This is a genomic window from Chryseobacillus diguaensis, from assembly GCF_049220665.1.
Lineage (GTDB): Bacteria > Bacillota > Bacilli > Bacillales > Bacillaceae > Metabacillus_B.
Genome location: NZ_JBMKNV010000010.1, coordinates 1 through 57,671, shown reverse-complemented (window position 1 = coordinate 57,671; position 57,671 = coordinate 1). Strand labels below are relative to the sequence as shown.

The following is a 57,671-nucleotide window of genomic DNA, read 5'->3' as shown; positions in this document are numbered from 1 at the left end:
TACAGCCAAGAAGCGTCGTTTCGCCGCCAAAGCCCATTGTTCCAATTCCAAGCTTATTGGCATTTTCCAAAATGTAATCTTCTAGCTTCTGAAGCTCTTCAACAGGGTTCACATCATCCAAGCTTCTGAAAAGCTGTTCCTTTGCTAGCTCGTAACCGGAAGTTCTGTCACCCCCGATTCCAACGCCAATAACCCCTGCACTGCAGCCTTGTCCTTGCGCCTGATAAACAGAGTGCAAAACGCATTTCCGGATGCCGTCCATATCCCTGCCTGCACGGCCAAGTCCTTCAAGCTCGCATGGGAGGCTGTATTGAATGTTTTTATTTTCACAGCCGCCTCCTTTTAAAATAAGGCGGACATCAATGTAATCTTTTTCCCATTGTTCAAATTTGATCACAGGTGTGCCAAGGCCAAGATTGTCCCCGCTGTTTGCCCCTGTCAGAGAATCAACCGAGTTTGGACGGAGCTTTCCGTCTTTTGTTGCCTGTTCGATTGCTCTGTAAATATCTTTTTTCATTGTCAGCTGATTTGCACCAACTGGTGTTTTAATTTTAAAGGTTGGAAGGCCTGTGTCCTGGCAAATCGGTGAAATGTTTTCATCTGCCATTTCAATATTTTGCGTGATGGTAGCCAGTGAAAGGGCTGCTCTTGTACCGGCGTTTTCTTTTTGCTTCGCTTTAAAAATCGCACGGCGTACGTCCTTCGGCAAGTTCGTGGAAGTCTCAACGATCAGCTGATAAATACTATCATAAAATTTCTCCATCCCTCGTATCCCCTAACCTTTTTGATTTCTATGTATAAGCTCAAAATTTATTATACTCCGTAGGATCAGGGATGAAAAGGGTTGCAAAAGAAATCATTTATAAGCTCCCAAGTTTGATTCCGAGGAATGCTAACAGGATTCCGAGGGTGTAGCTGCCGGCTAAATACACCACTGCCTGTTTCCATTTACCTTTTTCAAAAAGCTGAATATTTTCCAGTTTAAACGTAGAAAATGTCGTAAATGCGCCCATAAATCCAGTTCCAAGAAGCAGCTGAAGAGAATGATTCAAACCCCTGCCAACAATGAATCCAAGTAAAAAAGCTCCTGCTAGATTGATGAACAATGTTCCAAAAGGAAATACAGTCGGGTATCTTTTTTTCATATAGCTGCTGATTCCAAAACGGGAAATAGCTCCAAAGAATCCTCCAGCCGCGATAAGCAGGGCATTCATCATCCTCTGCTCCCCCCTGTCTGTTTCAGCCGGGATTTCCCAAACTCATCGCCGGCCCACGCCATTGCAAGGCCTCCCCATAAACTGAGCAGCACATATAAAATGGCAGTGCCCCACTCTGAAGCTTGAATGAGCTTAACTGTCTCAACACTGAAAGCAGAGAAGGTTGTAAATGACCCGATCAAGCCTGTTCCAATTCCCGTTACGAGAGCAGGATGGAATTGAGGAAGCTTGCCCAAATAGGTTGTAATCCATCCTAAAATAAAAGGGCCGATCAAATTGATTACTAGCGTCGAAAGGGGAAATGATTGATCCCACCAAACGCTGACAGACATCCCTAAATAATAGCGCAAGAGTGCACCAGCAATACCGGCAGCGCCTACGATCAAATAAACCATTTTCTCACCCCTTTTATTCATCTGCGCAAAAAAAACAGACTCCTGCCAATAGGAGTCATCATCTTACTTAGAGGCTGTTTTCGCAGAGATTATTGCTAATTCGCAAAAGCGCTAATCACCCATTTTGATTTGCTTCGGGGCATCTTTTCTTAAATGCCAAACAAGTGTCGTTTAAAGAAATGTAGAGTGAGGAGCAACAAAGTTTAAGAAAAGAGCCTACTTAAAATTCGTATAAATGTAGTTGTTCAGTGTTGAGGCGAACTCCATCGCCGGTTCGTCATTAACTAATTTTATTTCAGCAAAGCATCCAGACCCTGCCAATTATTTATCTTCTTCTTCCCAATCTTTCTTGAATCGCTCATATTTCAATTCGAGGTCATCAAGCATGGAGATGAGACGGTCGATGTCTTCAATATCCGTTGATTCGGGATCTATAGCATCAATAACTTCCATGAACATATTAAATCGGTTTTTTAAATAACTTAATTGTGAGTCTTTATCATTTACGGCATTGCCCATTATGTTTCTCTCCTTTCAGCAACGCATTTATCGTAGCCTATCCCGCTATTTTTTTCAACAGCTGAATCAGCATGCCAATGATAGAAAGTCATGTTAAACTAGAAGCTTGTGATTTATATTCGTACTTATTTAAATCAGGAAATAAAGGAGTCTTACAATGAATACCACCGAAACGCTTGCCCCTATCAACCCGAAGCATGACCCGTGGGAAGCTTATCTCGATATGGAGCAGTATGGAAAAAACATGCTGACAAATGTAGAATTTACCACTACGACCTTGTGCAATATGCGCTGTGAGCACTGTGCAGTTGGGTATACGCTTCAGCCAAAAGATCCGAAAGCACTACCTATAGAGCTATTGCTTCATCGACTTGAAGAAATTCCACAGCTGCGAACCATCAGTATTACAGGCGGAGAGCCAATGCTTTCATTAAAATCAGTAGAAAACTATGTGGTTCCTCTTTTAAAATATGCCCATGAACGCGGAGTGCGCACTCAGATCAACTCTAATTTGACACTGGATTTAAAACGCTATGAAAAGATTATTCCTTACCTGGATGTTTTACATATTTCCCATAACTGGGGCACCTTAGAGGACTTTGCTGAAGGCGGATTTGCGATGATGGAGAAAAAGCCGTCCTTTGATCAGCGTATTAAATATTTTGACCGGATGATCGATAACAGCCGTGCATTGGTTAATAGCGGCGTAATGGTTTCAGCTGAAACCATGCTCAATAAGCGGACATTGCCGCATATTGAAAAAATTCATCACCAGATTACAGAGGAAATGAAGTGCCAGCGCCATGAGGTGCATCCAATGTATCCAAGCGATTTTGCAAGCGGCCTTGAGACACTGACACTGGATGAAATGCGAGAGGCTATTCACCGCCTGCTTTCGATACGCAATGAAGATGTGTGGATGCTTTTTGGCACCCTGCCGTTTTATGCATGCAGCACTCATGATAAAGATCTTGAATTGTTGAGAGCGCTGAAGGCTGCTAAAAACGTTACTGTTCGAAATGATCCTGATGGCCGCTCTCGTTTAAATGTGAATATTTTTAACGGGGAAATTATTGTGACAGACTTCGGAGATGCTCCTGCTCTCGGCAATATTCAAACAACCACTTTGCCGGAAGCCTACGACAGATGGACTGAATCAGCACTTGCCAAATCGCTCAGCTGCCACTGTCCTGCTGCCAAATGTCTTGGACCGAATATTTTGGTGAAAAACAGTTATTATCAGGCTGTAGATTTTAGTGAGCGGAAAGCGAGAATTTAACCTGGGTTCCTGCCCTTTTTCTATAAAGTATAAAAGGACTGTCCCCAAGTTATTGAACCCTTCTCGTTCAATAACTCAAAATAAACGGGACCTGTCCTTCAGTCTATTAAAGCACTGAGGGCCAGGTCCTATTTTTTATCTTGGTGTTTCATACACCCCATAGCTGAACGATGCATGATCCTGTACAGGAATCCAGGCACCAATTCCTTGTGACACGACATTTTTAATCACTATCTTTTGGGAATGTCCTTTCAAAACCAAGTACACTTCCCCGTAAGTGACTTTCCCTTTTTCATTGACGGCAGGCGTATAGGCGTTCAGGTAGCCAATTTTTCTCGTTGGAATATTGTACACCTGTTCCTTTTTTGTCCCTTGCCCAATCACTGTTTCAAAGGAAAGCGGCAGATTGGTTTTTTTCATAGCTTCCATCAGCACCATTTTTTTCACATCTTCTGCGTTTGGAATATAGGCTGTTAATCCGCCCTTCACCCTTTTTTGCTGCTCTTGAACGTAATGCATTTGACCAGGTGCGTTGCCGCCTCTGTTATCGAGTTTGTTTGTATTGATCTTTTGATATTCCCAGTTCACGGTTGTTTCATTAGAGTCATAATTGAGTGCCCATTGTCCAAGAAAAATAGTCGCTTTGTAGCCGATGGCAACCTTTGTATTGGCGATCGATGATTCGTTCATTAATCTGATCAAATTAGGGTTTTCAATTTTGATGGATGCTGTGCTGAGCAGCTGTTTTGCCAATTCGCTCGGCTCCAGATGCGGCAGATCCTGAGTCGGATTAGGATACGTATTATCTTTTGAAAGATCAAGTACTGATGAAGGCATTTTTATTTTTGCTCCCGCTCCAACAGTACTGAGACAGGAAAAACAGATCGATAAAAGCATGACCACTGAGACAAGCAGTCCTTTTTTCATTTCTCAATACCCCTTTCACTTGCTTTACCGATAGTTTTTTCTCACATCGGAAAGTTTATCCCTCAATTGGAAAAGAAATAATATGAAGTAGAGAATTGTCATGTGATGATCACAGGATATGAGGAACTCTTTTCAAAAAATTGATACAATAAATGCAGAAAGATACATAAAAGGAGCTTTTATAATGAAAAAAATCATATTGGTATTACTCATCATTTTTTCATTTAGTGGAGCAGCGGTAAGTGCTCATTCAAGACTCGTGAGCTCTACCCCTAAAGATGGTGCTGTAATAAAAGAACCGCTTAATACCATTTCCCTTACCTTCAATACAATGATTGAACCGACAAGTACTTTTAAATTGCTTCTTGGATCAAAAGAAATCCCCGTCTCAAATGTTCAAATAGATGGTAAAACTGTAAAAGGTGAAATTCCAAAAAATCTGGAAAACGGTGATTATACCGTCAAATGGAATATCGTTGGAGTTGACGGTCACCAAATTCAAGGAAAATTGGGTTTTACAGCTGATCTAAAAAAACAGGAAACAGCACCGGCTGCCCAAAAGAAAAAAGAAGAGCCAGCTAAAAAAGAAACAAAACAGCAAACGGAGCCAACGAATAAGGAAAAAATGGAGAACAAGCAAGCCTCAAATAAATCTGGCATAAATCCAGCTATCATGGTGCTTGCGGGAATCCTGGTAATTGCAGCAATTGCTGGCCTATTTACAGTTATGAGAAAAGGAAAAAAATAATGGTGACAGTATTTCTGATCATCTGCAAATTTTTTCTCTATCTTTCTTTTGCTATCCTGATAGGTACCTTCACAATGGCATTCGCAAAGGATGAAAATAAGCCAGTTCAAGAGGTTTCTAGACGCTTGATTCAAGCCTCTATTCTTGGTGTGGCTTTGTTTTCTTTTGCTCCCATAGTAGAGCTTGCTTTTCGCTTTTTTGATGCAGGAGGATTTTATTATGGGCTTGTGAAGGTCATTGGAGAGTTTGAAATTGGGCAGGCTTATGTGCTCACCTTTGTGATCATCGTCATTTTTTATTTATTTGCATCATTTCTTCCTGTGCAGACCAATAAGCAATATGCAGCGATTTCGCTGTTTTTTGTTCTGCTGATGATCTTTTCGCAAAGTGCAACGAGCCATGTGGCTTCGATTAACCCGATCGGTATTATGTATCATGCTTCCCATTTGATTTCTATGAGCCTGTGGGTAGGTGTTCTATTTCTTGCAGGCTGGTTCACAAAGGATACTAGCAACTGGCTGCGGTTTTTGAGATGGTACACCCCGCTTGCTTCCATTTGCGTTTTTTTTGTTGCTTTTTCTGGATTTTTGCTTATGACACTTGTAATGGATATTACCCAGTACCCTGAAACATGGCAGTTGAATTACGGCCAAACGCTATTGATTAAACAATTGCTGATTATTCCCATTCTTTTCTTTGGCATCATTAATGGATTCTTGATAAAAGGGCTGTTAAAGAAAAAGCGGCAAGTCAATCCCCTGCCTTGGGCAAAAGCTGAAAGCATTTATGTATTGATGGTTTTTGCTGTAACAGGTGTACTCAGTCAACAGGATCCGCCGCACGTGATTAAAGAAACCTTAAGAACAGATGGCACCTCATCTTTGTTTTCCATTTTTGCAGGCAATACGGCAAATGCTTCCTTTTCCCTGACCGGACTGGGTTCAGTGATGCTTTTCCTGTCAGCTATTTTTCTTTTTCTCACTATTTTCGGATTTTTAAGAAAGGCATCTGTTTTCCTTTCCTTTTTGACAGGGATCGGATTCATCCTCTCTGCTTATGTCGGATTTATGATGTGTGTATAATTAAGAAAAGCGCAAGCGCCTTGAACAGCCTAGGCATGCTGCTTACAGAAAAGCCCGCAAAGTCCGGTTTTCACTTTGCGGGCTTTTCTGAAGTGACCTAAAGACTCGGACTAGGCGCTGGAGCTGGAAAATTCAACTTTTACAACATGAGATAATTCAGTAGAAATTTATACTTTCTTTTCTATTAAAAAAAAGCGCGAAAAGCGCTTTTTTCAAACAGTTATAAAGTACTAATTCAAAAAAAATCCATAAGAAATATTTTTTCTTTAAATTGCCTTTTGCCATATTTACATCAGAATAGTAAGAATGTATGATTAATTCAAACAATCAAGCTTTAATGACCTTAGGTTCTTCCTTCTAAACAGTTATTCAGGCTGTTTCGGTGTGTTGATTGTTTCGTCCTACTGCGGCGTTGTGTTGGTGGCACACGCCGTTTTTTTGTGTCCATTTTTACAATGGCTGCTAAAGAGCCTTTACAATAAATAAAATCCAATTCCCATAATCAGATAGGCTGCAAGCAGGGTAGCGCCCTCAAACCAGTTTGTATCCCCATCATTCAGAAGGATAACGGATAAGAAAACAGCTGTAACCATAGAAACAAGCTCTGGCAATGTGAAGATGAGCGGCATTTTATGATCGAACAAAAGCGAGACAATCACAAGCGCCGGCGCGACAAACATGGCTACCTGAAGGGTCGAACCCATGGCAATTTCCACCGAGATGCTGATTTTATTTTTAAAGGCCATCACAATAGCAGACGCATGCTCAGCAGCGTTCCCAACAATAGCTACGATAATAACCCCAATAAAAAGCTCACTCCAGCCAAACTGTTTCCCGACTGTTTCAAACGTATGTACCAGATGTTCAGATATGTAGGCTACTGCAATCGTGGCTAAAAGAAGGATAATGATGGATTTCTTCGCTGACCACTCTGGCTCTTCATGCTCTTCTGAAGCAGCAGTTTCTTCAATTTTGTGCTGATAAACGCCGCGATGGGTAACAAGCTTGAAAAATAAAGCAGCAAGATAGAGAATGATCAGGATAACCGAAATTCCGACACTTAGGGACAGCGTTTCACTTTTTCCCATCTGCATAGAGAAAACTTCAGGAATGACAAAAGCGACGATAATTCCGAAAGTGAGAAGACCCGAATTATGACGGGCATCAAACACGTTGAATTGCTGGCGTTTATACTTAATGCCGCCTACGAAAAAGGACAGTCCTGCAACTAGCAGAAGATTTCCTATAACGGAACCGGTTAAAGAAGCCAGCACTACATTTACGAGACCAGCCTGAAGGGCAAAAATAGAAATAATCAGCTCAACTGCATTTCCAAAGGTTGCATTTAGAAGCCCGCCAATTCTGGGTCCTGCTACAGCTGATAAGCTTTCCGTCGCTCTTCCCATAAAACCTGCAAGTGCAATAATCGTTAGTGAGTATATGATAAACATAAGGGTAGAGGAAAGATCAACAAGGCTGCCAATAAAGGAAAAAGGCACACCTATAATCACTGCTATTAAAAAAATCCGATTAACGATGGGGATCACCTGTCTTTCTTAATCGATTGCTTTTTTGACTATGTACTATTGCTGTATGCGACAGAAATGAAATATATGTCTGTTTTCTATTACTATTCTTTCACCTGGGTATCTCCCTATGCACATTTTTCCAATTTTCCTTTACCCCGCCTTAAACGATCTCAAACGTTTCCTCTATTTCAATGCTTCCTTCAACAGATCTCGCCATTGAGCAGTTCCGTTTAACAAGATCAATCGCTTTTTTGATTTTTGTTTCTTCCAGATTTGTTCCCTTTATTGCGTAGTGAAGACTGATTTTTTCAATCCGATTGGCTTCCGCCTCGTTTCGGGTAACTTCGGCAGAAATCGCAATATCCTCAACCTCAAGCTTTTTCTTTACAAGAATTTGGCGAAGTACCCCTCCGCTGCAGCCAGCAATGGAAGCGGCCATCAGCTGGTATGGACGAAAACCGTACGCTTCATTTCCAGAAATCTCAAGCTCTCCAAAATCAAATGGCACCTTAAATCCCTGTTCAGTCATTTCAAATTCCATCGCAATTCCTCCTTTATTTTGGCTACCATTTTACATGGTTATCATCTCAATTGAAAATAAAAGGATAGAATGATACATTCAGGAAGGAAATAAATGAAGGTGTTTTCGCAAAGATTGTTGCTATTCGTATAAGTTTAGAACACGCATAAAGATTAGCTTCGTGGCATCTTTTCTTAAAAATGCGGATGTCCTCTTACTTTAAATTTACTTATTTAGATGAAAAAACAGCAAAATTTAAGAAAAGACCCTTAGTGAACGAGGGGTAATTATGGAGAAACTGCGTTTTACTGTATTGATTATGATCGTTACGATATCCGGATTTTCCCAAGGAATGCTGCTCCCTGTCTTAGCCATAATTTTTGAACAGGAGGGATATCCTGCTTCTTTGAATGGCCTTCATGCAACAGGGCTTTATATTGGAGTTTTGATTGCCTCCCCTTTTATGGAATATCCATTAAGAAAATTGGGCTATAAAAAATTAATTTTAATAGGCGGCTTTGTTGTTTTTTTAAGCCTTTTTTGTTTCGTTTTTATTAAATCCTTCTGGCTTTGGTTTTTACTCAGGCTTCTAATCGGAATAGGTGACAACATGCTTCACTTCTCGACTCAAACCTGGATTACGTCCCTTTCCACAAAGGGAAACAGGGGACGCAATATTTCGCTTTACGGATTATGCTTTGGACTTGGATTTGCAGCAGGACCATTTTTATCAGGACTTGCCGAAACAAATCCTTCTTACCCTTTTCTAATTACCGGAAGTGTCAGCTTCTTGATTTGGCTTCTTGCTTTTGTCCTTAGAAATGACTTTCCGGAACAAGTGGAAACCTCCTCGGTTCTTGAAACGGCCAAGCGGTTTTCATATGCCTGGAGAGCTGGCTGGATCGCGTTTCTTCCTCCGCTATGCTACGGATTTCTTGAGGCAACCATCAATGGAAATTATCCTGTATTTGCATTAAAATCAGGCATGACACCGGAACAGGTTGCCTGGCTGCTGCCTGCTTTTTCTGTAGGAAGCATCATCTTTCAGCTCCCCCTTGGCATATTGAGCGACAAATTCGGGAGAAGGCCAGTCATTCTGTTTGTTATGTTCTCAGGGTTTGCGGTCTTTTTCTTAGCCAGCTTGACCGAATCCTTTTCACTGCTGCTCTTATTCTTCCTGCTTGCCGGTATGCTTGTCGGCACAACCTTTTCTCTCGGTTTAAGCTATATGGCTGACCTTTTGCCAAAAAATCTATTGCCAGCCGGCAACCTTCTTTGCGGCATTAGTTTCAGTGCAGGAAGCATTACCGGTCCACTCATTGGAGGAGCCTATCTGCAGCTGATGAAATCAGGGAATCCTTTTCATATTATCAGTTTGATGCTGCTGATTATTTTCCTTATAAATGTATTTCATAAGAATCGGGAATGCGCCGCTTTACAATCGTGAAGCAGCGCTTTAATTTTTAGACTCTGTAAACTTGACTGTTGATTTCCGCTTCAGGCACTCATCTTAAGCGGGCGGTCCGGAAGCCTCCTCGGCGCTTAGCGCTTGCGGGGGTCTCCCTTGACCAGTTTTTCTAAGCAGAAGTTTCAGCACCCGCTCCAATCAACATGGTGCAAAAATCAACATTTAGCTTTAACTGAGCCAATTTTTAAAAAATGGGTTGAACCTTCTGAATATTCTGTTATATAATAAAACAAATAATAATAATCTGTATCATAACAATTAGGAGGAATGAAAATGAGCAGACAAGAACGGAAAAACATGATCCATTTTATTAAAATGATGAAAGCCATTGATCAGGAGACATTGCTGATTATGACGGACGAGGAAATCGAACATATTTATTCATGCGTTTACAAGAAGAGTCTTGAATCTGGGGAATAACAAGGCATTTTGGATGAAAAAAGACAAAACAAAAAGGCATCCGATCCCTCGGTTGCCTTTTTGTCAGGAGGATTTGGCATGAACTGATTGAAAATCCTGCAGTTCTTTAGAAAGTTCCATTCTAGATTTCACTACCTCAATTTGAATGCCCAACTTCCGATACTTGTCGACAAATGCTTCGAGCTTTTTCAGTCTGCTGCCATTTTCCAATATAATCGCCTCTCCGTCTTTAGTTTATAAGCCGGTTGCACGAGTAGTTACCTTATACAATATTTCATTCTTATCTATCCAATATAAGACTACCTTCTAAATTCACTTCTGTCTAGATACCATGTACTTAGTTTTCATTTACCACATGAAAGAAAACGGCAAACAAATTTTTTAACTAAATGTGCAATAGAAGGATAAAACTTTTTAATTCCCGCGAGCTTTTTTATTTGTGGCCGCAATGGCTTTTTTCATCATTTCTGCCATGTGGTTTTCATAAAGGACTTTTAACCCTTCTGCTGTTGCCCCGCCTGGCGTTGTGACCTGTTCCCTTAGAGCAGAGGGACTCTTCTCCTGTTCAAGCATCCTGCTTGAACCGTAAATCATTTGAATCACTAGCTTTTTAGCCCTTTCTTCCTGTATACCCATATCCTTCGCTGCTTCTATTAGCGTTTCGGCAAAGTAATATAAAAAGGCTGGGGCACTTCCTGTTACAGCAGTCAGATTATGCACTTGATCTTCTGTAAATTCTTCTGACTGTCCAATTCCGTCAAGGATCAGCTGCAGTGCTTCCCTGTGCTTAGGCTTAACAGATTTACCAACAGCATAAAGCGAAATGGATTCTCCGATTGTTGCTGAGGTATTCGGCATAATCCATGCTGCAGGCGTATATTCCGGAAGCCGCTCTTCTAAATAAGAAGGACCAATACCAGCTGCAATAGTAACAACAAACTGATGGGTCAAAACATCAGAAAGCTCTTTTAGAATGGAGTCATGTGCAGAAGGCGGCATGGCAAGCACAATGACATCTGCCTTTTCTGCATCCTGTTTCCAATTATCTGCCGTTTGTACGGGATATTTATGTTTGAGAGCATTGAGGCGCTCGATATTTCCTGTATTTGAAACAATGATTTTTTCTATGTATTCCTTGCTGTTTCGGACAAGACCGCCGATAATCGCTTCAGCCATGCGGCCGGCTCCGATGAATAACAGGGTTTGTTTTTTCATTATGTTGTCCTCCATTCTGTTCTTTGAATTATAGTACAGCTATTTTTAAATGGAAATCCCATTAAGAAAAAAAAGCCCGGATAAGAACAGTTTGCTCTTATCCGGGCCTTCGTTATTTAGTGATATCCATTTTGCCCGTTTGCGCTGCTGCTCGTTTTTCCATTTGGCTTGCTTTTGGAATTTTGTTTATTATGGCTGCCGCCTTTTTTGCTTTGTTTGCTCATATGAGTTCCCCCTGGATATGATATTTGAAGCCTCCTAAGACTTCTTTCATACTTTTCCCGAGAAACAAACTTCTCATAAGAAAAACTTCTGGTAATCATGACGCCTCTGTGTTCCGCTTATAAAGGATGGCATTAAGCTCTCCTCCAATAATGATAATCATGCCTGTCAGATAGAACCACACAAGCAGAACAATGATTCCGCCTATGCTGCCATAGGTTGCGCTGAAATTCCCAAAATGGCCGACGTAAAAGGAAAAGGCTGAAGAAACGAGAACCCAGGCAATCGTTGCCAAAAAGGCACCCGGCAAAGCAGACTTGACATGATATTTTTTGTTTGGTCCAAAATAATACAAAGCAGTCAGTACAATAAAAATGATCACCCCGCTTAAAACCCAGCGCACCGTATTCCAGACACTCATAAACATGCTTGGGATGCCAGCAGCGTTGAAAATGAAGCGGCCGATCTCCTCTCCGAAGACAGGAAGCAAAAGAGCGATGATGATCACAAAGATCATCGCGATTGTAAGGAGAATAATGGTTCCTCTCGCCACAATAAATGAACGGTTTTCCTTCACTTCATAAGCACGATTAAAAGCTCTCACAATTGCATTAATGCCATTGGAAGCAGACCAAAGGGTAGCGATGATTCCAAAGGACAATAACCCGCTGTTTTGCTTGTTTAATATTTGCTGCAGCGTCATTTCAATAATTTCCATGCTTTGACCAGGAGCATATTCCCGGATAACATTCAGGATGTCATCAATGGATAGAGGAAGATACCCGATCAAGGTAATTAAAAAGATGAGAAATGGAAATAACGCAAGCAGAAAGAAATAAGCAAGTTCGGCAGCGAGGCCCCCTACTTCATCCTTTACGTATCGCAGAAATAATTCTTTCAGTAAAGACCCCTTTGGTCTTTTAACCATACGCTTACAATCCCTTTTTTTCCTCCCGGCTTTCATCCAGGATAGGAGTAAACAATTTTTCTTTTGTTTCTCTGATCGACTCAATAACGGCAGGTGTTGTAGCTTTAAGCTGATTTACTTTTTCATTCACATATTTAACATCTGTTGTCAGCTTCTGTACAAGGTCCCTCGTTTTATCCGTTGTTTCTCTTACATCTTTCGTAAAAAGAGATGGATCCTCAAAATATCGCTGCACTCTTAAACCAAATGCTTTCCCGTCCCTTATAAGAGCTGTTCTAGTTGGCTTGTGAAAGAGAGATACAACAGCCCCTGCTGCTGCTCCAATTAACATATTTTGTACTAATGTGCTTTTCTCACTCATCAGTATACCCCTTTCCCTAAAGGTTATTTTCTTCTTTTATGGTTTTTAGCAAACCTTTGCATCCTTCTGTCACCATTTCATACACTTCATCGAAATTCCCCGTAAAATAAGGATCCGGTACATCATCAATTTCACTGTTTTCGACAAAGTCCATCAGCCTTCCAATAAAACCAGTTTCGGAGTATCCGGCCATGCGGTGCAGATTCCCCAGGTTTTCAGCATCCATGCAAATTATGTACTGAAAGCGGGTCAAATCACCCGTAAAAACCTTGCGTGCTTTCATGCCGATATAATCAATACGGTTCGTATCAAGTATTTTTCTCGTTCCTTCATGGGGCGGATTTCCGACGTGCCAATCTCCTGTTCCAGCTGAATCAATTTCGATTTTATCTGATAGTCCATCTTCTTTCACAATGTTTCTCACCGCCTCTGCCATTGGAGATCGGCAGATGTTTCCCAAACAAACGAACAGCACTCTGATCATATAAACCCTCCTCTTCCTGCATTTTCTCACTTCCTCCCTTTATTATCACGCCTTTCACTTTTTGCCTTTTTTGATAATAGGATCATTCACAATCCATGTTACAATAAAACCAATCTGAAAATCGCGAAAGGATGAAAAAAATGAATTTAACTGAGAAATCACCGGAGAACATTGAGTATATGATCGATGGTATAAAAGAAAAACTGAAAGTTGTTAACATCGGCGCCATTAAATCTACTCATTTCAATGAAGAAATGTACGAAGAACTGAAAGACATCTATGATTTTGTCATGAAAAAGGACAACTTCAGTCCAAGAGATATGCAGGCAATCGTCGAAGAACTGGGCAGCCTGAAAAAATAAACTCGGAGGACGTCATAACGTCCTCCCCTCCAGCATATTAGTTAGTGGAGGGAGGCGGATGCGAGTGGCTGGCTGGTGGTTAGTGACGGCTGTTTTTTTACTCTTTTTAATCCTCGCAGTTACCGGAATCATTGTAGCACTGAAATCTGGAATCCATCCTGAAGATGCTGAACGAATTGATGCTGTGCCGAAAGAGAATGAAAATGACAGCGGCACGGCTCTTCATTAGAGGCTTGCCCTTATACATATTCGAAAAAAAACAGGCTCTTCAAATTAAGAGAGCCTGTTTTTTCATCTATATTATTGAAGCAATTTTAAAGATTCACGAACGAAAGCAGGAATATCATCTGGTGTACGGCTTGTTACAAGCTGGTTGCTGCAAACGACAACCTCCTTGTCTTCAACCTTTGCTCCAGCATATTCCATGTCTGTTTGAATGGATTTAAAACCAGTTGCGCCGCGGCCTTCTAAAGCTTTGGCCGTAATGAGAAGCTGAGGTCCATGGCAGATTGCAAAAACAGGTTTTTTATCATCCATAAACTGTTTCGTAAAGCTTACAAAACGTTCATCTGCTCTAAGCTGATCCGGTGAGAAGCCGCCCGGAATCAGCAGCGCATCAAAATCGCTTGGGCTTACATCATCGATGGAAGCATCTACAGTAACAGAAGCTTCTCCCTGTTTGCCTTTAATGGTTTTGCCTTTTTCCATTTCGATAACCGTTAACTCATGACCCGCTTCTTTAAATTCTTTCGCAGGCTCTGTATACTCGGAATCCTCAAAATAATCAGTCAAAACAACAGCAATTTTTTTACCCATTTTAACATTACCTCCCACTATTATGTCTACACATAGAATGTACCCCACTTCTTTTCAAAAAAAACACAATGATCGGCTTTTCTTCTTTAAAAAGGGAGGTGAATAGGGATACTTTAAGCTTTAAAAAGGCTAATCATAGGCAGGCAAATACTTTCCGCCATTGCCCCCAACATCGTGCAGGTTTTCAATATCCTTTAAAAATTCTCCGATGTGCTCCTTGTATCCTTTTTTATCGGTTAAAAAGGCATTAGCATGCCCTGCATTCGGAACGAGGTAAAGCTTTTTGTGTCCTTTTTTTAAATTGTACATGTCCACTGACATTTTATAGGGAATAAAATCGTCATCAACCCCGTGGATAAACAGGATCGGCGTTTCTACCTGATCCAGATTTTTAATTGGTGAAATTTCTCTGAAACCCCAACCGTAGCGGATTCTTGTAACAAAGCTTGTTAGCGTGATCAGCGGCTCCATCCTGATTTTGAAATCAACCCTTAGCCTTAAGCGGATAAGTGCCGTTAAATCACTGAAGGAGCAGTCTGAAATACAGAAACCTACCCGTTTGTCTTTTTTAATAAATTGCAGGGCCGAGGCTGCACCAAGTGACTCCCCAAGGACACCTACGAATGCATTATCACCGATCTTTTCATAGAGATAATCAACCCATGCTCTTAAATCATCTTTTTCATAATATCCAAAGGAGGTATGATTGCCCCCGCTTAATCCGTGAAACCGGTGATCACAAAGGAGAACATTATAGCCTTTCTCATGAAACATTTCGACATACTTGTAGCTTCCAAACAACGACCACATAATGCCATGGGCAATAATAATCACCTTATTGCTCTTTTCGTATGGAAAATACATAGCATGTATTTTGTAATCATAATAGGAGTCGATGAACAGCTCTTCCTTTTTCAGCCGTTCAAACTCTTCATTATTGATCTCGCCATTTTTCACGCCTATTTTGTATGTTTCCTTATACTCAACCTTTCTTGGAAAAATAATAAGGTTTGAGAAGTACAGCGGAACGGCAGCTAAAAGCAGGAGCAGCGTCAAAAAAATAGCAGCCGATATCATGATCCACACTTTACCACCTTCTATTCGTTATATTCTGGACTAGTATGAGACATTGAAATCGTAATTAACCTCTTTCAAAAAGGCCCTTTTCTTAAACTTTGTTGTTTTTCATCAAAATAAAAGAATTCCAAACAAAAATACAACTGTAAATTTTAAGAAAAGATGCCACGAAGCTTATCTTCATCCGTGTTGTAAACACATATGAATAACAACAATCTTTGCAAAAACTGCCTTCAAAAAAGTATATGTAAAAACTGTTTCGAAAACGATTTGTCCAGTATCGCATGACAACGAAATTTTTTCGGGTATAGAAAGAACAACTTACTTAAAAAGAAGCGGAGTTTTATGAATGAATACTATACTTATCATCGGTGGCGGCATAGGTGGTTTGACTGCGGCAGCGCTTCTTGCAAAAGCAGGGTATCCAGTTACCGTTCTAGAAGCTTCAAATAAATGGGGCGGCTGTGCAGGCAAGTTTGAAAGGAAAGATTTTTTATTTCCTGTTGGAGCTACCCTTTGCATGGGATTTGAGAGGCATAATGAAAACATAGTACCGGAAAACAGCGGGAGTAACAGGCCTCTGGCTATACGGTGATTGTGTCTTTCCTGAGACAGGAACGATTGGCGTCTCTGTTAGCGGTTATCATGTCTTCAGATCTATCACTGGGAAAAACATTAAATAAGGCTCTTTTCTTAAACTTAGTTGCTCATGACCCTGTATTTATTCCTCGAAACCATTGGGATGGCAAAAACTTTAAGAAAAGATGCCCCGATGCTAGTCTAAATGCGTGGTAAAAGCATGTACGAAAAACAACAATCTCTGCGAAAACAGCCTTAAATAAAAACGGCTGCACATGCTTAGTGCAGCCGTTTTCTTTAAGCCTGTCCCCGACGGGCAAAATCAACAAACCTGAATTTATCAAGCCTGTGTCTTGACTCCGTATATTGAAACAAACTGGTATCATCAAGAAATATGTAGTTACGGACAACGACAATATGCTGGAAATGGGCAATATCAAGGTATTGATAATCCTCTTCTGTACAGTCCTCCACAACGATCTCCTTTTTGGCATAGCTGATTTTCAGCTGCAGATCGTTTTCGATATACTCAAAAATGCTGTTTTCACATATACCTTTCGATAAAAAGGGAACATATTTTTTGTTCAGAAAATCCTTGTCAAGAATGATCCGTTCTCCTTCAATCTCTCTGGCGCGGACAACCTTCCAAATCTCATCTGTGCTGTCAGCTCTCAGCTGTTTCTGCAGAAACGCATCCGGCTGCATTAAGCCAAACTCATATACAATTGTTTTCGAAGAACTTTTCATTCTATCAGCAAGTTCTTTAAAACTGGTCAGCCCAGATACCGGAAAATTTAATTTCTCAGCATCCAGAACGATGGAGCCTTTTCCTTTTACCTTCTGGATAAACCCATTTTGAGAAAGGAGGTTCAGTGCCTTTCTTACCGTTTCTCTTGACGTTTGAAAGCGTTCCGCCAAATCATTCTCTGACGGCAGCGTTTTTTTCGGAGGAATTTCTCCCTTTTTAATTTGATCAGATAGCTCCTGATAAACGGATAAATATTTATTTGTCTTCACTGTAATCACCTTCTAAGATTGTAGCATTATTTTTTCAGGTGATAAACGGCACTTTCATAAGGGCGCAGCCTGATCTTAGAAGAAGCATCCTCCGTATCCTCGTAATTCGAAATCAGAATTTCAGAATCATAGCTGTCAATTTCCAGTTGATGCGGTATTTCAAATTCAATTTCATTTCCATAAAAGTTGCTGACAACAAGCAATTTTTCATGTTCTCCATTTCGTACATATGAAAAAACCTCGGGATGGTCTTCAGCAATCAGTTCATAATCTCCCGCCGTTATAATGTCATACTCTTTTCTAAGCGAAATGAGCTTTTGATAATGATAGAAAATCGAATTTTGATCGCGGAAAGCTTCCTCTGCATTGATTAAAACGTAATTTTCCGCCACTGGAATCCAAGGGGTTCCAGTTGTAAATCCAGCATTTTCAGAGCTATCCCACTGTACCGGCGTCCTGGAATTATCACGGGATTTTCGTTTTAATATCTCTAGAATACCCTCTTCACTTTTCCCGGCATCCTTCAGCAAGCGGTGAATATTAATGGTTTCGACATCACGGTAATCCTGGATTCGGCTGAATTTTGGATTGGTCATCCCAAATTCTTCGCCTTGGTAAACATAAGGCGTTCCCTGCATCATGTGAATGACTGTTGCAAGCATTTTAGCGGATTCCTTGTGGTACTCTCTGTCATTTCCATACCGGGACACAACCCTCGGCTGATCGTGGTTGCACCAGAATAGGGCATTCCACCCTCCTCCGCGGTTCATCTCTGTTTGCCAAGTGGAAAGAATTTGTTTCAGCTTCTGAAAATCAAACTCCGCAACAGTCCATTTTTCCCCGTTTGGATAATCAACTTTTAGATGATGAAAATTAAATGTCATGCTTAATTCTTTCCGATCGGGATTTGAATAGCTGATACAATTTTCGATTGTCGTGGAAGACATTTCCCCAACCGTCATAGCCTCATATTTGGAGAATACCTCACGGTTCATTTCCTGCATATATTCATGCACCCTTGGGCCATCTGTATAAAATTTTCGCCCGTCTCCAGGAGCAGCAGATCCATCATCATCAGGAAAAGCCTGATCCTTTGAAATCAGATTAATCACATCCAGGCGAAATCCATCGACTCCTTTTTTAAACCAATAATGCATCATGTCATAAACATTCTTTCGCACTTCGCCGTTTTCCCAGTTCAGATCAGCCTGGGTCACGTCGAATAGGTGCAAATAATATTCACCTGTTTTTTCATCAAGCTCCCAGGCACTACCGCCGAATTTCGATTCCCAGTTGGACGGCTGTTCCCCACCCTCTTTAGGTTCTCTCCAAATGTAGTAATCTCTGAATGCATTTTCTTTAGAGGAAGCTGATTCCTTGAACCATCTGTGCTCTGTAGAAGTATGATTCACAACAATGTCCATAATCAATTTGATGCCTCTTTCATGAGCTTCTTCCAAAAGGCGATCAAAATCTTCCATTGTTCCATATTCCTTATGAATACTGTAGTAATCGCTAATATCATAGCCATTATCCTTTTGAGGAGACGCATAGATAGGCGTCAGCCAAATCACATCAATCCCAAGTTCTTTCAAGTAATCAAGCTTTTCAATGATCCCCTGCAGATCTCCCACACCATTGCCGGTAGTATCATTAAAGCTCTTCGGATATATTTGATAAACTGCTGATTTTTTCCACCAAGGGGTTTTCATCGTTCCGCACCACCATTTTTGAGTTTTTTGAGTTTGTTTTTTCTGGAAATAGAGAAGCTGCTAAAGCTGGATTTATGTCTAATTTTGAATAAGCAGGTTTTCCTTATTGATAGGGAATTTTTCAAGTTGTCTATTGTGTAAAATGATCGTCACAAACCATCAGTTTTACTGCTTAAACTTGCCATACTTCAAATTTCACATCATTTTAAAATAGGAAAGGGGACAATCACTTGTCCCTAATCCCTATTATTCAGCGGCTTTCTCACGTTTCGTTTTAGCCATAATATAGGTTAACACAAACGGTACAACAAGAACGATTGCCATTCCTGTGAAAAATGCCGGCCAATAATTGCTGCTGATGGATAAAAATCCTGGAATTCCCCCAACCCCTATGGAGAAAGCCTTTACTCCTTGAACACTGATCACAAGTCCCGCAATTGCAGAGCTGATAATAGCAGCAATAAATGGGAAGCGGTAGCGCAGATTTACACCGAACATGGCTGGTTCTGTCACACCGAGATAGGCTGAGATAGCAGAGGTAAGCGCCAATCCTTTTTCCTTTTCATTCTTCGCCACAAGCATCATTGCAAGACTTGCTGAACCTTGTGCAATGTTCGAAAGCGCAAGCATCGGCCATAAGAATGTGCCTCCTTTGCTCGCAAGCTGAAGATCAACTGCCAGGAACGTATGATGCATACCTGTAATAACAAGAACGCCATACAAACCGCCATAGATTAATCCGCCAAGTGCTGCAAAATGTGTAAAAAGTGCAATCACTCCGCCAGTCAAAGCATTGCTGATCGCAAAAGTAATTGGACCAATCACTATGAATGCTGCGAAACCTGTAACAAGAAGGGAAACAGGCGGTACAATCAGCATCTGAATGGCATCAGGTACCCGTTTCGTCAGAAATACTTCAATTTTAGCCAGCAAATAGGACGCTGCCAATATAGGAAGTACTTGTCCCTGATAACCGACTTTTTGAACAGTCAGGCCAAAAATATTCCATGTCCCAGGATCTTTTTTCCCGATATCCCAGGCACTTAACAGTTCTGGATGCACAAGCATCAAACCGAGAACAATACCAAGCAGAGGACTTCCGCCAAACCGTTTCACTGCCGACCAGCCAATCAAGCCTGGAAGAAAGGTAAATGCTGTGTTTGCAATCAAATTAATGATGCTGGATAAATCCGCCCATTGCGGATAAACCTCAATGACTGGTTTTGCAAAGAAAATCTTTGGCCCAGTTAACAAATTATTAATCCCCATCAATAAACCTGCCGTTACAATCGCCGGCAAGATCGGTATGAAGATATCAGCCAATATTTTAATCGCTTTTTGAAGCGGATTTAAGTGCTGTTCAGAAGCTTTTTTTACATCCTCTTTCGAAGATTCTCCAATTCCTGTTTGCGATGCCATTTCAGCATACACTTTGTTAACAGTCCCTTGACCGATTACGACCTGGAACTGTCCGTTTGTTGAGAAAGATCCTTTTACAATATCAATGCTCTCGAGCTTTTCCTTATCAACTTTTCCTTCATCCTTTAAAGCAAACCTCAGTCTAGTCACACAATGTGTTGCTGCTGCAATGTTCTCTTTTCCGCCAACAGCTTCAACAATCTGACGTGCTGGTTCTTTGTATTGACTCATGCTGCATCCCCCTTATGGAATCGTTTTCAGAATCATTAAAATTGAAAGGCTCGCTGAATAATTGTTATTACTTCGCCTTAAGCGTTTACATAAACTTGTATATACATGTTATGCCATAATTCTATACTTGTATGTACATGTTTTGCAAGCGTTTTATTTAAAAAATATTTTAAGAAGGCTCTTCTCTTAAACTTTGTTGCTCATGACCCTATATTTAGTCCTCGAAAACATTGGAATGGCAAAAACTTTAAGAAAAGATGCCCCGATGCTAGTCTAAATGCGTGATAAAAGCATGTACGAAAAACAACAATCTCTGCGAAAACAGCCCTTTTAGAAAATGGCAAAAATAAAAACAGCCTTCGCATAGAAGCTGTTTTCTGCAGCAAAAATCATAAGGATGAAAAGGAGATTCCGCAGGAATGAAAAAGCTCGGCTCCTTGGAAGGATCTTCAAAACCCCATGCAGCAAGTGCCGCTGCACAAGCATCAACCAAATGCGGGGAGATTTCCTTCTCCCTATGAATATCCTCTAATTTTTGAGTCTCCAGCCAGCTCATTAAATACTCTTTGGAACTTGATTTTTTTTATACAGCAAGGCAAGTATCCTTTCAGTATCTTTCAGTCTTGTAAACATAGCCGCACCTGGATGGACCTCTACCACTTGAATCGGCTTGGAAAGCCTCTCAATCATTCTAGTCAGGGAAATTCCCCGAAGGGTTAAATAAACCAGCTTCGTTAGTGTCGGAGGCATAATCGATCCATGATGCATTCCCTGCCCTTTGATGTACTCGCGAAAAAGACGGTCAGCTTTTCTGTCCCCGCCACCATCATTGCAGGAAAGCGGTGAATCAAAACCAATGACAAGCGGTTCATGAATTTTATGAATCATTTCAAGCAGCATCTTGTCTGAAAAAATTTGTGTGCAGAAAAAAACGGATACTGCAGCTTTCTTATTTAAATAACGCAACCGCTGTATCATTGTATTTAGCAGGCCCTGATTTCGACACCCATAATCAGCAAACTATTATCTCTCCCAAATATCGACATGTTTCACGGGAAACAATGACGGTATTCCCCAGGAAATGTTTTACGTTAATTTCTTATAAATTCTCTCTTTATAAAAAGCGGAAGAAGGAGAACGTAAGGAATTCCGCTTATTGAAAAGCTTCTCAAGCTGCCTTTCTTTTTCCAAAAGGCGTTTTTCATGTATCTCGCGCTCCTCTCCTGTACATGACTTTATTAAATCCTGAATGCTTAATATCTCTTTTTTCAAGGCAGGTTCATCATCCTGCATCCCTGCATTTTTCATCATTTTGTATGCCATTCTTAAATTTTCAGGTACACTCGACAGATCCTCAAGCTCTAGTGGCTTGCCCATTCCAGGGAGATTATCAAATTCCCCTTCTTTAATTGCCTTTTTAATCTTTTCTTCTGAGACAATATGTGAAAAATCCATTCTGCCTGGAGCCTCCTTTATCCTCTCATTTTCTCTATTATAATCTTTCTGTTCGTTTTTTCAAAAATCGCAGCATGTCTTTCTGCCTTTTATGAAAACAGACTAAAAAAAGACCTTATTGGCCTCTTTTCCCCTGATTTAATTCCTTCACATAATCCGGATAATTTGTCACCATTCCGTCTGCACCGATACTTTTCATATAACTTGCCGTTTCTCTGTCATTAATTGTATAAGGCGTTGTTTTCATTCCGAGCTCGTGAATTCTATTAACAAGCTGAGGATTCGCCATGGATTTATTAGGGTTCACAAAGTCTGCATACTTTGCAATCTCTTTAAGCTGCCTTGGCGGAATTCCAAAAGGCTTGTATTTTAGTAAAACACCCGTTGAAACATCCGGAAGCAAATGATGAAACGTTTGAACAGACCTTTTATCAAAAGATTGAATGATAATTTCATCATTTGGCCGGTTATTTAAATGGTATTTTTTCAAAACCTCTGCAACCTCTTTTTCGATACCAGGATACTGAGAAGGGTTTTTTAATTCAATCAGCATTTTTACTTTTCCCGCATACCTGTCAAGCAGTTCCTGAAAAGAGGGAATTCTCTCGTTTATAAAATCGTTTGAAAACCAGCTCCCTGCATCAAGTTTTTTCAGCTGATTGAAGGCTATGTTTTGCACAGGCCCTCTTCCGTTTGTTGTTCGGTCTACCGTCTGATCATGAATGATGACAAGCTTACCGTCACTCGTACGCTGTATATCAAATTCTATATAGTCTGTTTTCATCTTCAGAGCTTTATCAAAAGAAGCGAAGGTGTTTTCAGGAGCATAACCTGAAGCTCCTCGATGAGCAATGGTAATCAGCTCTCTTCCCTCCCCCAATTTCTTTTTTCCTGCCACCGCATTGCTGTTTGCAGTATGAGCAGCAAACCATATCAGCACACCGCTGATCAGAATCAAGAAAAAATACCGCAAATTGAATCTCTCCTTGTTCTCTTTTTCTTTCAGCTTAACTGGTGTGTATGAAAGAAGATTTAAAGGAATGTATGGTTTTTACAAGTTTTTTATAAAGAAAAAGAGGGAGGAATTACTATTAAAATTTACATTGCCCTACTGGCTAGTGTATGAATCTGTCAAACAGGCTATGACCTTTCAGACTGTAGAATATTTGTCCCCCTGTTCTCATACAATGCAATACAGAAATTTTCTTTATCTAGGAGGGACAAGTGGTTGAAAAATCAATCTGTAAGTCTGCTGGAAGAAATGGCCTCACGCTTTTTTATCCTGAACAAAGAAGCAAAACAAATTGAAGAAGAGCTGAAACAGCTCAAGAAAGAATTTAATGATTATTTTGATCATAAAGCAGGTTCAGATCAAAAGGGTGTTTTAAAAGCCGGAAAATATCAGGTACAACGGCAAATTCGCACAACGGAATCCTATCAGGAAGAAGAAGCTGTGCAAAAACTGGAAGAGGCAAACCTCGGCGAATGCTTGCTTGTCGTAAAAAAACCAGACAAAGAAAAGATTGAGGCCGCGATAAAACTTGGCCTTCTGGCTGAAGATTATCTACGTGATTTAACGATCAGGAAAATTACTAAGGTTATAACTGTGAAGGAAACATAACTCCAGGCACTTTGGTGCATGGAGTTTTTTTAAACTATAGAAGTTTTACTCTTTTCATTAGCGCAGTTGCGCACGAGGCGCTCTTGTTCATCATCCCTGCAGATTAGAGAATTAGAAGAAACACCTGCAAAGCCTTTATCCAATGCTTGTTTCGCTTTATCCCTATCTCAGGCTATAGCTGCCAGAGCTAATTTTGCTTTTTCAAAGGAAACAGCGTCCCTCCTTTTAATTCTGCTTTCAATTTTCAGCAGCATTTCGGAATCGTGAATCTCATCGGCTATTTAACATGCAAGCAAGTAATTTGCGTCAAAATGCTCGAACACGAAATTTCTTTTCTCCTCATGTACATGCTCTGCAAAAGATCAGGGTACTATTTTATTGGAAAGAATTTGAATTCCAATTAATTTTGTTCTTTTTCGTCGTAATTGAGACCAAGAATAAGGTTTAAAAGGTAATTTGAGGTTATTTTGAATTATTTGAGAGTTTAGAGAAGATTTGCCATGCTTAGAGGCGGGGATTATAACGTTTATGAATGCATACGGCGATTTATGAGCGGGTACCAGAGTTTATGAGCGCACACGGCAATTTATGAGCGGATACCAGAGTTTATGAGCGCATATAGCATTTTATGAGCGGGTACCAGAATTTATGAGCGCATATAGCATTTTATGAGCGGGTACCAGAATTTATGAGCGCACACGACAATTTATGAGCGCAGACAGCATTTTATGAGCGCACACCACATTTGATAGCCAATCCCCAATTCATTTTCGAATACGACAACTCCATATCCAATCCCCTGTTGATAAGCTAAACTGGAAATACCCTATCTATAAAAAAGGCTGTTTTCACAAAAATTGTTGCTGTTCGTATGAGTTTAAAAACGCATGAAGATTAGCTTGAGGGCATCTTTTCTAAAAAAATTTCATTTTATCTGCAGTTATGTTCAAGAAGAGTGTAAGGAAAGCAACAAAGTTTAAGAAAAGAGCTATAAAAAACTAATCCCAGCTACCGGAAAACTTTAACAAATACTTATCTTGCCATCTCTTCACCGCCCCAGTTATGATGAGAGTGGTTCGATTTGTGGAAGCGGGGATTATGATGAGGATTAGAGATTGGGATCAAAATTTAAAGGTTCGCTTAATGGGCGAAGCTATGATGAATATTACATACTGGATGTTCTTTCCATTTTTGGCAATTTATTTTTCTGAGGAGTTTGGGAAAGAGATGGCAGGGCTGCTTCTGATTTTGTCTCAGGTGTTTTCGGTTTTGGCCAATTTGCTTGGGGGCTATAGTGCAGACAAAATTGGAAGAAAGAAAATGATGGTTATTTCCTCCTTCGGCCAAGGTATTTCCTTTTTGATTTTTGCGTTTTCAAGTTCACCGTGGCTTGATATGCCGCTGCTTGCTTTCGTTTGTTTTACGTTTGTCGGAGTGTTTGGCTCTTTTTACTGGCCGGCAAGCCAGGCGATGGTGGCTGATGTAGTAAGCGAAAAGGATCGAAGCGACGTTTTTGCTGTTTTTTATACATCTCTTAATATTGCTGTTGTCATCGGTCCGATTCTTGGGGGCATTTTTTACATTCATTATCGTTTCCAGCTGCTGCTTTTTGCCGCTGCCGTTTGCATGGCGTTGGCATTTATTTTGTTCAAATGGACAAGGGAAACAGCGCCAAGCGTTATTGCTGAGAAAACAGCGATTCATGATAAAAAAGAAAAGTGGTTCCAATTTCTTATTACGCAGGTAAAAGATTATCGGATTATTTTCAATGACCCGACATTTATGCTTTATATTTTAGCAGGCATTCTCGCAGGCCAGACGTTTATGCAGCTTGATTTGCTGATCCCCGTTTTTACAAAGGAAACGATCGGCATTCAAACCATTTTCTCCATTGGGAATTGGAGTTTTAATGTAAACGGAGAGCAGGCGTATGGCATGATTTTATCTGAAAACGGGGTGCTTGTTGCGATTTTGACCATTGTGATTACACGCTGGATGTCAAAGTATAAAGAACAGTGGGTTTTCATCATTTCTTCTATTCTTTATGGCACAGCGATTGTCTGGTATGGACATGTGGATTGGGTTTGGGGAATGATTGGCGCTATGGCCCTCTTTACGTTTGCTGAATTGATGACAGCTGGACTGCAGCAGAGCTTTATTTCAAGAATTGCTCCAGAGCAAATGAGAGGACAATATTTCGCTGCTTCCAGTCTCAGGTTTACGTTCAGCAGAACCCTTGCCCCCATATCCATACCTCTGACAGTCTGGATCGGGTATAAACCAACGTTCATCCTTTTAGGTATTTTAGGCTTTGCAAGCGCATTTTTGTATTACATTATGTTTAAAAAATATGAAAAAGAAAACACAATTCATGTGAGGGCTTAACCCACTTTGGGAGCATATATTTATGAATTGGCAGCCAGAGTATAATAAATAGAAATACTGTATGTACAGGAGGAGGGAAACCTGAAATGGCGAATTTAGAAGAATGGTTTGCAAAAGGATTAACACAGCAGGAATATGTTCGATCTATGGAAGTTCACAAAGAACATCTGCTTACAGTTTATAATGAGTTTAGGCTTGAAGAAGATGAGAGAGTATATTTGCAGACACTTCAATCTGAAGGGCTTAGAGCCGTCATTATAACAGCTGACTGGTGCGGTGATGCAATGGTCAATTTGCCGATTTTCATGAGAATAGCTGAGGAATCTCTCATTGAAGCACGCTATTTGATTCGTGATGAGAATTTAGAATTAATGGATCAGTACTTAACGAATGGCAGAGCCCGCTCCATCCCTATAATTGTCATTTTCAACCAGACAGGTGAAGAGGTTGCAAAATGGGGACCTCGCGCATCGGAGGTTGAAGGAATTCTCGGGGAAATGAAGAAAGAGATGCCACCGAAAGACTCACCTGATTTTGAAGCTGCATTTAAAATCTTTGCACAAAAAATGGCTGACATTTTTACCAAAGACCAGCAGATCTGGAATATCGTAAAAAGCAGCCAGATTGAGACCATTAAAAACAGAGTGCAGTAAGGTCTAAGAGAGAACCATCCTAATCAAGGAGGATTTTTATGATACATGCACACATGCTCGTTAAAGGCCAGGTTCAGGGCGTAGGATTCAGATACTATGTTCAGATGAAAGCAATGCAGGGCAATATCCGGGGCTGGGTAAAAAACCTGCCCGACAGCTCTGTGGAAATAGCTGCGGAAGGATCCAGCGAGGCTCTTCAATCCTTTGTGAGAGAAGTAAAAAAAGGGAGTCCTCTCTCTATAGTAGAGGATGTAGTAATAGATGAAAAAGAAGAAACGGAAGGTTATTCTTCTTTCGACATAACGTATTAAAATTTCCGGCTGCTGGCTGGATTTTTTTTCGTCAATCTTTCCTGCCAGGCGCTAGGAACTATGGCAGGTGTCATGAATTCTAAAATATGGTAATATAAATAGGATAGATTTTGTACTTAAATTGCTTTACAATGGGTATGCCTGTGGATGCTGCTTCACTAGCCGGCAGCCGGATCCATTTGTTGCATTTAGCCCTGAAAAAGCCCAAAATCCGCCTTTTAAGAAAGCAGTTTACCCGTTTATTTAAATGGGTATATTAAGGGCAGGGAAAAGAGGCGCATACAATTTAATCTCAAAAAAAATTTGACGCTTTAGAAGAAACGCAGTAAATTATTAAAGTGTTATTTTTTTGAGATACAGTTTTTTTTCTTCCAATATGGTGAAATTGCTGTTACGGGAAACACCAGCCATATAGTCCAAGGCTCTTTAAAGTTATTACAAAAACATTAAAAGCCCATTTTGTTTTTGTGTCTATTTCTTTAAATTTTAGCCGAACCTCTTACAAGAGTATTAAAAACAAAATATATTTAGAGATAGGATTCAAAACTAAAAATTCTTCATCATTACCCGGAATCGATGAAAGGTAAGGAAAAGGGAGAATTATGACAAAACTTAAATCCTTAATGAACAAAGAAACGATTTTGAAATATCACTTAGAAATTGGAATCATGCTGTGTTTTCTACTCCCTCCAATTGGAATTCTCTGGTTGGTGGTTATTGGATGGAGGCACTTAAATAAGCTTATTTACAACCGGGTACCTTTGCACTTCAACACGACTACATTTTTCTTTATATGCCTGCTTTTATCCAGTGCGGGAGCGAGCATAACACAGCATACAGGCAAATATTTATTAATTTTCGGCCTAATTGCAGGCTATTTAGGCCTCTACTTGTATATTAAAGAGAATACAACCTTTGCCTCCATTAATCGCTATAAATATTTGATGATTGCAGGAGGATTTTATTTATTTGTTTCAGGATTTCTCTTCCGGGGATTTTATGGATCAAATGCGTTAATCGGCTATATTACAGGTACTCATTTTATCGGAGGACCTCCTGGCGATGATGAACCAAGGCTTTTCGGAAGCGCGTATAATCCGAACTTTACAGCGTTTCTGCTGCTATTAACATTTACTTTTTTGCTTTCCACCATTATGGAAAACATGAAAAATGGGCTCAATCAGAAGCAGAAGTTCTTCATTCCGCTTCTTTTGGTAAACATGATTGGAATTTTTGAGACAGGCTCCCGTTCCGGAGTTGCCGCAATGTTTATTTTAGCTCTGTTCTTTGTTATCAAGAGCTATCCTAAAATCGGGCTTACCTCTATTGCAGCACTCTATCTCATTAAAGATCAAATTCTGATGCTCATTCCTAGAAATGATGCCATCAGCCAATCTACCTTTATGAGAAAAGAAATTTGGGAAAACAGCATCCGAATTTGGAAGGATCACCCGTTCTTTGGTACAACGCCACTGGGCTTTTCAGATGCTTATGCACACTTTGACAGAGCTGTGCCTCATGCGCATAATATTGTACTTGCCTTTTTCGCTGAGTATGGAACAATTGGAGGACTTGCCTTCCTTCTGCTTGCGATTTCAGTAATGTACAAATTTTGCTGCCTGTATTTCTTAAGTTCCAAACGGAAGAAACTGCTGAACTTTTTCTTGTTATCTTTACCGGTGATCTTGCTTACAGGGATTTTTGACCATCCGCTTGTATCACCTCAAACAGCTTTACTAACCATTATTCTACTTGCCAGCTGGGATAAATATACAGCAACTGTCCCATTTGTGGAAAAATCAGTCTATCATGTAAAAAGAGCTCTCCTGCGGATCAGCTATTGGTCAGGAAAGCCTCAGCACATGTCTAAATCGCATAAAAATAAAACAAAGCTTTAAGTAGAAGAAACCCGTCAGTTTTACTGACGGGTTTCTTTCTGCCTTAATAAGGTTTTTCCTGATAAAAATAATTTTGCTATTTCGTCTTTAACCTGCTCTAACCGTTGTTGAATATCCTAATTCGTCTTTCCCAGCTCAGCATAAGAATTTATGATAAATTGCTCAGACTTCAGGATAATAGGCTCACTGTTTTCCACTGCTTTCCTCCCGAATTGATATTATCCCGAAGTCTATACTCACCAATATATAATATCAGCTCCCAAATCTAATTTAAACACGGCTCCAGTCAATTCCCTTTGGTTTTGCAAAAGGGTTTTTGTTTCCATAAGGAATTCCTCTGTGGCAAATTTAAATCGATACTCAGGTCAAAGTCTTCCACTGTAAAGTTTTCTTCAATAATTTTCCTAAACAACGGAAGATTCAAGCATACCGGCGAAAAATCCTGGGAAAGGAATTTTGACGACGGTGTGAGTGGATGAATCGGATCACCCTTTTATAAGGGTGGTTTTTTTATTTCTGTCTTGTTTTCAGAGTCAATTTCCTATTAGTCCCTGTTAAAAATATTGCCTCCTGTCTTTCCCTCTTTTCTATCGTTCGCTATAATCGTATATGTATGAAAGAAATAATCCGGCTTTTGACGTATCCTTTACCGGAAAAAGAGCCTATATAAATAAGGAAAAGGTGTTAAACGATGAGTATTCTTAATGTAAAAAACCTGAGTCATGGATTTGGGGACAGGGCTATTTTTAACGACGTTTCTTTCCGTCTTTTGAAAGGTGAACATATTGGTTTAATTGGTGCGAACGGCGAGGGTAAATCCACGTTTATGAATATTATAACAGGCAAGCTTGAGCCGGACGAAGGCAAAGTGGAATGGTCCAAAAAGGTCCGTGTCGGCTATTTGGATCAGCATGCTGTTCTGGAAAAAGGCATGACGATGCGCGACGTTTTAAAAGGCGCATTTCAATACTTGTTTGACTTAGAAGCAGAAATGAATGCCCATTACGATAAAATGGGAAGTGCAAGTCCTGAGGAGCTGGAACAGCTTCTTGAAGAGGTTGGCGTGATTCAGGATACGCTTACGAACAACGACTTTTACGTGATTGATTCAAAAATTGAAGAAATTGGCCGAGGACTCGGACTTACCGATATCGGGCTTGATCGTGATGTACAGGATTTAAGCGGAGGGCAGCGGACGAAGGTTCTTCTGGCAAAGCTGCTTCTTGAGAAACCTGACATTCTATTGCTGGACGAGCCTACGAACTATTTGGATGAACAGCATATTGAGTGGCTGAAGCGCTACCTGCAGGAATATGAGAATGCCTTTATTCTTATTTCCCATGACCTTCCATTTTTGAACAGTGTTATTAACTTGATTTATCACATGGAAAATCAGGAATTGAACCGCTATGTCGGAGATTACGATAACTTCATGAAAATTTATGAAGTAAAAAAACAGCAGCTTGAATCCAACTTTAAAAAGCAGCAGCAGGAAATTTCCGATCTAAAGGACTTTGTGGCAAGGAACAAGGCTCGCGTTTCTACAAGAAATATGGCCATGTCCCGCCAGAAAAAGCTTGATAAAATGGATGTTATTGAAATAGCGAAAGAAAAGCCGAAGCCAGAGTTCCATTTTAAAGAAGCCAGAGCAGCAGGCAAGGTCATTTTTGAAGCGAAGGATCTTGTCATTGGCTATAACGAACCGCTTTCAAGACCGCTTAATCTTCGTATGGAACGCGGCCAGAAGATTGCTCTTTACGGTGCCAACGGTATTGGTAAAACGACCCTTCTTAAAAGCATCCTTGGCGAAATCCCGGCTGTCTCAGGTGAAGTATCGCTTGGTGATTACCTTCATATAGGTTATTTTGAGCAGGAAACAAAAACAGTGAACAACAATACGTGTATTGAAGAAGTATGGAAGGAGTTCCCTTCCCTCAATCAGGCAGAAGTCCGAGCAGCCCTTGCAAAATGCGGCTTGACAACAAAGCATATTGAGAGCAAGGTGTCTGTTTTAAGCGGTGGAGAAAAAGCCAAGGTGCGTCTTTGCAAGCTGATGAACAGAGAATCAAATCTTCTCGTACTCGATGAGCCGACAAACCATCTGGATGTTGACGCAAAGGATGAATTGAGACGGGCTTTAAAAGCTTACAAGGGCAGCGTCTTGCTCATCAGCCATGAACCTGATTTCTATCAGGACGTGGCAACAGAGCTTTGGAATTGTGAATCATGGACTACAAAGGTTTTTTAGGCTCTTTTCTTAAACTTTGTTGTTTTTTCTTTCAATTAAGGAACATCAAGCCAAAATATAAGAACATACGAATAGCAATAATCTTTACGAAAACAGCTTTTAATTAACAATAGCAAAATGCCTGGAGATGAAAGCTCCAGGCATTTTTTATTCCGTCATGTAAGGGGATTTTGCTGCGGTTTTTATCATGATTGAGATCCCCAAGTGAAAGTTAAAAATGGCAAGCCCAACGATTTACTCACCAAGCAATTTATTTTTTTTGCCTCAGTCATTTAACTCACTCCTTTCCGGCTCCGCTTGGTGCTGTACGAAAAGAAAATTGGAATAATTAAGGCTCACACAACTGCTTCAATCCATTTCCAGTATTCCAGGGTACCCCTTATCCTTTCGCTTGCTCAATTTCTTCGACAAGCAAGGATAACTCTGTCCAGCGGTCCATTGTTCTCTCAAGCTCTTCTTCCAATTGTTTTTGATTTTCAAGAAGTTTTTGAATTTCAGTGAAGTCACTGCCAGCTGCTTCTATTTTCCCGGCGATATCAGTCAGTTGTTCTTCAAGACCTGTTATCACTTCTTCAATGGTTTCCCATTCCTGCTGATCTTTATAAGAAAGCTTTTTGCGTGCTTCTCTTTTCCTCGGTGCCTCTTCTTCCAACCTAGCTTCTTTCTTGCCGGCGGCCTCCCGTTTTCCTTTTTCCTCCATATATTCTGAGTAGTTTCCGAAGAATCGGGAAATTCTCCCCTGACCTTCAAACACAAACAAATGATCAATGACACGATCCAGAAAGTACCTGTCATGCGAAACTGTGATTACAACTCCTGGAAAGTGATCCAGGTAATCTTCCAGAACAGCAAGGGTCTGTGTATCAAGGTCGTTTGTCGGCTCATCAAGAAAGAGTACATTCGGCTCTCCCATTAGGACACGGAGTAAATAAAGCCTGCGGCGTTCTCCGCCTGAAAGCTTCCGAATGTAATTCCACTGCATCGATCTCGGAAACAAGAATCGTTCCAGCATCTGCTCTGCTGTAATAACAGTTCCGTCTATCGTCTGAACCACTTCAGCGACATCCTTTATATAGTCGATGATTCTCAAGTTTTCATTCATTTCCAGGTTTTCCTGGGTATAATAACCGATTCGGACCGTTTCGCCCATTTCAATCAAACCATTGTCAGGTTCGATACGGCCTGCCATCATATTCAGAAGAGTGGTTTTTCCGCTTCCATTCGGTCCAATCATGCCGATTCTGTCTCCTGGAATGACAAGATAACTGAAATCGTTCACAAGCAGTTTTTCACCGAAGACTTTTGTAACGTCTTTCATTTCAATAACTTTTTTGCCGAGCCTGACGGAGCCAAGAGCAAATTGCAGTTCCCCTTCCGCACCTTCAAACTTTTGCTCCTGCAGCTCTTCCGTGCGCTGAATCCGCGCTTTCTGTTTCGTGGTCCTGGCTTTAGCGCCTCTCCTCAGCCAGGCAAGCTCTCTCCGGAGAAGATTTTGGCGTTTCGCTTCACTTTGAACGGCTTGCTCCTCACGTTCTGCTTTTTTTTCCAGAAAACTCTCGTAATTTCCTTCATAAAAATAGAGTTTTCCTTTATCTAATTCGTACATTTGATTCGTAACTCGATTTAAGAAATAACGATCATGCGTCACGATGATAAAAGAACCTTTATACTGGGCAAGAAATGCTTCAAGCCATTCAATCGTCTCTTGATCCAAATGATTCGTCGGCTCATCCAGTATTAACAGATTGGCAGGCTGAATGAGTGCTTTAGCAATAGCTACTCTCTTTTTCTGCCCCCCTGAAAGAACACTTACCTTCTTTGTAAACTCGGTAATGCCAAGCTTGGTCAAAACGGTTTTAGCTGTTGTATTGGCATCCCATGCATCATTCTCATCCATTTTACTTTGCATATTAATAAGGTGAGATTGCCTTTTCTCATTGCCGGGATCCTGCTCAAGCTCAGCTAGAGCCATTTCATAATCTCTCATGGCCTTCATCATTTTCGAATCACCAAAATAAATTTGATCAAGCACGGTCAGTTCCTCGTTCAAATCAGGTTCCTGTTGAAGGTATTCAATTTGAAAATCATTGGCATGCTTCATTTCGCCTGCTTCGGCTGATTCAATGCCTGCCAAGTATTTAAGCAGCGTTGACTTTCCTGCCCCATTTATACCGACAAGGCCTATGTGCTGCTTTTCGGCAATGGAAAAAGATATATGATCAAACAATGTTTTTTCTCCGTACGTTTTATATAAATTTTCAACTGATAATATGCTCATTTCGTTAACCAACCCTCATCCACTTTTTCAATTAGGCACTTTTCTTAAGCTTTGTTGTTTTTCATCGAAATAAATGCATTCCAAACAATAATACAACTGCGAAATAAAAGAAAAGATGCCACGAAGCCAGTCTTTATGCGTGTTTAAATCTTATACGAATAGCAGCCAATCTTTGCGAAAAAAACCTTCAATAAAAACTTCGTCTACTACCATTTTAAAGCAAGTTGCCAAAACAAACAAAGTGAACCGCTTATCGGCTCACTTTGTCTTATACTTTTATTCATATTACCTTATTTCTTACTTAAGATGGGGAAACTGTAACTGATTGGGATGAATTGGAAGGGATCGTTAGTTTCACTTCCATCTCCTGTTTTCCATCCTTTTCATCAATTTGATTAAGTGTTCCTGCCGTTGTCTTGTAAACTCCTGATTTCATATAAAAAGGAACAGATACTGTGATCGGGCGATTTAAGCGGTTTGTAACAGTTGCCGTTTGGTCTGCTGCTGTCCCATCATTCGGAGCACTGAAGTCTGCCTGAAAAGACATCACGCCCGCTGCCGTGTTTCCTTCCTGGTAAACAGGGAGTGACCGATCAGTGCCTTCATAAATATAAGAGGAATCAAGAGCCCCATTATTCATATGAAATGTTCTGTATCCAATCCATGGATCGCCTGTTAATTCAATAGAAGTTGTGGTAGCAAAAAGCAGTCCATTACGGTTATCAATTTGGTCTTTATGAGTATGCCCGTGAAGGCCAAGCGTTACATTGTATTGCTTCATTGTGTCAATGACCTGCTGCGCGTTTTCCCCATGCCAAAGCTGGTCGTACTTCAGCCCAAGCTTTTCACCAAGCGCCAGGTTGGCAGGGGTTTGCGGGTTATGCTGGCGGTCGTATTCCTTCCAGTAAGTCTGAACTTCAGGGTCATCTGCAGGCCAGATATCTCTGTCCTGATGAAGCGGATTATTATGAGCTAATACTGCACTCAATTGTCCAGCAGGGGCAGAAGCTGCATTTTTAGCAAGGTCATCCTTCATCCACTGAAGCTGTTCGTCTCTTACCTGTCCGCCCCATGTCGGTACAGAAACAGTTCCGTTACCGCTGCGGTCTATTTTATCCCAGTCAAAGGTATTCAAGCCTACGAAGTGAGCATATGGACCATAATCAAATGAGAAGTAATGCGGTCCAAAATAATCATTCCAGTATTTCAGCCCATCTGTCAAAGTGAGATCCTGGGCATATCCATCATGGTTTCCTGGAACGAGGTAAACAGGTACAGAAAGCTTTTTCAGCATTTTGTATACCTCTTCGTATTCGTATTTATATTCACCCGGATTCATTTGTCCGAACACTAGATCACCGGAAAGAACAACAAAATCTGGTTTTTGCAGATTAATTTCCTTAATGGTCTTTTGGAGGTAAAGCCAGCGCTGACCAGGATCAGGATTCCAATACCCTGCTTCCTTTGAATATTCCGGTTTCACAAGATTGCGGGGAGAGGCTACATGGATGTCAGTCAAATGTATAAAAGAAAAATCCTTTTTAAAATCATTGACTACTTTTACAGCATGAGCTTGTGTATCAGAGGTTGCTGTGCCATTCGCTGTATAGGAAATAGCCAGGTCATACAGCTGTTCCGGAACATTTGAGGGAATACCCACTGTTACATCGTAAATAGTCCCATCCTTCTTCCAATAGGAAGAGGTCTGTCTTGATGATGTAACTGGGAGAGAATATTCTTTTTGAACTGGCGATTGTTCAAGGCTTTTCAAGGATACTTTCCAATTGGAAGGAGATTTCCCGTGTGTATCTACTTTAATGGTTAAAGATGTTCCCTGTTTTTTGATTGCTGGTGTCGAAAGGAGAGGATAGATAATCTCATTGACTTTTTTCTGATTGACGCTTATTAATTGGGCATGATTGGTCGTATTTCCAATCCCTCCGTCCTGAACTTCGGGGGCTGCCGCTTGCATTTTGAGCGGAGGAAGGAAAAAAGCTGCAAAAAGAACGATTAAAAAAGCCGTTTGATAGAACCTATTCAGATATTTCATATAGCACTTCCTTTCTTTGTTGATAGCTTCATTATAAAATCAATAAGTTAATTCACTGTGAAAAAGCCGTTTCATAGATTTCAATTGTGGGTCATTATTTAATATTTTTGTAAACAAGCAATTTAAGATGGCATGATGCATGGAATTGGATCGTTTATCGATGGAAATGGAAAAGAGAGAGCTCCATTAAATGAGCTCCCTCTTTATTAAACTCTTTTTCTAATTATTGCTGATTCTTCTTTTCTTCTAATTCATGCTTCTTAACAACTTGGCCTGAATTTGGATCTAAAAATAACTTGCTGCTGTTTGTTTTTCTAAAATCGAACATATTCATCATGCTGCCAGCCTTGCTATCTAAGGATGTTCCCCCAATGCGCCCTAATTTCCAGTTATCTTCAATGAATTTTAATATGGATGACTGATCCGTTAAGGTATGATCAACATAATTCTTTTTAGCATATGGGGAAACAACCATTAACGGCAGTCTAGGGCCATAACCGGCTTTGCCGGATTCAACCGATTGCCCGTTGTCAGGAGCAAAAGCATGATCATACCAGCCATCAGAATCATCATAGGCTATAATGACAGCAGTATTTTTCCAGTCTTTCGTTTTTTGCAGCTTGTTGATTGTTTCAACAACAAACTTCTGTTCATCAAGCGGATCTGAGTAGCCTGCATGCCCATCCTGATAGGCAGGTGCTTTCAAGTAACTTACGCTCGGCATATTGCCTTGATCAACAGATGTCCAAAAATCTTTCATATCGTATTGGTGATTCGCTTGATCCTGTTTTCCGATCATATTAGAAGAGCTTGGTTTTACATGATCAGGATTTGCGGTTGATTTGTAGTATTGGAACGGCTGGTGATGGGCGCTGTAATCCTTAACTTCAGATCCAGCAACGTTTTTGTGCGATGCACTTGGATCATCAAAACCGCCTTCAAACCATCCCCAAGTTACACCCTTATCATTTAACAGATTGCCGGCATTTTTATTGGCATCTTCCATTGAAGCTGTTGCCCCTTTTGATGCTTTATCAAAAAATGGGTCTGGATCCCCTGTCACTGTTCTATTTTCGTATTCATTTTTAACATCTTTATTGACTTCTTGACCATTTTCGTAAAGTGCCGCACCGTGTGTTTCACCAGAAACAAGGTTTAAAGCACCTGGAGTCGATGGTCCATAGACAGTTCCAAATGAATTATCGCTCATTGCAAAGTTTTGGGCGTAGTTCCATAAAGCAGTAACCGTATTGCCATCATAATAGTTCATAACCATACTTGGCGGCTCGTTCGGGATCGGCCATGATCCCCTGCCCGTTTTCTCTACAAATTTGTCCATTTTTCCGCCGTCAACGGCATCAAGCTCATCATGATAAGCATGTCCCATATCATCTGTGATCGCTTGAGAACGGTCCAATCGAACCGGGTTGGAAGAATTCGGATTATGATTCAGCAAGTTAACTTTTGAAATCCCGGACTGAGTCCCATTGTAATCTTTTGGAGTTAATAAATTGTTAACTTCCGGAGTATCAGCCTTTGCTTTAAACTGAGGCTCACCCTTTACATTTAATGCATAAGGATAGGTTCCAAAGTAATGATCGAAGGAAACATTCTCTCCAAAAATGACGACGACATGTTTAATAGGTGTCGTTGTTGATTTTTCTTGCTGAAGATGGTGTTTTTGATCTTCTTTTTGTTTCGTTTCATTGCTTTTTGCATATCCTTCTTGAGCAAACATCATGGAGCTAATAGCTGCAACACTTAAAACCTTAAAGAAACTGTTAACATTTTTCTTTTTCATTTATAACCCTCCAGAAGTTTTTTTCAAAATAATTGTAATTCCTGAATATGAGGGAGGTGTGAAAGGAAGATTAACCTTTCTTCACAAATAAATAACGGTTAGATGACAAATGAGAAAGGTCCCATTTTGGAAGATAAATCTTCCCTTCCGAAGAACCAAAAGTAAATTGAAAAAAGTGAACCGTAATAGGGTTCACTTTTTTCATTAATTATCCAGCTTTAACTTCGCCAAAGCTTCTGCTAACGCAGGATTTCCAAAGTCATCATTTTGCTTTTTCATGTAATTGGATACTTCTTTTTTCGAAACATTTTTGTTTTTGCTGTTCTTTCTTCGCTCATTAAATGAGGACATTTTTTCACGGTGGCCGCATTTGCATACGAAAATCTGGCCTTCTCCTTCACCGCGGAGCTCGAGCTTCTTATGGCAGTTCGGGCAGCGGGCATTGGTCAGCTTCGCTACGTTTTTCCGATGGCCGCATTCTCTGTCCTGGCAAACGAGCATTTTACCCTTTTTGCCATTCACTTCAAGCATAAGCTTGCCGCAATCAGGGCATTTTGTGCCTGTCATATTATCATGCTTAAAGCGTTCCTTGCTGTTTTTAATCTCGTTTACGACTGTTTTGGCATAGGCTCTCATTTCGCCGATAAAAGCATCCTTTTTCAGCTTGCCGCTCGCAATGGAAGAAAGCTTCATTTCCCACTCTGCCGTTAGAGTTGGAGATTTTAATTCTTCCGGCACTAGTTCCAGAAGCTGCTTCGCTTTTGACGTTACAAAGATTTCCTTGCCTTTTTTCTCAATCATAAAGCTGTTAAACAGCTTTTCAATAATATCCGCTCTTGTTGCAACTGTTCCAAGTCCGCCGGTTTCCCCAATCGTCTTGATCAGCTCTTTATTCTCACCGGCCATGTATTTTGCAGGGTTTTCCATAGCGGATAGAAGAGTCGCTTCATTAAATCGTTCAGGAGGCTTAGTTTTTCCTTCTGTCAGCTTTAGTGCGAGGCTATCAAAGCTATTCCCTTTTTGAATAGCAGGCAGAAGCTGATCTGCGACCCCATCTGCATCCTCTTCATCCTGATGGCGGTCGTATATTTCTTTCCAGCCTAGAACAAGAATCCTTTTTCCGCGTGCAAAAAATTCCTCTCCGCCGATTTCAGCAGTGATGGTTGTTTGCTCATATTCAAATGGCGGATAAAGAACAGATAAGAACCGTTTGACAACAAGATCATAGATTTTTCGCTCCTGATCGCTGAGGGAACTCATGATGGCATGCTGCTCTGTCGGAATGATTGCATGGTGATCGGATACTTTCGAATCATCCACAAACGATTTGTTTGAACGGATAGGCTTTGCCAGGATTTTTGATGCAAACTTGGCATATGGCTGCACATTGCATGCCTCAACCCGATCCTTCAAAGTATCAACAATATCCGATGAAATGTATCTTGAATCGGTCCTTGGATACGTCAGGACTTTATGCTGCTCATACAGCTTTTGCATGATAGAAAGAGTCTGCTTGGCTGAGAAGCCGAAGAAGTTATTCGCATCCCGCTGAAGTTCAGTCAGGTCATAAAGCTTTGGAGCAAAGCTTTTTTTGGCTGTTTTGGCAACATCCGTTACCATCGCCTTTTTATTTTTTAAAGAAGCTAAAAGAGCCTCTGCCTTATCATTTGAAAATGTTCTCGTTTCCTTTGATTTTTTATCGCGCCAGCTGAGCTTCAGCTGATCGGCTGAAGCGGTGAGCCCATAAAAAGGCTTTGCGGTGAATTTTTTTATTTCTTCTTCACGCTGAGCGATAATCGCAATAGTTGGTGTTTGTACCCTTCCTGCAGAAAGCTGGGCATTGTACTTTGTCGTAAGGGCACGGGTAGCATTAATTCCCACAAACCAGTCTGCTTCGGATCTTGCCACAGCAGAGTGATAGAGATTTTCAAATTCTTTTCCGCTCTTCAGTGTTCTGAAACCGTCTTTAATGGCTTTATCTGTGACAGACGAAATCCACAGACGTTTAATTGGTTTGCTCACATGCGCTTTTTCAATAATCCAGCGCGCCACCAGCTCCCCTTCACGGCCTGCATCCGTTCCAATGACAATAGAGGAGACATCCTTCCGGTTTAGCTGGGCTTTTACTGTATGAAACTGCTTGCTGCTTTGCTTGATGATTGTAAGCTTCAATTTTGGAGGAAGGATCGGAAGCTCATCAAGAGACCACGTTTTCAAGGATTCTCCGTAAGCCTCAGGATCGGCCAGGGTAACAAGATGACCGAGTGCCCAGGTAACGATGTACTGATCTCCCTCGAAAAATCCATTTCCTTTTTTACCGCATTTTAATACTCTTGCTATATCTCTTGCGACAGAAGGTTTTTCTGCCAGAACTACTGTTTTACTCAAGGAAAGCACCTTCTTTAATATAACTTTATTTTCTTTTTCCGTAGCTTGAACGTTCTTCTTCACTCATTATTTTCCCATGATAAATCGTTTTTTTGCCAAGAGTAAGCTTCAGCTCCCGGGCAAATTTCTTCAATTCCCGTTCTTCTCTTTCTGTCACAATGGAAATAACGGTTCCATTCGATTCAGAGCCAAGTCTTCCTGTTCTTCCTGAACGATGGATGTACTGCTCAATATCTGACGGGAAGTCAGCATGAATGACCTGCTGCAGCTCCTTAATATCAAGGCCTCTTGCTGCAAGGTCTGTTGCAAGAAGCAGTGAATGCTTTCCCGACCGGAAGCCTTTTAGCGCTGCTTCTCTTTCCTGCTTGCCTGAATCACTGTGCAGCACACCAACAGGTATCCGGTCATATTCAAGCTTTTCTGAAGCTACAGTCAAATTGCCAATATCCTTTATAAATGCAAGTGTCTTAACCGGATTGGCACGGACTATTTTTTCGAGCATAGCCAGTTTTTCTCTTTGCTCGCATACGACATACATATGCTCCGCCTGTAATTGCTTGCTGTCCATTTGATCCACTTTAATTATTTCGGGATCTTTCATGAGTTCTCTTGCCGCCTGCTCTGTTTCTTCTGGGAGAGTAGCCGAGAAAAGAAGAACCTGCCGTTCACTTAACGTTGATTTAATAATTTGCTTCACCGTTTGAATATGCGCAGGGACAAGAAGCTGATCACCTTCATCAATTACAACTGTTTTAACCTGGTGCATTTTCATTTTTTTCATTTTAATCAGTTCGTGAATCCGTCCAGGTGTTCCAACAGCAATTTGAGGGTTTTTCTTCAGCTTCTCAAGCTGCCGCTTCAGATTGGCACCTCCGATAAATGAAGCGCCTTTCAGCTCGCTTCCCTCTGTCCATTTTTGAATTTCCTCGAGGATCTGCATGACAAGTTCATGGGAGGAGGCTAGAATAACAGCTTGAATTTGCTTTATTTCAGGATCCAGTTTATCAAGTACAGGGAGCAGGTATGCAAGGGTTTTGCCTGTTCCTGTTGGGGATTGGGCAATAACGTCTTTTTTCTCAAGAATTTGAGGGATCGCCTGTTCCTGAATGGAAGTAAACAGGCTAAAGCCGGACTTCTCCCAATTAGTTTTTAAAAACGGACTCAAGTGTTCGATTTGTATCATGGTACACTCCTTTAATCTTTCTATAGTCAAGCAAGAGGAAGGACGATGGTAACCTTCGTTCCTTTTCCTTTTTCACTGTCAAAATGAATCGTTCCTTTGTGCCTTGCGATGATCGTAAAACAGACTGCCAGTCCAAGGCCTGTGCCTTTATCCTTTGTAGAATAAAAAGGCTCCCCGAGCATTTCCATAAGCTCTGATTCTATGCCGGTACCATTATCCTGCAGTTCAATAACCGCGTTATTCTCTTCAAAACGAAGACCAATGGTAATCACACCATTCTTTTCAATTGCTTCTATACCATTTTTAATGAGGTTTAGAAAAACCTGCTTCAGCTGATTGGCGTCACAAAAGACAAATGCATTCTCTGAATACTCTTTTTTATAATGAAGAGAAACATCATCAAGGTGGGCCTGTGCCTCAAGGAGAACAATAACTTGCCGCAAGACCTCCGAAAGATTTTCCTTTTGGAAATGGACCTCCTGCTTCTTGCCGAGAATCAGCATCTCGCCTGATATAAGGTTTATCCGGTCAATCTCAGACATCATAATATCTAAATGATTTTCATCAACCTCTTTTGTCATATGCATCAGCTGAACAAACCCTTTAAGAGAAGTCAGCGGATTTCTGATTTCATGGGCAACCGCTGCTGCAAGCTGGCCAATAACGGACATTTTTTCAGAAACAATCATTAATTCTTCATTTTTTCGGAATTCGGTAATATCGCGGGCGATTCCGAATACCCCTCTGACTTCTTCTCTTACCACTATCGGCAAAAGTGAACAGCGCAAAATCAGTTTCTCATTTGTCCGATTTAATATCGTGACCTCAAATTTCTGAGGTTTTCCGCTCAATACTTCCTGGTAGGCTTTTCTTGAAGCCTCCATTTCCTCTGCTATGATAAAGCCGGAAACCTTTAATCCTTTAATGTCCGATTGTTCATATCCTATCATTTTTTCGCCTTCTAGGTTAAGCTTTACAATCCTCCCCAATTTATCCAATTCAAAAACGGCATCAGGATTGTTTGAATAAAGAGACTGATAGTGCTCCTTGCTTCTTTTCAGCTCTTCTTCCTTTTTCATCAAAGCATCCCTTGAGAGAAGCAGTTTTCTCGTTCTTTGAAAAATAAGGACATATAATACAATACCAGTCAAAACAATAAACAGCCACCCTTTGGAATGCTGGTAGATATTATAGAGCTGCAGCTGATTGCTTGCTAAAACCATAGAAATTCCGTCGCTGAAAAAAATCCACAAAATTCCAATTGCTATATAGATTAATGAAATTTTTAACGCTATTTTGTGCGAGTGTTTCATATATGCCTGCACCCTGCCTTGTTCCGGGAATATACCCTCATTTCTGATATTTCTTATTTTACCTTTCTTTCAGGTCTTAGCGAAAAAAAATCTTACTGGAAAATCCAGCAAGATTTTTAAAATTCTTACGCCCCGGGCATGAGCAGATCATCTTTGTATTCTTTCAAGGAATAATAGATGATTGTCTGCAGAAAACCTTGATCTATTTCAGGAATGAGTTTCACTGCGTAGTGCCAGGCATTTTCTTCTATTTGAAGAGCGATTTGTTTCCGCCCCTGTTCTGTTAAGTTCGGATCTTCCAGTTTGTCTGCAAGCATGGGAAGATCCCCGTCCTCAGCGTGTCCAATTTCATGGGCGAGAACCGCTTTTAAATAATCCGGAAAGTATTCCAATGACTGAAATATTTGAAGACATTGTTTTTTAATTACTTCTATATAAATAGTAACCGTATGAGAATCTGTATTGTATTTACCGCCGATCAGCCTGCCGTCGGGAAAAACCTTTTCAATGGCTAGTGAAGTGCTGCTGCCTGACTTTAGTAACAAAGCGTCTGTTATTGGCTTGATGAATTCTTCCACTTGCTTTTCTTTGCTCCTTTAATATATGTGAATAACTAAATACAGTTTATTATATGATAAAAACAAAGAGAGTTGTACTTTTTTCAAAAAAATTTTTGAGTTTTGGCAGCATCCAGCTTCCTTCTCTACATAGGCTCTTTTCTTAAGGCTGTTTTCGCAGAGATTGTTGTTTTTCGTAAATGCTCTTATCACGCATTTAGACAAGCATCAGGGCATCTTTTCTTAAAGTTTTTGCCATCGCAATGGTTTCGAGGACTAAATATAGGGTCATGAGCAACAAAGTTTAAGAAAAGAGCCTTTTTTAAACTTTGTTGTTTTTTCATTCATTAAAGTGAATTCAAAGCAAAAATACAACTGCAAATTTTAAAAAAGAGGGTTTAATTTTTTCATATAGAACTCCCCTTTCACTCCCAGAAAAAAAGGGAGTCACCTGTCTATAAAACAACTGATTCCGTTTTGGAAACAGCTAAAAAGGGTAAAATAAGGATGGATAGTTTTATACTTTAATAGAAAGGAGGGGAACGAATGGAGATGCATTATGTACTTCCAGATCACGAAAATTTAGATAAAATTACGTACATCTATAATCCTTCAGGGGATCTGACTGTTTCCTCATTTATCACACCTGCCTATTGTACTTTCTGTAAATCCCAAATAGACGGTTTCTTCATTTATAATAGTTCATCATCTGATGAAGTCAGTACCATTGAATGTAATCATTGCGGAAAAACGATTTATCTCGTTGACGATGAGCAAAGTCCTGTTGATGTTTATATGAGTTCATCTGATCAGATGGACGGAGTTGAAATGGAGAAAAGCCGAAAGTTTAATAAAGTCCCTATTATCCATAAGGATATCTATTTTCTGAATGAGGCCATGCTTGAGAGAGTTCAGGAGCGGACAAACATTAACTTCTTTGAAGCGCAGGAGATTGAGCTCAGCAATCTGATCAAAAGGGTTTGTGGCAATACCAAAATATCATTTGAAGACTTGTCAGAAAAAGATTTAGGGCTGCATCCGCTTTTCCCTAACCTGCCTCCTCTTGTTAACAAATGGCTGCACTTACTAAAAAAGATTGAGTGCATTTAAAAAACCGCTCAGAACAAAATGCGCAGGCGCCCTGGTTAGCCCCGACAAGCGCTGGAGGGCCTGGCTGTGAAGTCGTTCTTTGACTTCATTGACAGGACCGAAGCGACCTCGAGGGGCTGGGCGCTGGAGCTGGATTTCAATACACTTGTTGAAAGTTATCAACAAGGTTAAAATTTATAATTTCCTTAACAATACAAAAAGTCAGGCTGACTTCAGCCTGACTTTTTCTATATAAATCTTCTTATTTTGCGAAAATATGGTTACCGATCTTCTCTGTTGTTTCTTTTCCATCCAGGAAGCTTGAACTTGCACTGTCCGGATTAAAGAAATAAAGTGATCCCTTGCTTACTGATTGATCCTTTGCTGCTTCTTTTACAGCATTTTTGGCATCTTTCGTTGCTGGCTCATTGATCTCACCGTTTGAAACAGGTGTGAACTGTCCTTTTTCGTAAATGACATCTCTTACTGTATCAGGGAATTTGTCGCTTGCTACCCTATTCAGGATAACTGAAGCTACTGCTACTTTCCCTTCATGCGGTTCACCTTTTGCTTCCGCATTAACGAGACGTGCCATTAAATCTTTGTCATCTGCTGATAGATCTGCTGAAGAAGAGTTTGATGCAGATGCACCTTTTACTTCTTCACCTTGTCCTGGCAGCTGAAGATTTTCCCCAGCATAAATCGTATCACTTGTTCTATTATTTGCTTCTTTCAAAGCATTAACAGATACATCGTAATCTTTCCCTAGCTGATAAAGAGTGTCCCCTTTATGTACGTTTATTTCTTTTGCGCTTGCGTTTGCTTGTCCTGCGAATGTTAGAGCCCCAACTGCTACCGCTGAGGATAGTACTAGATTTTTTACTTTCATGTCCTATGATTCCTCCCTTTGTAGTTGCTCCTGTACTACCCTAACAGATTCAAAAATCCATTTCAAAGGATAAGGCCTGCTTTCAGTCTGGCTAAATTCCGATAGGCTTGGCTCAGGTTAACCTATTGGCCTTATGCTTTCTTTTTCATAGTTTTTCAGCCTTTTTCAAGGATTCTATGAAAAAACATCCCGGCAGCCAAATGCCTTAAACCCATATTTCTCGCTATCTTACTAGTTTAATAAGGGGGACTTTTTTCGCTGAATTATTTTAGTTTTTTACACATTGGGAAGAGAGAAAAACTTGCAAAAAGGGGAAATATGCTTTAATATTTACCTAGGTAAATATTTTTTTATATTGACAGGCAGACAGGGAGAATGAAAAAGATGATTGAGAATCAGCTGATTATCCATGAATTTTTTCAGAAATATCGATTTATTACAAAACAGGCAAATGCACACCTTCAAAAACACGGCCTCTATATTGCCCAATGGTCGATTCTATATTGCTTAAACCGCTACGGTCCTATAAGCCAAACGGACATATGGCGATATCTGAATGTTGAAGCTCCCACTGTGACTCGCACACTAACCCGGATGGAAGAGTGCGGATGGGTTACCCGTGAAACGGGATATGATAAACGGGAACGGATCATTAAACTGACAGAAAAGGCAAAAGAGCTCATTCCAGAAGTACTTGCAACAACGAGTGAATTTGAGAAGGATATGCTGCAAAACTTGAGTCCTGATGAAAAAGAGAGCTTTTTTCACCTTTTAAAAAAAATGGGTTCAGGAGAAACTGCTCATCAATTGGAGGAACAACATGAATAAAGAAAACCGAACACCGATTTGGACAAAAAGTTTTGTGAGTGTTTTTCTCATAAACTTTTTTATTTTTTTGGCTTTTTACGGATTGCTGACAGGGCTGCCTGTTTATGTCATTGATCAGCTCCACAGGTCTAATACAGAAGCAGGCCTTGTCGTAACAGCGTTTTTGCTTTCTGCTATTCTTGTCAGGCCCTTTTCGGGCAAACTGCTGCAGGACTTTGGCAAGAAAAGAGTTTTGATCATTGGAACCATATTGTTTATGATGACAACCTTTGTTTATATGTTTGTTAACGCGTTTGTACCGCTCTTAATCTTAAGATTCATACATGGTATTTGGTTCAGCCTCATTACCACTGCAACAGGAGCACTTGCCGCAGATGTCATCCCGCTCAAACGCAGAGGAGAAGGGCTTGGTTACTTTGCGATGTCGATGAACCTTGCTGTCGTATGCGGACCTTTTATTGCTTTGAGCCTGCTTCAATTTGTGACCTTTCAAACACTTTTCGTTTTATTCGGGCTCATTTTAATCCTAGGTGTATTGTTTACTTTTTTAATCAAAGTGCCAATTCAGGAGAAAGCAGCTGCCCCCGCAAAAAGCAGGCTTTCCTTAAATGATCTCTTTGAAACGCGGGCACTTCCGATTGCTCTTGTGGCGAGCTTAATTTCCTTTTCTTATTCAAGCATCATTTCATTTATTTCGATTTACGCAAAACAGCTTGGGCTGATGAGTGCGGCAAGCTACTTTTTTGTCGTATTTGCCCTTGTCATGCTCATCTCCCGCCCTTTCGTCGGCAGGCTGTTCGATACAGCGGGAGCTGCGGTTGTCATGTATCCAGCCTTTGTGCTGTTCGCTGCCGGAATGGTGTGCTTAAGCTTTACGCATACAGCCTTCATGCTTCTTTTATCAGGAGCTTTAATCGGGCTTGGCTACGGTACGCTCGTTCCCTGCTTCCAGACCCTTGCTGTTCAGTCAGCGGATCATAAGCGGAGCAGCCATGCGACCGCTACTTACTTTACCTTATTCGATACAGGTATAGCGGGCGGCTCTTATTTGCTCGGTATGGTTGCAGCCGTTTTCGGCTACACAAGACTTTACTTTTTCGCTGCCCTCCTGATCCTAGTGACATTATTTTTATTTACATGGGTTCGAAAAAAGAGACAATCGGGAACTGTTTTGCAAACCGGAAAGAATCTTTCAAACTAAGTCATATATGCACAGACTGTCCTTTGGATAGTCTGTTTTTTTCTGCTATTTTTCTTCGCTGTGATATAATGACACATATTATTTTCAATAACGGATGAGGTGCCCTTTTGTCCATTCTTAATAAAAAAACCATTCACGCCAATCTCATAAAAAAACACGAAGCCATTTTTCAATGCCCTGTATGTTCAAGAGATATGCATATTCAGGAGCTGAGAAGCATGGTTTGCACCCAAAATCATTTCTTTGATTTAGCCAAGCAGGGCTATCTGAACTTAATAACACATTCTTTAAAAACGAAATATGATAAGCATTTGTTTGAATCAAGAAAGCGGATTGCAGACAGCGGTTTTTTTGATCCGCTTACTTCCGAATTGAGCGAAATGCTGAACGGTCACTTTAACAGCAATCCCGATGAGATAAAAATGCTCGACGCCGGATCCGGTGAAGGCTCCCACTTATCAAGCATTCAAAAGAAGCTCTTTGACAAAACAGGAAAAAACCTAGTTGGAATTGGAGCCGATATCGCGAAAGAAGGCGTTTATATTGCAGCGAGGGAATATTCCGGACTGATCTGGTGTGTCGCTGATCTTGCTAATAGCCCATTTAAAAATCATGCATTCAACTGCATTTTAAGTATCTTATCACCATCCAACTACGCGGAGTTTGACCGGCTGCTTTCTGATGGCGGTCTGCTTGTAAAAGTGATTCCGGAAAGCGGCTATTTGAAAGAACTGAGAGAAATATTCTATGGGCAAACCGATAAAGAAGATTATTCCAACCACACAACAATTGAACGGTTTCAGGAAAATTTTAAGCTGGCTGAATCAAAACGTATCACTTATCAAGTGAAGCTTGCTGAAGGATTGTTGGAACATATTATAAACATGACGCCTCTCTCATGGGGAAGTTCTCCGGAACAGCTGAAAAAAGCGGTTGAATCAGACATCTCTACGCTAACAGTTGACTTGACCATCCTTGCCGGGAAAAGGTCAAAAAGCAATTGACGTTTTACAGTCAATTGCTTTTTGTCTTTCATATTTTTTCTCCTTCTATTCTATTTCTTCTTCCATCATACCTTTAAGCAAGGTTGATCAATCAACTTTTTTATAAGCAATATTGTGTCACTTTTATTAGGAAGCAATATAAGATAAGATAATATAAGGAAGAAAGTCATTATTTGAGGTGAAAAAATGAGCAGAGGCCATGCAAAAAAGAAACGCCTTCACGATATGCGAAACGGTGTGAGAAATCCAGAAACCTTAAGAGGCCGGGCAGCCTTTAGTCTTCATGAAAGAAAGACCATGACAAAATCAGAAAAACGGAACAAAGAAACAGCAAAACACAAAAAGCGATTCCTTTCCGAAAAACGGGATGAAGGGAATCGCTTTTATTATGCCTTTTTAGATGCCAAACGTATTTCCTCCGTTTACAGAAATACTCTGTCCAGTAATAAAGGAAGATTCGTCCGAAGCAAGAAACACCACGGCATTCCCAATATCCTGCGGGATCCCCATTATGCCTAATGGCACATTTCTTAAATAGCCTTCTATTTCTTCATTTGCCGTTCCTCGGTGGCGCTCGACTGGAATAAATCCTGGATTTAACAGATTAACCCTGATTCCGTAAGACCCCAGCTCACTCGCCCATGATCTTGTCATGCCGAGCATGGCTGATTTTGCTGTTACATAGTTAGAAAAGTAGGCATTCCCTAATTGCACGACTTCACTGCCAATATTGATAACAGAACCGCCTTTCCCGGATTTCATATCAGGAAGCACTTCTTTCATAAGCAGAAGCGGCGCCTTGACGAAAAACAGCAGCTGATCCTCGTATTCCTTCCATGAGACTTCTTCGAGGCTTAGTTCAGGCTGCGGACTTGTTGCATTGTTCACTAAAATGTCCACCGGTTGCTGCAGAAGCTTTTTCGATTCCAAAACAAGGGAAGCAGCCCCTTTTTCGTCTGTCACATCCCCTTGCACTGCAAACGCCGTTCCTCCTAAAAGGCGGATTTCCTCTGCCGTTTTTTCTGCTTGCCCGCTGTTATGAAAATAATTAACGATGACCTTTGCCCCTTCTTTTGCAAGGGAGGTAACGATCGCTTTTCCAAGGCCTCTCGATCCGCCCGTAACGATTGCTGTTTTTCCTTTTAGCCTCATCTTTCTTCCCCTTCGCTGCGTCCTGGAACCTGCCATTTCTTTTCAAAAACTGGCGGTTCATAGTTTCCCATATACTCAATCAGCTCCCGGGGATCGTCCGTCGCATGCAGGAGGCTGAGGGGCGAATTTTTAGCAAACCCCTCCTCCGTGCTATGATGAACGAGAGTTAGAAGAGGTTCATAATACCCTCTTACATTTAAGAGTCCAATCGGCTTTTCATGAATGCCGATTTGAGACCAGCACAGCACCTCAAAGAGTTCCTCAAATGTACCGAGTCCGCCAGGCAAAGCAATAAACCCGTCTGCAAGACTTGCCATTTTCGCTTTTCTTTCATGCATGCTCTCTACCTCAATTAGTTCTGTAAGTTCTGCATGAACGATCTCACCTCGTAAAAGGCCAGACGGCATAATTCCTGTAACCTGACCTTTATATTTTAAAACCTCATTGGACACCTCTCCCATAAGGCCTGTTTTGGACCCTCCATAGATGAGCCGGATGTTTTGTTCGGCCATATACCTGCCAAGCTCTCTGGCCTTTTCCCTGTATTCTTCATGCCTGCCGGCGTTTGAACCGGCAAAAATACAAATGGACTTCATCTTTTCATCTCCAAACATAGATTCTCTTACTATTATTCTACTTTATTTTTCCCGCACACAATGTGGAAAAATAACGAAAAGGACACTTTTTTAAAAGTAAGGCTCTGTTAAACTTGGCTGTTGATTGCAGCTAAAAAAGTAAATATATACTAGGTAGTATACTTAGAAGATGATGAACGGAGGAGGAAAGGAATGAAAAAAGCCGCAGAATGATATCCAGTATTCAGCTGCATGAAAGTTACATTTTTAAAATCTCAAAAAAGCTTGCAGAGAAACTAGCGTTTTTCTGCAAGCTGTCTTTTATGCTCCTTCAAACTCCCGGATAATGTTTCCGTATGAAAGAAGCTCTGTCTTTGAATACACGATATCTGCCTTACGAAGCGTTTCTTCAGATCCAACACCAACGGCAAACATCTTGGCGCCCTTAATAGAATCTACTCCTGCCGCTGCATCCTCAAGACCAATGCAAGCAGCTGTTTCGACATTCAGAAGCTTTGCAGCTGTTAAAAAGATCTCAGGATCCGGCTTTCCATGCTGAATTTTTGCTGCATCTACTATCACATCGAATTTATCCTTCAAGCCTAAAGATTCCATTACAGCAATAGCATTTTTGCTTACTGAGGCAAGCCCAAGCTTTAAGCCGTGTTTTTTGATCTCCTCAATTAAAGGCTTAATTCCGGGAAGAATATCATCAGGTGTAATGTTTTGAATCAATGTTAAGTAATGTTCGTTCTTTTTTGCTGCCAGCTGTTCTTTTTCTTCTTTGGAAAAATCATTCTCTTTTCCTCCAAGCTTGAGGATTTTTTCAAGTGATTCCATTCTTGAAATGCCTTTCAGCTCTTCATTATCCTCTTTTGTAAAAGTAATTCCGATATCTTTGGCAAGCTCTTTCCATGCAAGAAAATGGTACTCAGCCGTATCTGTAATAACCCCGTCCAGGTCAAAAATAAATGCTTCAATAGGTTTACTCATCCTTTAACCCTCCAAACGATTATTAAATAATTTCTTTGTTTATAGAGGCGGTAAGCTTACCATTTTCCGGCAGCACAGCTGTTTTACCGTACAATTTAAGTGAAAGCTCAGGTCCTTCTTGTGAAAGCCGGATGTTTTCACTTGTTACCTCTACTGTAATCAGATGATCACGGTAAACCACTTTAAAGGTGTATCGATTCCATGCTTTAGGAATAAACGGTGCAAAAGACAATGATTCTTCTGCTGTTCTCATTCCAGCAAAGCCTTGAACAATAGAGAGCCATGAACCCGTCATACTTGTGATGTGCAGGCCATCCTCGGTATCATTATTATAGTTATCAAGATCAAGACGCGCTGTACGGTTATACATTTCATAAGCTTTCTCTTCCATTCCAAGCTCTGCAGCAAGGATCGAGTGCACACATGGAGAAAGAGAAGATTCATGAACTGTCATCGGCTCATAAAACTCGAAGTTTCTGCGTTTTTCTTCTTCAGTGAATTGATTGTTCAAGAAATACAGTCCTTGAAGTACGTCAGCTTGTTTAATGAAGCAGCTTCTCAAGATCTTATCCCATGACCAGTTCTGGTTAATTGGACGGTCTTCCGTCTTCAGCTGATCAGCAGGCATCAGTTCTTTATCAAGGAAGGTGTCATGCTGGACAAACACTTGAAGCTCTTCATCATAAGGAAGGTACATATTTGCAGCAATGTCCTGCCACTTATCTGTTTCTTCACTCGTAATATTCAATTCTTCCAAACGCTCAGCATGGCCATTTTCTTTTAAATAATGAAGCACTTCTATCGTATAGTTCAATGTCCACTGAGCCATTAAATTGGTGTACCAGTTATTGTTGACATTGTTATCGTATTCGTTCGGCCCTGTCACACCATGCATCATGTAGACGCCTTTTTTTGTGTTATAATGCACGCGGTCGGCCCAGAAACGGGATATTCCTGTCAGGACATCCACTCCATATTCATGGAGATAGCTTTTATCTCCAGTGTAGTTCACATAGTTATAAATGGCATACGCAATGGCGCCGTTACGGTGAATTTCCTCAAACGTAATTTCCCATTCGTTATGACACTCAACACCTGTGAAGGTCACCATCGGATAAAGAGCTCCCTTTAGGCCCTGCTGGCGTGCGTTATGGCAGGCACCTTCAAGCTGATTATGCCTGTAAATGCAAAGATTGCGGGCAATGGAAGGCTTTGCAGTTGATAAATAAAGCGGCAGGGCATATGCTTCAGTATCCCAATAGGTGGCACCGCCGTATTTTTCACCTGTAAATCCTTTAGGACCGATGTTAAGGCTTGCATCTTCCCCGTAATAAGTAGAGAATAGCTGGAACAGGTTAAAGCGGATGCCTTGCTGTGCCTCAGCATCTCCTTCAATTTCAACATCTGCCATTTCCCAGCGCTTCAGCCAGCCTTCTTGATGAGCCTTCAGCAATTCTTCATAGCCCTTCCCGATTTGAGCGGTTAAAACATTTTTACCCTTCGATACAAGGCTTTCTAATGGATGGTTTCTGTCGGTTGTCACCGCTACATATTTGTAAAGGCTTATAGTTTGACCTTTGCTTCCCTTTACAATGATCAGATTATCAGCATATTCGCTTTTTTGATTAGACGAAATGGAAAGCACTTCACCTTCAACAGTAATCTTCATGCTTGCAGATACCATAAAGACAGGTGCATCAAACGGATTTGATTTTGTTTTCATGACAAGAGCTGCCCCGTACTCTACTGCTTCTCTGTCAACCTCATCCCAGAAATCCTCTTCATAGTTGGAATCCTCATTCCGGATATCTCCATCAAGGTAAGGGATGAAGGTAATTTCTCCGTCATAATTGACTGGTGTGGCAGAGTATTTCATAACAGCCAGTTCACTTTCATCAACAGAAAGGAAGCGGACCACCTCAAAAAAAGTCTCTTTTTCGTCTTTTATAATCGTAAATTTCCTCGTTAAAACGCCGTGCTGCATATCAAGCTCACGATAAAATTCTTTTACGGAATCTTTGTAAAGATCTACTTCTGCTCCGTCAATCAGAACTCTGATTCCGAGGTAATTGATTGAGTTGACCACTTTTCCGAAATATTGCGGATACCCGTTTTTCCACCACCCTACACGGGTTTTATCCGGAAACCAAACACCTGCAATATAAGAACCTCTGTGGAAATCTCCTGAATACATTTCTTCAAAATTACCGCGCATTCCCATGTGGCCGTTTCCAATGCTCATCATGCTCTCTGCTAAACGGAATTCTTCTTTATGAAGCTCAGTTTCGATAATTTTCCAATTGTCTACTGAAAAAAGTCTTTTCATTTTTTTCACCCTTTAATCCGCATTTTGTGCAACCGTTTTCACAAGTAATGAAAAATTTTTTAATCCGCTTTCATTATACTACCAATTTGCTATTATAGATAACTATTATTTTAAATAGGCTCTTTTCTTAAACTTTGTTGTTTTTTGATTGATTTAAGTGAATTTAGAGCTATCTTACACATTGCAAATTTTAAGAAAAGATGCCCAGAAGCTAATCTTTTTGCGTTTTCTAAACCCATACGAATAACACAATCTTTGCGAAAACAGCTTTTATATAAGTTGATAAAGGCTTTTTCTTAAACTTTGCTGCTTTCCCACTTTTTTTATTGAAGTTACTTTGAGTTCGCCAGAAGTTTTCCGAAATGATGCCGCTGCGCTAGTCTAAATGCGGGAAAAAAGCTGGTACGAAAAACATCGATCTCTCCGAAAACAGCTTTTGTAACAAATACATAAACGGTACAGGCAGCACCCTTAAAGCTGCTGCCTTCCTCCCGCTATTCCGCTTTCACCTGAAGCTGTTCGGATGCTGAAGTACGAATAGTAAGATCCGGCAAAATGCGATAATACAAAATGATGCCGATCACACCTATTAAAGTAATAAATACAGTTGATGAAAAGCTTGATAAAAAAGCACTGAGCGTTACCGTTACAGAACAAATAAGCATGGCTAGATTAAACGTCAACCCGGCAACCGCCATATAAGAACTCCTTGCATCTGCAGACGGCAAATTGGCCATATAGTTTTGCTCTACAGGAACCCGCAGCACTTCAGCGACTGTTGCAGCAAGCATGGCAAGAAACAGAATCCACATGTTATTTGAATAGGAAATAACGGCGTAGCCAGCGACGAATATCATACAGCTGACAATAAGAGTAGTACTTTCCTTAAATTTCTCAACAATGCGTGCGGCAAACAGAGCTGTAACAACGACGAGAATCGTATTTTCCGTTCTTAAAAATCCGATCATTTCAGTCCCGCCAAATGTCCAGTTCAGTATATGCTGTACTGGCAATTCGTTATTCAAACGAATGCTGATATAGTTGGTGAGCTGAAATTCCATAGACAGAACCAGAAGTCCTGCGAGCACATACAAAACAAAAATGCGGTCTTTTAAGACCTCTTTGTAGCCTTTCAATATGGATATTGTGTGCATCGCAGCAGATCTTTTCTGAACCTTTTTCGGAGCATGACTTTCTTCAATGAAGAAAACGATCAGCACCCAGGCAGCGAATGCAGCTATTGAAAGAGCTATCAAAAGCTCAAATAGATAATGCTGAAATAAAAATCCCCCTGCAATACCGCCAATGGCAATGGAGAGATTATTCGTCCAGTACATGATCGTATACATGAGCTTTCTTTCCTCCGGCTTGCTGACATCAATCAGCATGGCCTGATTGGCTGGTCCAGCAAGCCCCCAGCAAACACTGTTGATCATCATCATGAAGAAGGTGAGGAGCGGCGACGAAAACCACGGTGAATTGGCAAGCATCATCAGAGAAAAAGCCAGAAAGCGAAGAGTTTCTGCAAGAACGATGGCTTTTTTTCTCCCAAAATGGTCTGAGAGATAGCCGCTCAAAAAGTTGAACAGAATGCAAGCAAATACATTCAGCAGGAGGAGCAGCCCCGTTGTCTTCATTCCAAAATAATGAGACAGGTAGATTGCCATAAAAGGAAAAATCATACCGCCGATTGTAGAGCTGATAAAAGATTCTGCCAGACGGATTTTGATTGTCCGGTGAAAAGTAAAAACATTCATATCCCTTATTCCCCATTTCATTTTTAGAAGCAAATGAGATCTTCTGCTAAATACATGTAATCCCGCTGTTCTATTCCTATATGTATTTTGTTTCTGAACTGTAGAAAATAGTAACATAATTTCCCAGTCCATAACAGACCGAAGTTCCTTATTTTCACAAAATTTTGATTAACAATTAAAATGAGTTCTTTCTTCATGGCATAACTATTTGGTATGTTTATAAGGAATCCATTCCATAACATATAATGGCTCTTAAACAGAAAGAAGGGAAACCTTGAAGAACAATAAAATCTATCTTATCCTTATCGCCGTCATGCTTATTTGGGGCTTTAACGTCTCCTTTATCAAAATTATTGTTGGCAGCTTTATGCCGGTAACCATGACGTCTTTTCGTATTTTTACCGCAGGTGTCACTGTACTGATCATTCTTGCATTTATAAAAAGACTGAGAAAGCCGACGCTTCAGGAAATAAAATTCATCATTTTCGGAGGACTTCTCAATGTCGTCGGGCATCATTATTTTCTTTCAACAGGCCTTACAAAAACGACAGCCGCAAACGGCGGACTCATCCTAGGATTAGGCCCGATGCTTACAGCTATCCTTTCCATTATTTTCCTGAATAAAAAACTCACTCTTATCAGACTGTCTGGCTTTGTGCTTGGACTTATCGGGGTTAGCTTTACTGTCCTCGCAGGAGGCAAAGGAATCGGTTCCATCAATTTTGGCGATTTAGACATTTTTCTCTCCATTTTCAGCCAGGCTTCAAGCTTTATTATTGTCAGCAAAGCAGCCAAAGTGATGGACCCGCGGCTACTGACAGGATATATGCTCCTTTTCGGCTCCTTTATTCTTTTCGGCATCAGTCTCATAACAGAACCTAACGGGCTAATGAGCATGACAAACGGAAGTCCTTCCGTATGGGCTTCGTTCTTCGGATCTGCTGTACTTGCAACAGCTTTCGGCCATATGATTTATAATTCTGTTATTGGAAAGGCAGGGGCAGCAGAAGCCTCTATCTTTATGAACTTGAGCACTTTTTTTGCCCTTCTTGGATCAGCGCTTTTTCTCGGAGAAAACATCCTTCCTTCTCACTTTATCGGCTTGCTGCTAATTGTAGCTGGTGTTCTTTTCGGATCGGGAGCATTCGAAGAAATGAGGCTTCGCCAAAAAAGAAGACAAAGCAGATCTACTTCTATATAAGAAAAGCGCAAGCGCCTTGTTCAGCCCCGACAAGCACTGGAAGGAAACCCCGCAAAGTTCGGTTTTGACTTTGTGGGGTTTTCTGAAGTGACCTCAAGGGCCTAGGCGCTGGAGCTGGACAAATCAACTTAGAAATTTATACTTTCTGATCTTTTAAAAAGAGAAAGGCAGGCTGGAATCTTTCATCCTGCCTGCCTTTTCTGTTTCTTAATAAGAACCTTCAGCTTTTTCAAGCAGGTTATCTGCTAAGTTTGAGAGGTTATCCGTCGTCTGGTTAATTTCTTTAATCGATACAACAATTGTATCCAGATCGGTTTTATTGCGGTTAAACATATCAAGATAATTTTCCATTTCCATTTTAACAGTTGAAAGTCCTCTATTTACCTGCTGAATTTTCACCTGAGATTCTTTCGTTGAAATGTTCATTGAATTCATCCGGTCAATGAGGAGCAGGATGTTTTTATCACTTTCTTCTATTAGTGTTTTGATGTGATTGCTCATGTTCTTCGCGTTCTCAGCAAGCTTTCGGACCTCTGTCGCTACTACAGCAAATCCTCTTCCTTCATCACCTGCACGGGCAGCCTCAATAGATGCATTCAGCGCAAGCAGGTTCGTTTGGTCGGCAATTTCTTCAATTTGTTTTGTCGATACAATGATCTTATTTGAGATTTCCTTCAAGCTGCCGATTCCTTCAAGGGAACTGCCTACTTCTGTAATGGCCTGTCCGAAAATCGCCACCATTTCTTCCATTTGGCGCTGATTTTCATTTGTCAGACTGAGAAGGTTCTTGCTGCTCTTTTGAGTAGTTTCAGTCTCTTTTCGGATTTCTTCTGCTTTAGCACTTGTTTCAAAAATCGTTGTATTGGTCTCTTCTACTGTGGCAGCAAGCTCCTGGCTGATCGCACCGAGCTCTCTTTGTAAATGAGCATTTTTTTCATTCACTGAATTTATCTCGTGCATGCGGCTCTCCATGTAATTTTCCACAACAAGCTGTGAGTCAAGGTTAATAATATGGGTTACAGCTGTCATTACTTTAGGCAGCCTCTCCGGCTCATCTGCAAATTTTTCTGCGATCTTTGGAATAAGCAGTGTGTTCATTGCTGAATAGGTGGCGAGAAACCAAGTGACAGGAAGAGCTGCTCCATTTTGTGTCTGTCCGATTCTTGTTCTCATTTCAAAATAGGCAGCATCCAGCTCACCGCTCAGCAGGCTTTGAAAATATTGTACGAATAAACTAAGCAGCCTCTCTCTTGTTGTATGATCAGTTGCAATCTTTGTCAGCAAAGGCTGCTTATATAAATCATCAAGTACTTGGTTCAGTACCCCTTCAAGCTCTTCCATGATAAACGGTTTGATTGATTTTAAAACAGTGAGGTGGCAAGCGTTAAAGCCCATATATTCGAGCCTGCCTGAAAGCTCCTTGTCTTCAAGCTTTATGGCATGATCTTCTGTAATAAATTCGATTTTTTTAACTCTTTCAATTTGACCGGCCTTTTTGTTTCTTCTTGTTTTAAACAGCATTCTATTTCCACCTCTTCTGATGATTTAAAAATACGCAAACCACACTTTGCGCTTTAAGTATTTTTCTATTATTTATATCGGTCTTTCGTCACAGTTCGTTGAGTGGAAACTTTTTATAAGGCTCTTTTCTTAAACTTTGTTGCTCATGATCCTATATTTAGTGCTCGAAACCTATTGGGATGGCAAAAACTTTTAGAAAAGATGCCCCGCTGCTAGTCTAAATGCCTGATAAAAGCATGTACGAAAAACAACAGTCTCTGCGAAAACAGCCTTTAAAAAAAGCGCCGAATGTTCTCTGCCGCTCTGCATAAAGAAAGCCGGCTGTAAAAACAGCCGGCTCCAGACTGTCGACAAACTCCTCGATTTTGAGGAGGATGTTGGCAGTTTTTTTGTATAATGAAAGAAGTAACTAGTGAGGTGATTGAAATGCTGTCTAAAAATAATCAAATGAATCGTGATCAAATGGA

The 57,671-nt window shown here is 40.6% G+C and carries 53 protein-coding genes and 2 pseudogenes (1 of these 55 running past the window's edge); 21 read left to right on the top strand and 34 right to left on the bottom strand.

Annotated elements, in window-relative coordinates; genetic code table 11:
- From ACOT8F_RS15235 to ACOT8F_RS15220, 4 genes are all read right to left on the bottom strand, one after another.
- Nucleotides 1-763: the 5' portion of a fumarate hydratase gene (locus ACOT8F_RS15235; protein ID WP_421652784.1), read on the bottom strand. Its footprint begins 776 nt before the window's first position; 763 of the gene's 1,539 nt are visible here — the first part of the coding sequence; the start codon lies at nucleotides 761-763; the stop codon falls past the left edge of the window.
- Between the two features lie 97 nt (nucleotides 764-860).
- The gene (crcB, locus tag ACOT8F_RS15230; protein WP_421652783.1) at nucleotides 861-1,217 is read right to left on the bottom strand and encodes a fluoride efflux transporter CrcB; all 357 of its coding nucleotides are present in this window, start codon (nucleotides 1,215-1,217) and stop codon (nucleotides 861-863) included.
- A complete protein-coding gene (gene crcB, locus ACOT8F_RS15225) occupies nucleotides 1,214-1,612 on the bottom strand; it encodes a fluoride efflux transporter CrcB (RefSeq protein WP_421652782.1) in 399 nt (132 codons plus the stop codon). Before crcB (ACOT8F_RS15225) ends, crcB (ACOT8F_RS15230) begins: the two co-directional genes overlap by 4 nt.
- A gap of 321 nt (nucleotides 1,613-1,933) precedes the next feature.
- A complete protein-coding gene (locus ACOT8F_RS15220; RefSeq protein ID WP_421652781.1) occupies nucleotides 1,934-2,131 on the bottom strand; it encodes an SE1561 family protein in 198 nt (65 codons plus the stop codon).
- Between the two features lie 157 nt (nucleotides 2,132-2,288).
- Between ACOT8F_RS15220 and yfkAB the strand changes: the two genes are divergently transcribed.
- Nucleotides 2,289-3,410 (top strand): radical SAM/CxCxxxxC motif protein YfkAB, encoded by a 1,122-nt coding sequence (gene yfkAB / locus ACOT8F_RS15215; protein ID WP_421652780.1) that lies wholly within the window; start codon nucleotides 2,289-2,291, stop codon nucleotides 3,408-3,410.
- Nucleotides 3,411-3,545: 135 nt separating this feature from the next.
- Here the strand turns inward: yfkAB and ACOT8F_RS15210 are convergent, their stop codons facing one another.
- Complete coding sequence (locus tag ACOT8F_RS15210) at nucleotides 3,546-4,337, bottom strand: YfkD famly protein (protein WP_421652779.1); 792 nt, start codon at nucleotides 4,335-4,337, stop codon at nucleotides 3,546-3,548.
- Between the two features lie 184 nt (nucleotides 4,338-4,521).
- On the opposite strand from ACOT8F_RS15210, the gene ACOT8F_RS15205 reads away from it, so the two are divergent.
- Nucleotides 4,522-5,085 (top strand): copper resistance CopC family protein, encoded by a 564-nt coding sequence (locus ACOT8F_RS15205; RefSeq protein ID WP_421652778.1) that lies wholly within the window; start codon nucleotides 4,522-4,524, stop codon nucleotides 5,083-5,085.
- Entirely contained in the window at nucleotides 5,085-6,167 is a 1,083-nt protein-coding gene (locus tag ACOT8F_RS15200) for a copper resistance D family protein (protein WP_421652777.1), read from the top strand. The genes ACOT8F_RS15205 and ACOT8F_RS15200 overlap by 1 nt, the downstream gene beginning before the upstream one ends.
- 473 nt (nucleotides 6,168-6,640) lie before the next feature.
- On the opposite strand, the gene cax is transcribed toward ACOT8F_RS15200, so the two are convergent.
- Complete coding sequence (gene cax / locus ACOT8F_RS15195; RefSeq protein WP_421652863.1) at nucleotides 6,641-7,705, bottom strand: calcium/proton exchanger; 1,065 nt, start codon at nucleotides 7,703-7,705, stop codon at nucleotides 6,641-6,643.
- A 151-nt stretch (nucleotides 7,706-7,856) separates the two neighbouring features.
- Nucleotides 7,857-8,237: an OsmC family protein gene (locus ACOT8F_RS15190; protein ID WP_421652776.1), complete on the bottom strand. Its 381-nt coding sequence runs from the start codon at nucleotides 8,235-8,237 to the stop codon at nucleotides 7,857-7,859.
- Between the two features lie 268 nt (nucleotides 8,238-8,505).
- On the opposite strand from ACOT8F_RS15190, the gene ACOT8F_RS15185 reads away from it, so the two are divergent.
- From ACOT8F_RS15185 to ACOT8F_RS15175, 3 genes are all read left to right on the top strand, one after another.
- Complete coding sequence (locus tag ACOT8F_RS15185) at nucleotides 8,506-9,663, top strand: MFS transporter (protein WP_421652775.1); 1,158 nt, start codon at nucleotides 8,506-8,508, stop codon at nucleotides 9,661-9,663.
- Nucleotides 9,664-9,957: 294 nt separating this feature from the next.
- The gene (locus tag ACOT8F_RS15180; RefSeq protein ID WP_421652774.1) at nucleotides 9,958-10,104 is read left to right on the top strand and encodes a BH0509 family protein; all 147 of its coding nucleotides are present in this window, start codon (nucleotides 9,958-9,960) and stop codon (nucleotides 10,102-10,104) included.
- Nucleotides 10,105-10,191: 87 nt separating this feature from the next.
- On the top strand, nucleotides 10,192-10,344 hold the full coding sequence (locus ACOT8F_RS15175; RefSeq protein ID WP_421652773.1) for a glutathione S-transferase N-terminal domain-containing protein: 153 nt from the start codon (nucleotides 10,192-10,194) through the stop codon (nucleotides 10,342-10,344).
- 174 nt (nucleotides 10,345-10,518) lie between these two features.
- Here the strand turns inward: ACOT8F_RS15175 and proC are convergent, their stop codons facing one another.
- The 4 genes from proC to ACOT8F_RS15155 all read right to left on the bottom strand — a co-directional run bounded on the left by proC (nucleotide 10,519) and on the right by ACOT8F_RS15155 (nucleotide 13,314).
- Nucleotides 10,519-11,322 (bottom strand): pyrroline-5-carboxylate reductase, encoded by an 804-nt coding sequence (gene proC, locus ACOT8F_RS15170; RefSeq protein WP_421652862.1) that lies wholly within the window; start codon nucleotides 11,320-11,322, stop codon nucleotides 10,519-10,521.
- Between the two features lie 316 nt (nucleotides 11,323-11,638).
- Nucleotides 11,639-12,469, bottom strand: a complete 831-nt coding sequence (locus ACOT8F_RS15165) for a YihY/virulence factor BrkB family protein (RefSeq protein ID WP_421652772.1) — start codon at nucleotides 12,467-12,469, stop codon at nucleotides 11,639-11,641.
- Between the two features lie 4 nt (nucleotides 12,470-12,473).
- A complete protein-coding gene (locus ACOT8F_RS15160) occupies nucleotides 12,474-12,830 on the bottom strand; it encodes a hypothetical protein (RefSeq protein WP_421652771.1) in 357 nt (118 codons plus the stop codon).
- A 16-nt stretch (nucleotides 12,831-12,846) separates the two neighbouring features.
- Nucleotides 12,847-13,314: a low molecular weight protein-tyrosine-phosphatase gene (locus tag ACOT8F_RS15155; RefSeq protein ID WP_421652770.1), complete on the bottom strand. Its 468-nt coding sequence runs from the start codon at nucleotides 13,312-13,314 to the stop codon at nucleotides 12,847-12,849.
- A gap of 140 nt (nucleotides 13,315-13,454) precedes the next feature.
- On the opposite strand from ACOT8F_RS15155, the gene ACOT8F_RS15150 reads away from it, so the two are divergent.
- The gene (locus ACOT8F_RS15150; protein WP_421652769.1) at nucleotides 13,455-13,676 is read left to right on the top strand and encodes a DUF1128 domain-containing protein; all 222 of its coding nucleotides are present in this window, start codon (nucleotides 13,455-13,457) and stop codon (nucleotides 13,674-13,676) included.
- 64 nt (nucleotides 13,677-13,740) lie between these two features.
- On the top strand, nucleotides 13,741-13,905 hold the full coding sequence (locus tag ACOT8F_RS15145) for a hypothetical protein (protein WP_421652768.1): 165 nt from the start codon (nucleotides 13,741-13,743) through the stop codon (nucleotides 13,903-13,905).
- A gap of 71 nt (nucleotides 13,906-13,976) precedes the next feature.
- Here the strand turns inward: ACOT8F_RS15145 and ACOT8F_RS15140 are convergent, their stop codons facing one another.
- Both ACOT8F_RS15140 and ACOT8F_RS15135 read right to left on the bottom strand, forming a co-directional pair.
- Entirely contained in the window at nucleotides 13,977-14,492 is a 516-nt protein-coding gene (locus ACOT8F_RS15140; protein ID WP_421652767.1) for a type 1 glutamine amidotransferase domain-containing protein, read from the bottom strand.
- Between the two features lie 129 nt (nucleotides 14,493-14,621).
- A complete protein-coding gene (locus ACOT8F_RS15135; RefSeq protein WP_421652861.1) occupies nucleotides 14,622-15,569 on the bottom strand; it encodes an alpha/beta hydrolase in 948 nt (315 codons plus the stop codon).
- Between the two features lie 349 nt (nucleotides 15,570-15,918).
- Here ACOT8F_RS15135 and ACOT8F_RS15130 point away from each other — a divergent pair.
- Nucleotides 15,919-16,101: pseudogene (locus ACOT8F_RS15130) on the top strand (FAD-dependent oxidoreductase); the annotation flags it as partial.
- A 344-nt stretch (nucleotides 16,102-16,445) separates the two neighbouring features.
- On the opposite strand, the gene treR reads toward ACOT8F_RS15130, so the two are convergent.
- The 7 genes from treR to ACOT8F_RS15095 all read right to left on the bottom strand — a co-directional run bounded on the left by treR (nucleotide 16,446) and on the right by ACOT8F_RS15095 (nucleotide 22,955).
- Nucleotides 16,446-17,165, bottom strand: a complete 720-nt coding sequence (gene treR / locus ACOT8F_RS15125) for a trehalose operon repressor (RefSeq protein ID WP_421652766.1) — start codon at nucleotides 17,163-17,165, stop codon at nucleotides 16,446-16,448.
- Between the two features lie 26 nt (nucleotides 17,166-17,191).
- Nucleotides 17,192-18,877, bottom strand: a complete 1,686-nt coding sequence (gene treC, locus ACOT8F_RS15120) for an alpha,alpha-phosphotrehalase (RefSeq protein WP_421652765.1) — start codon at nucleotides 18,875-18,877, stop codon at nucleotides 17,192-17,194.
- A 246-nt stretch (nucleotides 18,878-19,123) separates the two neighbouring features.
- Nucleotides 19,124-20,527, bottom strand: a complete 1,404-nt coding sequence (gene treP, locus ACOT8F_RS15115) for a PTS system trehalose-specific EIIBC component (protein WP_421652764.1) — start codon at nucleotides 20,525-20,527, stop codon at nucleotides 19,124-19,126.
- A 268-nt stretch (nucleotides 20,528-20,795) separates the two neighbouring features.
- Entirely contained in the window at nucleotides 20,796-21,083 is a 288-nt protein-coding gene (locus tag ACOT8F_RS15110; protein WP_421652763.1) for a hypothetical protein, read from the bottom strand.
- Entirely contained in the window at nucleotides 21,083-21,415 is a 333-nt protein-coding gene (locus ACOT8F_RS15105; RefSeq protein WP_421652762.1) for a hypothetical protein, read from the bottom strand. Before ACOT8F_RS15105 ends, ACOT8F_RS15110 begins: the two co-directional genes overlap by 1 nt.
- Before the next feature lie 198 nt (nucleotides 21,416-21,613).
- Nucleotides 21,614-21,982 carry a DnaJ family domain-containing protein gene (locus tag ACOT8F_RS15100; protein ID WP_421652761.1) on the bottom strand — a complete coding sequence of 123 codons (369 nt, stop codon included), beginning with the start codon at nucleotides 21,980-21,982 and terminating at the stop codon, nucleotides 21,614-21,616.
- Between the two features lie 115 nt (nucleotides 21,983-22,097).
- Complete coding sequence (locus tag ACOT8F_RS15095; protein WP_421652760.1) at nucleotides 22,098-22,955, bottom strand: glycerophosphodiester phosphodiesterase; 858 nt, start codon at nucleotides 22,953-22,955, stop codon at nucleotides 22,098-22,100.
- A 255-nt stretch (nucleotides 22,956-23,210) separates the two neighbouring features.
- Between ACOT8F_RS15095 and ACOT8F_RS15090 the strand changes: the two genes are divergently transcribed.
- The 6 genes from ACOT8F_RS15090 (at nucleotide 23,211) to ACOT8F_RS15065 (ending at nucleotide 31,098) form a co-directional block, all read left to right on the top strand.
- Nucleotides 23,211-23,603, top strand: a complete 393-nt coding sequence (locus ACOT8F_RS15090) for a hypothetical protein (protein ID WP_421652759.1) — start codon at nucleotides 23,211-23,213, stop codon at nucleotides 23,601-23,603.
- Nucleotides 23,604-24,704: 1,101 nt separating this feature from the next.
- Nucleotides 24,705-25,988, top strand: a complete 1,284-nt coding sequence (locus tag ACOT8F_RS15085; protein WP_421652860.1) for an MDR family MFS transporter — start codon at nucleotides 24,705-24,707, stop codon at nucleotides 25,986-25,988.
- An 86-nt stretch (nucleotides 25,989-26,074) separates the two neighbouring features.
- On the top strand, nucleotides 26,075-26,641 hold the full coding sequence (locus ACOT8F_RS15080; protein ID WP_421652758.1) for a thioredoxin family protein: 567 nt from the start codon (nucleotides 26,075-26,077) through the stop codon (nucleotides 26,639-26,641).
- Nucleotides 26,642-26,679: 38 nt separating this feature from the next.
- The gene (locus ACOT8F_RS15075; protein WP_421652757.1) at nucleotides 26,680-26,952 is read left to right on the top strand and encodes an acylphosphatase; all 273 of its coding nucleotides are present in this window, start codon (nucleotides 26,680-26,682) and stop codon (nucleotides 26,950-26,952) included.
- A 602-nt stretch (nucleotides 26,953-27,554) separates the two neighbouring features.
- A complete protein-coding gene (locus tag ACOT8F_RS15070; RefSeq protein WP_421652756.1) occupies nucleotides 27,555-28,850 on the top strand; it encodes an O-antigen ligase family protein in 1,296 nt (431 codons plus the stop codon).
- Nucleotides 28,851-29,541: 691 nt separating this feature from the next.
- A complete protein-coding gene (locus ACOT8F_RS15065) occupies nucleotides 29,542-31,098 on the top strand; it encodes an ABC-F family ATP-binding cassette domain-containing protein (RefSeq protein ID WP_421652755.1) in 1,557 nt (518 codons plus the stop codon).
- Nucleotides 31,099-31,477: 379 nt separating this feature from the next.
- Here the strand turns inward: ACOT8F_RS15065 and ACOT8F_RS15060 are convergent, their stop codons facing one another.
- The 7 genes from ACOT8F_RS15060 to ACOT8F_RS15030 all read right to left on the bottom strand — a co-directional run bounded on the left by ACOT8F_RS15060 (nucleotide 31,478) and on the right by ACOT8F_RS15030 (nucleotide 42,689).
- A complete protein-coding gene (locus ACOT8F_RS15060) occupies nucleotides 31,478-33,376 on the bottom strand; it encodes an ABC-F family ATP-binding cassette domain-containing protein (RefSeq protein ID WP_421652754.1) in 1,899 nt (632 codons plus the stop codon).
- A gap of 301 nt (nucleotides 33,377-33,677) precedes the next feature.
- Complete coding sequence (locus ACOT8F_RS15055) at nucleotides 33,678-35,426, bottom strand: metallophosphoesterase family protein (RefSeq protein ID WP_421652753.1); 1,749 nt, start codon at nucleotides 35,424-35,426, stop codon at nucleotides 33,678-33,680.
- 223 nt (nucleotides 35,427-35,649) lie between these two features.
- Nucleotides 35,650-37,227 (bottom strand): phospholipase C, encoded by a 1,578-nt coding sequence (locus tag ACOT8F_RS15050; protein ID WP_421652752.1) that lies wholly within the window; start codon nucleotides 37,225-37,227, stop codon nucleotides 35,650-35,652.
- A gap of 204 nt (nucleotides 37,228-37,431) precedes the next feature.
- A complete protein-coding gene (locus ACOT8F_RS15045) occupies nucleotides 37,432-39,615 on the bottom strand; it encodes a DNA topoisomerase III (protein WP_421652751.1) in 2,184 nt (727 codons plus the stop codon).
- A gap of 25 nt (nucleotides 39,616-39,640) precedes the next feature.
- Nucleotides 39,641-40,798 (bottom strand): DEAD/DEAH box helicase, encoded by a 1,158-nt coding sequence (locus ACOT8F_RS15040; protein ID WP_421652750.1) that lies wholly within the window; start codon nucleotides 40,796-40,798, stop codon nucleotides 39,641-39,643.
- Nucleotides 40,799-40,824: 26 nt separating this feature from the next.
- Nucleotides 40,825-42,111, bottom strand: a complete 1,287-nt coding sequence (locus ACOT8F_RS15035; RefSeq protein ID WP_421652749.1) for an ATP-binding protein — start codon at nucleotides 42,109-42,111, stop codon at nucleotides 40,825-40,827.
- 125 nt (nucleotides 42,112-42,236) lie between these two features.
- A complete protein-coding gene (locus tag ACOT8F_RS15030) occupies nucleotides 42,237-42,689 on the bottom strand; it encodes a hypothetical protein (protein ID WP_421652748.1) in 453 nt (150 codons plus the stop codon).
- 525 nt (nucleotides 42,690-43,214) lie between these two features.
- On the opposite strand from ACOT8F_RS15030, the gene ACOT8F_RS15025 reads away from it, so the two are divergent.
- The gene (locus ACOT8F_RS15025; protein WP_421652747.1) at nucleotides 43,215-43,778 is read left to right on the top strand and encodes a hypothetical protein; all 564 of its coding nucleotides are present in this window, start codon (nucleotides 43,215-43,217) and stop codon (nucleotides 43,776-43,778) included.
- A gap of 241 nt (nucleotides 43,779-44,019) precedes the next feature.
- On the opposite strand, the gene ACOT8F_RS15020 is transcribed toward ACOT8F_RS15025, so the two are convergent.
- The gene (locus tag ACOT8F_RS15020; RefSeq protein WP_421652746.1) at nucleotides 44,020-44,646 is read right to left on the bottom strand and encodes a cell wall hydrolase; all 627 of its coding nucleotides are present in this window, start codon (nucleotides 44,644-44,646) and stop codon (nucleotides 44,020-44,022) included.
- Nucleotides 44,647-45,030: 384 nt separating this feature from the next.
- Between ACOT8F_RS15020 and ACOT8F_RS15015 the strand changes: the two genes are divergently transcribed.
- The 4 genes and pseudogenes from ACOT8F_RS15015 to ACOT8F_RS20980 all read left to right on the top strand — a co-directional run.
- A complete protein-coding gene (locus ACOT8F_RS15015) occupies nucleotides 45,031-45,474 on the top strand; it encodes a MarR family winged helix-turn-helix transcriptional regulator (RefSeq protein ID WP_421652745.1) in 444 nt (147 codons plus the stop codon).
- Nucleotides 45,467-46,675 carry an MFS transporter gene (locus tag ACOT8F_RS15010; RefSeq protein WP_421652744.1) on the top strand — a complete coding sequence of 403 codons (1,209 nt, stop codon included), beginning with the start codon at nucleotides 45,467-45,469 and terminating at the stop codon, nucleotides 46,673-46,675. The genes ACOT8F_RS15015 and ACOT8F_RS15010 overlap by 8 nt, the downstream gene beginning before the upstream one ends.
- Nucleotides 46,676-46,782: 107 nt before the next feature.
- Nucleotides 46,783-47,679 (top strand): putative RNA methyltransferase, encoded by an 897-nt coding sequence (locus ACOT8F_RS15005; RefSeq protein WP_421652743.1) that lies wholly within the window; start codon nucleotides 46,783-46,785, stop codon nucleotides 47,677-47,679.
- A 186-nt stretch (nucleotides 47,680-47,865) separates the two neighbouring features.
- A pseudogene (locus ACOT8F_RS20980) lies at nucleotides 47,866-48,063 on the top strand (hypothetical protein); the annotation flags it as partial.
- 12 nt (nucleotides 48,064-48,075) lie between these two features.
- On the opposite strand, the gene ACOT8F_RS15000 reads toward ACOT8F_RS20980, so the two are convergent.
- The 5 genes from ACOT8F_RS15000 to ACOT8F_RS14980 all read right to left on the bottom strand — a co-directional run bounded on the left by ACOT8F_RS15000 (nucleotide 48,076) and on the right by ACOT8F_RS14980 (nucleotide 54,482).
- On the bottom strand, nucleotides 48,076-48,831 hold the full coding sequence (locus ACOT8F_RS15000; RefSeq protein ID WP_421652742.1) for an SDR family NAD(P)-dependent oxidoreductase: 756 nt from the start codon (nucleotides 48,829-48,831) through the stop codon (nucleotides 48,076-48,078).
- Nucleotides 48,828-49,427: an LOG family protein gene (locus ACOT8F_RS14995; protein WP_421652741.1), complete on the bottom strand. Its 600-nt coding sequence runs from the start codon at nucleotides 49,425-49,427 to the stop codon at nucleotides 48,828-48,830. The genes ACOT8F_RS15000 and ACOT8F_RS14995 overlap by 4 nt, the downstream gene beginning before the upstream one ends.
- A gap of 300 nt (nucleotides 49,428-49,727) precedes the next feature.
- Nucleotides 49,728-50,399: a beta-phosphoglucomutase gene (pgmB, locus tag ACOT8F_RS14990; RefSeq protein ID WP_421652740.1), complete on the bottom strand. Its 672-nt coding sequence runs from the start codon at nucleotides 50,397-50,399 to the stop codon at nucleotides 49,728-49,730.
- A 22-nt stretch (nucleotides 50,400-50,421) separates the two neighbouring features.
- Nucleotides 50,422-52,725 (bottom strand): glycoside hydrolase family 65 protein, encoded by a 2,304-nt coding sequence (locus ACOT8F_RS14985; RefSeq protein ID WP_421652739.1) that lies wholly within the window; start codon nucleotides 52,723-52,725, stop codon nucleotides 50,422-50,424.
- Nucleotides 52,726-53,219: 494 nt separating this feature from the next.
- Nucleotides 53,220-54,482: an MDR family MFS transporter gene (locus tag ACOT8F_RS14980; RefSeq protein ID WP_421652738.1), complete on the bottom strand. Its 1,263-nt coding sequence runs from the start codon at nucleotides 54,480-54,482 to the stop codon at nucleotides 53,220-53,222.
- 274 nt (nucleotides 54,483-54,756) lie between these two features.
- Here ACOT8F_RS14980 and ACOT8F_RS14975 point away from each other — a divergent pair, with 274 nt between their 5' ends.
- A complete protein-coding gene (locus tag ACOT8F_RS14975; protein WP_421652737.1) occupies nucleotides 54,757-55,683 on the top strand; it encodes a DMT family transporter in 927 nt (308 codons plus the stop codon).
- Nucleotides 55,684-55,890: 207 nt separating this feature from the next.
- Here the strand turns inward: ACOT8F_RS14975 and ACOT8F_RS14970 are convergent, their stop codons facing one another.
- Nucleotides 55,891-57,204 carry a methyl-accepting chemotaxis protein gene (locus ACOT8F_RS14970; protein ID WP_421652736.1) on the bottom strand — a complete coding sequence of 438 codons (1,314 nt, stop codon included), beginning with the start codon at nucleotides 57,202-57,204 and terminating at the stop codon, nucleotides 55,891-55,893.
- Between the last annotated feature and the right edge of the window lie 467 nt (nucleotides 57,205-57,671).

Bases quoted from the DNA above. Each gene is read 5' to 3' on its own strand.
- crcB (WP_421652783.1), bottom strand. From the start codon at position 1,217: ATGATGAATGCCCTGCTTATCGCGGCTGGAGGATTCTTTGGAGCTATT.
- crcB (WP_421652782.1), bottom strand. From the start codon at position 1,612: ATGGTTTATTTGATCGTAGGCGCTGCCGGTATTGCTGGTGCACTCTTG.
- ACOT8F_RS15220 (WP_421652781.1), bottom strand. From the start codon at position 2,131: ATGGGCAATGCCGTAAATGATAAAGACTCACAATTAAGTTATTTAAAA.
- yfkAB (WP_421652780.1), top strand. From the start codon at position 2,289: ATGAATACCACCGAAACGCTTGCCCCTATCAACCCGAAGCATGACCCG.
- ACOT8F_RS15210 (WP_421652779.1), bottom strand. From the start codon at position 4,337: ATGAAAAAAGGACTGCTTGTCTCAGTGGTCATGCTTTTATCGATCTGT.
- ACOT8F_RS15205 (WP_421652778.1), top strand. From the start codon at position 4,522: ATGAAAAAAATCATATTGGTATTACTCATCATTTTTTCATTTAGTGGA.
- ACOT8F_RS15200 (WP_421652777.1), top strand. From the start codon at position 5,085: ATGGTGACAGTATTTCTGATCATCTGCAAATTTTTTCTCTATCTTTCT.
- ACOT8F_RS15190 (WP_421652776.1), bottom strand. From the start codon at position 8,237: ATGGAATTTGAAATGACTGAACAGGGATTTAAGGTGCCATTTGATTTT.
- ACOT8F_RS15185 (WP_421652775.1), top strand. From the start codon at position 8,506: ATGGAGAAACTGCGTTTTACTGTATTGATTATGATCGTTACGATATCC.
- ACOT8F_RS15180 (WP_421652774.1), top strand. From the start codon at position 9,958: ATGAGCAGACAAGAACGGAAAAACATGATCCATTTTATTAAAATGATG.
- ACOT8F_RS15165 (WP_421652772.1), bottom strand. From the start codon at position 12,469: ATGGTTAAAAGACCAAAGGGGTCTTTACTGAAAGAATTATTTCTGCGA.
- ACOT8F_RS15160 (WP_421652771.1), bottom strand. From the start codon at position 12,830: ATGAGTGAGAAAAGCACATTAGTACAAAATATGTTAATTGGAGCAGCA.
- ACOT8F_RS15155 (WP_421652770.1), bottom strand. From the start codon at position 13,314: ATGATCAGAGTGCTGTTCGTTTGTTTGGGAAACATCTGCCGATCTCCA.
- ACOT8F_RS15150 (WP_421652769.1), top strand. From the start codon at position 13,455: ATGAATTTAACTGAGAAATCACCGGAGAACATTGAGTATATGATCGAT.
- ACOT8F_RS15140 (WP_421652767.1), bottom strand. From the start codon at position 14,492: ATGGGTAAAAAAATTGCTGTTGTTTTGACTGATTATTTTGAGGATTCC.
- ACOT8F_RS15135 (WP_421652861.1), bottom strand. From the start codon at position 15,569: ATGATATCGGCTGCTATTTTTTTGACGCTGCTCCTGCTTTTAGCTGCC.
- treC (WP_421652765.1), bottom strand. From the start codon at position 18,877: ATGAAAACCCCTTGGTGGAAAAAATCAGCAGTTTATCAAATATATCCG.
- treP (WP_421652764.1), bottom strand. From the start codon at position 20,527: ATGAGTCAATACAAAGAACCAGCACGTCAGATTGTTGAAGCTGTTGGC.
- ACOT8F_RS15110 (WP_421652763.1), bottom strand. From the start codon at position 21,083: ATGAGCTGGCTGGAGACTCAAAAATTAGAGGATATTCATAGGGAGAAG.
- ACOT8F_RS15105 (WP_421652762.1), bottom strand. From the start codon at position 21,415: ATGATTCATAAAATTCATGAACCGCTTGTCATTGGTTTTGATTCACCG.
- ACOT8F_RS15100 (WP_421652761.1), bottom strand. From the start codon at position 21,982: ATGGATTTTTCACATATTGTCTCAGAAGAAAAGATTAAAAAGGCAATT.
- ACOT8F_RS15085 (WP_421652860.1), top strand. From the start codon at position 24,705: ATGAGGATTAGAGATTGGGATCAAAATTTAAAGGTTCGCTTAATGGGC.
- ACOT8F_RS15080 (WP_421652758.1), top strand. From the start codon at position 26,075: ATGGCGAATTTAGAAGAATGGTTTGCAAAAGGATTAACACAGCAGGAA.
- ACOT8F_RS15075 (WP_421652757.1), top strand. From the start codon at position 26,680: ATGATACATGCACACATGCTCGTTAAAGGCCAGGTTCAGGGCGTAGGA.
- ACOT8F_RS15070 (WP_421652756.1), top strand. From the start codon at position 27,555: ATGACAAAACTTAAATCCTTAATGAACAAAGAAACGATTTTGAAATAT.
- ACOT8F_RS15065 (WP_421652755.1), top strand. From the start codon at position 29,542: ATGAGTATTCTTAATGTAAAAAACCTGAGTCATGGATTTGGGGACAGG.
- ACOT8F_RS15060 (WP_421652754.1), bottom strand. From the start codon at position 33,376: ATGAGCATATTATCAGTTGAAAATTTATATAAAACGTACGGAGAAAAA.
- ACOT8F_RS15055 (WP_421652753.1), bottom strand. From the start codon at position 35,426: ATGAAATATCTGAATAGGTTCTATCAAACGGCTTTTTTAATCGTTCTT.
- ACOT8F_RS15050 (WP_421652752.1), bottom strand. From the start codon at position 37,227: ATGAAAAAGAAAAATGTTAACAGTTTCTTTAAGGTTTTAAGTGTTGCA.
- ACOT8F_RS15040 (WP_421652750.1), bottom strand. From the start codon at position 40,798: ATGATACAAATCGAACACTTGAGTCCGTTTTTAAAAACTAATTGGGAG.
- ACOT8F_RS15035 (WP_421652749.1), bottom strand. From the start codon at position 42,111: ATGAAACACTCGCACAAAATAGCGTTAAAAATTTCATTAATCTATATA.
- ACOT8F_RS15025 (WP_421652747.1), top strand. From the start codon at position 43,215: ATGGAGATGCATTATGTACTTCCAGATCACGAAAATTTAGATAAAATT.
- ACOT8F_RS15020 (WP_421652746.1), bottom strand. From the start codon at position 44,646: ATGAAAGTAAAAAATCTAGTACTATCCTCAGCGGTAGCAGTTGGGGCT.
- ACOT8F_RS15015 (WP_421652745.1), top strand. From the start codon at position 45,031: ATGATTGAGAATCAGCTGATTATCCATGAATTTTTTCAGAAATATCGA.
- ACOT8F_RS15010 (WP_421652744.1), top strand. From the start codon at position 45,467: ATGAATAAAGAAAACCGAACACCGATTTGGACAAAAAGTTTTGTGAGT.
- ACOT8F_RS15000 (WP_421652742.1), bottom strand. From the start codon at position 48,831: ATGAGGCTAAAAGGAAAAACAGCAATCGTTACGGGCGGATCGAGAGGC.
- ACOT8F_RS14995 (WP_421652741.1), bottom strand. From the start codon at position 49,427: ATGAAGTCCATTTGTATTTTTGCCGGTTCAAACGCCGGCAGGCATGAA.
- pgmB (WP_421652740.1), bottom strand. From the start codon at position 50,399: ATGAGTAAACCTATTGAAGCATTTATTTTTGACCTGGACGGGGTTATT.
- ACOT8F_RS14985 (WP_421652739.1), bottom strand. From the start codon at position 52,725: ATGAAAAGACTTTTTTCAGTAGACAATTGGAAAATTATCGAAACTGAG.
- ACOT8F_RS14980 (WP_421652738.1), bottom strand. From the start codon at position 54,482: ATGAATGTTTTTACTTTTCACCGGACAATCAAAATCCGTCTGGCAGAA.
- ACOT8F_RS14970 (WP_421652736.1), bottom strand. From the start codon at position 57,204: ATGCTGTTTAAAACAAGAAGAAACAAAAAGGCCGGTCAAATTGAAAGA.